General features: G+C 67.9%; 33 protein-coding genes and 2 pseudogenes. 25 read left to right on the forward strand and 10 right to left on the reverse strand.

Annotated elements, in window-relative coordinates; translation table 11 throughout:
• The first annotated feature begins 239 nt into the window (after positions 1-239).
• The 13 genes from xth to rpsI all read left to right on the forward strand — a co-directional run bounded on the left by xth (position 240) and on the right by rpsI (position 11,437).
• A complete protein-coding gene (gene xth, locus GXY15_06650) occupies positions 240-1,001 on the forward strand; it encodes an exodeoxyribonuclease III (protein ID NLV40892.1) in 762 nt (253 codons plus the stop codon).
• 10 nt (positions 1,002-1,011) lie between these two features.
• Complete coding sequence (locus tag GXY15_06655) at positions 1,012-1,593, forward strand: ATP:cob(I)alamin adenosyltransferase (protein NLV40893.1); 582 nt, start codon at positions 1,012-1,014, stop codon at positions 1,591-1,593.
• A 390-nt stretch (positions 1,594-1,983) separates the two neighbouring features.
• Positions 1,984-3,321 carry a radical SAM protein gene (locus tag GXY15_06660; protein ID NLV40894.1) on the forward strand — a complete coding sequence of 446 codons (1,338 nt, stop codon included), beginning with the start codon at positions 1,984-1,986 and terminating at the stop codon, positions 3,319-3,321.
• Positions 3,308-3,922 (forward strand): isoprenylcysteine carboxylmethyltransferase family protein, encoded by a 615-nt coding sequence (locus GXY15_06665; GenBank protein ID NLV40895.1) that lies wholly within the window; start codon positions 3,308-3,310, stop codon positions 3,920-3,922. The genes GXY15_06660 and GXY15_06665 overlap by 14 nt, the downstream gene beginning before the upstream one ends.
• Positions 3,922-4,692 (forward strand): prolipoprotein diacylglyceryl transferase, encoded by a 771-nt coding sequence (locus GXY15_06670; GenBank protein NLV40896.1) that lies wholly within the window; start codon positions 3,922-3,924, stop codon positions 4,690-4,692. The genes GXY15_06665 and GXY15_06670 overlap by 1 nt, the downstream gene beginning before the upstream one ends.
• Before the next feature lie 1,284 nt (positions 4,693-5,976).
• Positions 5,977-6,417 (forward strand): hypothetical protein, encoded by a 441-nt coding sequence (locus GXY15_06675; GenBank protein NLV40897.1) that lies wholly within the window; start codon positions 5,977-5,979, stop codon positions 6,415-6,417.
• Between the two features lie 78 nt (positions 6,418-6,495).
• Positions 6,496-6,831: a hypothetical protein gene (locus GXY15_06680; GenBank protein ID NLV40898.1), complete on the forward strand. Its 336-nt coding sequence runs from the start codon at positions 6,496-6,498 to the stop codon at positions 6,829-6,831.
• A gap of 181 nt (positions 6,832-7,012) precedes the next feature.
• Positions 7,013-7,234 (forward strand): hypothetical protein, encoded by a 222-nt coding sequence (locus GXY15_06685; GenBank protein NLV40899.1) that lies wholly within the window; start codon positions 7,013-7,015, stop codon positions 7,232-7,234.
• A 45-nt stretch (positions 7,235-7,279) separates the two neighbouring features.
• Positions 7,280-8,443 (forward strand): glycosyltransferase family 4 protein, encoded by a 1,164-nt coding sequence (locus GXY15_06690; GenBank protein ID NLV40900.1) that lies wholly within the window; start codon positions 7,280-7,282, stop codon positions 8,441-8,443.
• Between the two features lie 76 nt (positions 8,444-8,519).
• Positions 8,520-9,641 (forward strand): glycosyltransferase, encoded by a 1,122-nt coding sequence (locus GXY15_06695; protein NLV40901.1) that lies wholly within the window; start codon positions 8,520-8,522, stop codon positions 9,639-9,641.
• Entirely contained in the window at positions 9,629-10,393 is a 765-nt protein-coding gene (locus tag GXY15_06700) for a glycosyltransferase family 2 protein (GenBank protein ID NLV40902.1), read from the forward strand. The genes GXY15_06695 and GXY15_06700 overlap by 13 nt, the downstream gene beginning before the upstream one ends.
• Positions 10,394-10,409: 16 nt before the next feature.
• The gene (gene rplM / locus GXY15_06705) at positions 10,410-11,006 is read left to right on the forward strand and encodes a 50S ribosomal protein L13 (GenBank protein ID NLV40903.1); all 597 of its coding nucleotides are present in this window, start codon (positions 10,410-10,412) and stop codon (positions 11,004-11,006) included.
• A 29-nt stretch (positions 11,007-11,035) separates the two neighbouring features.
• Positions 11,036-11,437, forward strand: coding sequence for a 30S ribosomal protein S9 (gene rpsI / locus GXY15_06710; protein ID NLV40904.1), 402 nt, complete (start codon positions 11,036-11,038; stop codon positions 11,435-11,437).
• A gap of 244 nt (positions 11,438-11,681) precedes the next feature.
• Here the strand turns inward: rpsI and GXY15_06715 are convergent, their stop codons facing one another.
• A complete protein-coding gene (locus GXY15_06715; protein ID NLV40905.1) occupies positions 11,682-12,956 on the reverse strand; it encodes a hypothetical protein in 1,275 nt (424 codons plus the stop codon).
• A gap of 200 nt (positions 12,957-13,156) precedes the next feature.
• Between GXY15_06715 and GXY15_06720 the strand changes: the two genes are divergently transcribed.
• From GXY15_06720 to GXY15_06760, 9 genes and pseudogenes are all read left to right on the forward strand, one after another.
• A complete protein-coding gene (locus GXY15_06720; protein NLV40906.1) occupies positions 13,157-16,513 on the forward strand; it encodes a hypothetical protein in 3,357 nt (1,118 codons plus the stop codon).
• Positions 16,514-16,516: 3 nt separating this feature from the next.
• Positions 16,517-17,719, forward strand: coding sequence for an N-acetylglucosamine-6-phosphate deacetylase (locus GXY15_06725; GenBank protein ID NLV40907.1), 1,203 nt, complete (start codon positions 16,517-16,519; stop codon positions 17,717-17,719).
• Positions 17,720-19,711: 1,992 nt separating this feature from the next.
• A pseudogene (locus tag GXY15_06730) lies at positions 19,712-19,906 on the forward strand (hypothetical protein).
• A 411-nt stretch (positions 19,907-20,317) separates the two neighbouring features.
• Positions 20,318-20,737: a hypothetical protein gene (locus GXY15_06735; protein NLV40908.1), complete on the forward strand. Its 420-nt coding sequence runs from the start codon at positions 20,318-20,320 to the stop codon at positions 20,735-20,737.
• 119 nt (positions 20,738-20,856) lie between these two features.
• Positions 20,857-22,164, forward strand: coding sequence for a UDP-glucose/GDP-mannose dehydrogenase family protein (locus GXY15_06740; GenBank protein ID NLV40909.1), 1,308 nt, complete (start codon positions 20,857-20,859; stop codon positions 22,162-22,164).
• A 15-nt stretch (positions 22,165-22,179) separates the two neighbouring features.
• A complete protein-coding gene (locus GXY15_06745; protein ID NLV40910.1) occupies positions 22,180-23,061 on the forward strand; it encodes a hypothetical protein in 882 nt (293 codons plus the stop codon).
• Positions 23,062-23,279: 218 nt separating this feature from the next.
• On the forward strand, positions 23,280-26,420 hold the full coding sequence (locus tag GXY15_06750; protein NLV40911.1) for a hypothetical protein: 3,141 nt from the start codon (positions 23,280-23,282) through the stop codon (positions 26,418-26,420).
• 183 nt (positions 26,421-26,603) lie between these two features.
• On the forward strand, positions 26,604-29,138 hold the full coding sequence (locus tag GXY15_06755) for a leucine--tRNA ligase (GenBank protein NLV40912.1): 2,535 nt from the start codon (positions 26,604-26,606) through the stop codon (positions 29,136-29,138).
• 582 nt (positions 29,139-29,720) lie between these two features.
• A complete protein-coding gene (locus tag GXY15_06760; protein NLV40913.1) occupies positions 29,721-30,929 on the forward strand; it encodes an ATP-binding protein in 1,209 nt (402 codons plus the stop codon).
• Positions 30,930-30,973: 44 nt separating this feature from the next.
• Here GXY15_06760 and GXY15_06765 read toward each other — a convergent pair whose 3' ends face one another.
• The 5 genes from GXY15_06765 to GXY15_06785 all read right to left on the reverse strand — a co-directional run bounded on the left by GXY15_06765 (position 30,974) and on the right by GXY15_06785 (position 36,560).
• Positions 30,974-31,327, reverse strand: coding sequence for a fibronectin type III domain-containing protein (locus tag GXY15_06765; GenBank protein NLV40914.1), 354 nt, complete (start codon positions 31,325-31,327; stop codon positions 30,974-30,976).
• A gap of 538 nt (positions 31,328-31,865) precedes the next feature.
• Positions 31,866-33,317, reverse strand: a complete 1,452-nt coding sequence (gene hisS / locus GXY15_06770; protein ID NLV40915.1) for a histidine--tRNA ligase — start codon at positions 33,315-33,317, stop codon at positions 31,866-31,868.
• Positions 33,318-33,372: 55 nt separating this feature from the next.
• Positions 33,373-34,167, reverse strand: coding sequence for a sorbitol-6-phosphate dehydrogenase (gene srlD / locus GXY15_06775; GenBank protein ID NLV40916.1), 795 nt, complete (start codon positions 34,165-34,167; stop codon positions 33,373-33,375).
• Positions 34,164-35,777, reverse strand: coding sequence for an alcohol dehydrogenase catalytic domain-containing protein (locus tag GXY15_06780; protein NLV40917.1), 1,614 nt, complete (start codon positions 35,775-35,777; stop codon positions 34,164-34,166). Before GXY15_06780 ends, srlD begins: the two co-directional genes overlap by 4 nt.
• Before the next feature lie 12 nt (positions 35,778-35,789).
• Positions 35,790-36,560: a class II aldolase gene (locus GXY15_06785; protein ID NLV40918.1), complete on the reverse strand. Its 771-nt coding sequence runs from the start codon at positions 36,558-36,560 to the stop codon at positions 35,790-35,792.
• 914 nt (positions 36,561-37,474) lie between these two features.
• Between GXY15_06785 and GXY15_06790 the strand changes: the two genes are divergently transcribed.
• Entirely contained in the window at positions 37,475-38,005 is a 531-nt protein-coding gene (locus GXY15_06790; GenBank protein NLV40919.1) for an NUDIX hydrolase, read from the forward strand.
• A gap of 14 nt (positions 38,006-38,019) precedes the next feature.
• Here the strand turns inward: GXY15_06790 and GXY15_06795 are convergent, their stop codons facing one another.
• On the reverse strand, positions 38,020-40,029 hold the full coding sequence (locus tag GXY15_06795) for a hypothetical protein (protein NLV40920.1): 2,010 nt from the start codon (positions 40,027-40,029) through the stop codon (positions 38,020-38,022).
• Between the two features lie 498 nt (positions 40,030-40,527).
• On the opposite strand from GXY15_06795, the pseudogene GXY15_06800 reads away from it, so the two are divergent.
• Both GXY15_06800 and GXY15_06805 read left to right on the forward strand, forming a co-directional pair.
• Positions 40,528-40,809: pseudogene (locus tag GXY15_06800) on the forward strand (PKD domain-containing protein).
• A gap of 1,465 nt (positions 40,810-42,274) precedes the next feature.
• A complete protein-coding gene (locus GXY15_06805; GenBank protein NLV40921.1) occupies positions 42,275-44,011 on the forward strand; it encodes a hypothetical protein in 1,737 nt (578 codons plus the stop codon).
• 26 nt (positions 44,012-44,037) lie between these two features.
• Here GXY15_06805 and GXY15_06810 read toward each other — a convergent pair whose 3' ends face one another.
• From GXY15_06810 to pyrR, 3 genes are read right to left on the reverse strand one after another with little or no spacing between them, the layout of a single operon-like run.
• Entirely contained in the window at positions 44,038-45,312 is a 1,275-nt protein-coding gene (locus GXY15_06810; GenBank protein NLV40922.1) for a dihydroorotase, read from the reverse strand.
• 21 nt (positions 45,313-45,333) lie between these two features.
• The gene (locus GXY15_06815) at positions 45,334-46,314 is read right to left on the reverse strand and encodes an aspartate carbamoyltransferase catalytic subunit (protein ID NLV40923.1); all 981 of its coding nucleotides are present in this window, start codon (positions 46,312-46,314) and stop codon (positions 45,334-45,336) included.
• 19 nt (positions 46,315-46,333) lie between these two features.
• Positions 46,334-46,918 carry a bifunctional pyr operon transcriptional regulator/uracil phosphoribosyltransferase PyrR gene (gene pyrR / locus GXY15_06820; GenBank protein NLV40924.1) on the reverse strand — a complete coding sequence of 195 codons (585 nt, stop codon included), beginning with the start codon at positions 46,916-46,918 and terminating at the stop codon, positions 46,334-46,336.
• Positions 46,919-47,397 lie beyond the last annotated feature (479 nt).

The following is a 47,397-nucleotide window of genomic DNA, read 5'->3' on the forward strand; positions in this document are numbered from 1 at the left end:
AAGAGCAACCACCGATGAACACCGATGAACACCGATAATGAAGAGAGAATGGTTTCCACCCTCCCATACTTCCCATAACTCCCATCCCCGCCTGACCCGCCACAGAGGCGGTACTTTCTTAGCAGCGAAGCAAAGCCATCTCGTGCCCGCCAACGCCCCGACCGGCGCGGCGCGTTCCGGTTGCACCCCGTCCGCCGCGCGGGTATCCTGTTGTCCGGACAAAGGAGTTTCCCCCACGTATGACCAAAATCATCTCCTGGAATGTGAACGGCCTGCGGGCCGCGCTGAAGAACGGGTTCCTGGGCTGGCTGGAGGCGGCGCGGCCGGACATCCTGTGCATCCAGGAATCGCGCGTGCTCCCGGAGGAGCTGGACGACTCGGTGAAGACCGCCTTCGGCTACCGCACCCACTGGAACCCCGCGCAGAAGAAGGGGTACAGCGGCACGGCCCTCTTCACCCTGCGCGAGCCCGTCAGCGTGACCACCCTGGGCGCCCCTGCGTTTGACGCCGAGGGCCGCATGCAGGTGATTGAGTTCCCGGAGTTCACGATCCTCAACGGCTACTGGCCCAACAGCCAGTCCGAGCGCGCCCGGCTCCCCTACAAGCTGGACTGGTGTGACGCCGTCACCAAGTTCGCCGCCGGACTGGTGAAAAAGAAGCGCAACGTGCTCCTCTGCGGTGACTTCAACATCGCCCACCGGGAGATGGACCTGGCCCGGCCCAAGGAGAACGAGAACAACGCGGGCTACTACATCGAGGAGCGCGAGGCCATGGGGCGCTTCCTGGACGCGGGCTTCGCCGACACCTTCCGCAGCCTCCACCCGGACAAGGTACAGTACTCCTGGTGGTCCTACCGCATGGCGGCGCGCGCGCGCAACATCGGCTGGCGCATTGACTACCACTGTGTGAACAACGGGTTCCTGCCCCGGGTGAAGGCCGCCTGGATTGACGACACCGTCACCGGGTCCGACCACTGCCCCGTGGGGGTAGAAATTGAATAGGGAGGACGCCATGCGTTCCCAGGTCACCACGAAGACCGGCGATGACGGCAGCACGCGGATTCTCGCGGGCGACCGCGTGCCCAAGGACGACCCCATCGTGGAGGCGACCGGCGCGCTGGACAGCCTGCGCGCCGAGCTGGCGCTCTTGCGGCTGGAGATTCTGGAGAGCGGCGGCGCCGCGCACGAGCCCGAGGCCGCCTTCCTCTGGTGGCTGCTGCACGCCTGCTTCATCATCGGCGCCGAGGTCAGCGACCCGCTGAAAAAGCACCCCAAATGGCGGCAGGGCGAGATCGGCCCGAAGCACCTCGCCCACCTCGAGGAGGAGCAGGCCCGGGTGGAGGCCCTCACGCCCCTGCCCAAATCCTTCATCGTCTCCGCAACCAACCGCGCCGCCGCCCGGGCCGACCTCGCCGCCACCACCGTCCGCGCCTTCGAGCGCCGGCTGGTCACGCTCAAGCGCGCCGTGCCCGAGTTCCCCGCCGACCACCTCCTCCGCTTCGTGAACCGCCTCAGCGACTACCTCTTCATGCTCGCCCGCCGCCTCGACGGCGACACCCACCTCCCCGTGGACTACGCCGTTTTGCTCCTCTGACAGGCCCCTGATCGCCGGATAAGCGACGACCCATGCGTCCGCTCCAGGGCGCGGCAAGCGGCGCCCCTACAGGAGGATTTTCCGGTGTTTTCGCGTGCGCCCGGGGCATGGGCCTGTAGGGGCACCGCTTGCTGCGCCCTCTTAGTTCGCGCCATGGCGCCGCTTGCCGCGCCCTCTTTTTTTCGGCATCACCGTCTCACCCGGTGGGTGAGGAACATCCCTTTCACAACAGCACGAATTCCCCTGCGCGTTCACATAGCGCACATGACCCCGTCCCTCGCCTCATCCGGCGATCAGGGACCCCCGCGGCGGTTGTCCCGCCGGGGGGCGCGCGGGTATGCTGTCAGGCGGCGCGCCAAGAAGGCGCGCCGTGCGAACCGGGAGGACGGCATGTATCCAAGAGCCACAAAGGGCTGGTGTGCGGCGTGCCGCGCGGCGGTCCCCGCCGAGATCGTTGAGGAGGCGGGCGCGCTGGTGTTCCACCTGCGCTGCCCGGAGTGCGGGGAACTCGCCAGTGTGGTGGAGCATGACGCGGAACTCTACAAGCGGTGGGAGACCGCGCGCCGTCCGAACCGCCCGCCCGAGACCGCCCAGACGGCGCCGAGACGCGGGTGCCCGCTGGACTGCGGCCTCTGCCCGGATCACCGGCAGAAGAGCTGCGTCGCCCTTATCGAGGTGACCACGGCGTGCGACCTGGGCTGTCCCGTGTGCTTCGCCGACAGCGGCGGCGGCGGGGCGCACCGCCCGCTGGGCGAAATCGAGTCCATGCTGGACGCCTGCGTGCGCGCGGCGAACGGCAAGCCGGACATTGTGCAGATCAGCGGCGGCGAGCCGGCCTGCCACCCCCAACTCCTGGACATCCTTCACGCGGCGAAGGCGCGCCCCTTCAAGTACGTCATGCTGAACACGAACGGGCTGGCCATCGCGGACGGGCGGCTTTCCTGCGCGGACCTGAAGTCCGTCGGCCTTGGGTTCGAGGTGCATCTCCAGTTTGACGGGCTGGACGACGCGGCCCACACGGCCCTGCGCGGCCGGCCCCTGCTGGCGCAGAAACTGGCGGCGCTGAACCGGCTCGCGGAGCACGGGATCCCCGTCACCCTGGTGGCCACGCTGCGGAACGGGGTGAATATGGAGGGGCTGGGCGGCCTGCTCCGCTTCGCGCTGGACCACCCCGCCGTGCGCGGGCTCAACCTCCAGTGCGAGGCCCGCTTCGGGCGCAACGACGCGCGGCCCGGCGCGGAGCGCGTCACCCAGACCCAGACCGTGCGCGCCCTGGAGCGGCAGGCGCCGGAACTGCTGACGGCGGAGGACTTCCTTCCGCTTTCCTGCGGGCTGGCGTCGCTGGCCTATCTGGAGCGGGTGGACGGCGCGTGGCGGCCCCTGCCGCCCGCCCTCGCCGGGGTCATCCCGGGCAACCCCATGACCACGTCCATCGAGGACCTGCACACGCTGGCCGCGGAGATGTGCGCGTGCCGCGGCGCGGCGCTGCTGGAGGAGGTGGCCGGACGCCTGCCCGCCAACCTGCTGGAGATGGACCGGGATGCGCGGTCCCGGCTGGTGCAGGAGCGCTTCTTCCATGTGACGGTCATCAGCTTCCTCGACGCCGGCAACTTCGACCTCGACCGGGCCTGCCGGGAATGCACCCATGTGGTCCAGCCAGACGGGCGGAAGATCCCCTTCTCCGCGTTCAACACGATCCACCGGGGGGCGGGCCATGCCCCGGCCTGACTTCACCCTGCTGGCGGACTTCGTGGCCTCGGTCTGCGTGGCGGGCATGTTCCTCGCCGTGCTCGCGAACTTCCTCGCCGCCCGCGGCGCCCGGCAGTTCCGCGAGCGGCGTAGCGTGGTGGCCACGTTCAGCATGGCCGTGTTCGGAACCGCGCTGGTGCTCACCATCCGCTTCGGCGCGGGGGCCGTGGCCGCGCCGCCGCATGGGGCGGTCTACGCCCTGCGCGTCGCCGGGCTGGCCGTCATGCTCGGGGGCCTGCTCTACAACCTCTGGGGCCGCATCCATCTCCGGGGCAACTGGTCGGACCATGTGCGCGTGTACGACGACCATTTCATCGTGCAGGACGGCCCCTACCGCTTCGTGCGCCATCCCCTGTACGCCTCCCTCATCTGGATGTTCCTCGGCGCGTCCGCCGCGTATCTGAACTGGCTGGCCGCCCTGGAGACGCTGCTCATCTTCCTGCCCGCCATGACCTACCGCGCCGCGCTGGAGGAGAGGGCGCTGGAGGGGCGTTTCGGTGACGCCTACGCCGCCTACCGCGCGCGCACGCCGCGCTTCTTCCCCCGCCCGTCCGCCCTTTTCCGCGCCGGGGACCGCTGATGGAGATCAGCCATATCCAACCGGAGGGCTGGGGGCTCTGCCCCGTGATCCCGTTCGGGCCGGTGCCCGTCTCCACCTACGCCGTGTTCATGCTGCTCGCCTTCGCCGCGGGCATTGCCGTCTACCGCCGCAACGCCGCGCGCACGGGCGCGCGGACCGGGCAGGTCTTCCCCGTGGTGCTGGCGGCGGTCTTTGGCGGCGTTTTCGGGGCCAAGATCCCCGTCTGGGCGCTGACCGTGGCCCTCGTGCCGCCGACCGAGTGGCGGCTGGAGCACCTGCTGGTCGGGCGCACCATCGCGGGCGGCTTTGTCGGCGGCATGCTCGCGGTGTGGTGGGTCAAGCGCCGCCTCGGCCTCCGCGCGCGCTTCGGCAACGTGCTCGCCCCCGCCGTGGCCCTCGGGATGGCTGTCGGGCGCGTCGGCTGCCTGCTCTCCGGTTGCTGCCATGGCCGCCCCACGGCGCTCCCCTGGGGCGTGGACTTCGGCGACGGCGTGCCCCGCCACCCCACGCAGGTCTACGAGATCCTTTTCTGCCTCGCCGCGTTCCTGTTCATGCAGCGGCGGCTGGAAACGGCGCGGCCCGGCGCGCTCATGACCGGCTTCCTCGCCGCGTATTTCGTTTTCCGCTTCGCGGAGGAGTTCCTGCGCCCCCGAGACATCGCCTGGGGCCTCACCGTCTTCCAATGGATATGCCTCGCGGGGCTCCTGCTCCTCGCCCTGCGCGAGCGCCTGTTCCGCGCGCCCCCCGGGGAGGAGAATGCGGCACCCTGAGCAGGGCACGGCAAAACCGTGGCGGGCACCCGAAGACAAGGCCGGCGGGACGCCGGCGCTACGGAAAAGGCTCATGGGTCGTCATTGCGTGGCGCCGGTGTCCCGCCGGCCCTGTCTTCGGGTGTGCGCAAAAACTTCGGCTGCCCCGCCACCGTGCGCGCCGCGCCGGAAACCGTGTGCTATGATCAAGGCAATCTTGGGCGCAGGCGGGGGCGCTCACCCCGCCGGGCCCATAATCGTTGCGGGAACATGCTGGATTAAAGGGGACCGGACATGACGGACGAGGAACGGGAACCGCACGAGGAAGCACCCCGGGAGCTTCACCGGGGTGACCAAATGCCCGTGCGTGAGTTCCTGGTGGGCATCATTGCTGGGGTCGCGCTTCTGATCCCCGGATGCATCCTGAGTGGTTTCGCCGTTTTGGGAAGCTATGGGGTGGTGGCAATGAGCGCGGACAGGGTTTCCCCGCTGGACTACGTGATGACCGCAGTGTACGGCGCCGCAAGTCTCCTCCTGATGATGGTCTGGGCGTACGAAATAGTCCGGGCATTCCGCCGTCATCGTCCGTACCTGGGTCTGGGAATGGTTGCGCTGCTTCCTGTCCTGCTTCTCTTTTTCGGAGCATGCACCAACATGGTGGGCAGGCCCATTGTTCGCCCCCCTCGCGCAGGAATCCCACCGCAGCGGGAACCTCGTCCTGTTTCTGACACCTCCGAAGACGTTTCGCGGGGGTATTCCGCTGGGGAGGACGCGGTTGCGTCTGCAGCAACGCCCGCGGAATGGTCTGCTATGATCAGGAGGGCGCCCGGAAAGGACGTCCCCGTGTCCGCAGGACACGACAGGGGCCTACAAGCGTCAAACCAACCCCAAGGGGACCGGACATGACGGACGAGGAACGGGAACCGCGCGGGGAAGCGCCCCGGCCGCCGGACGCCGGCAGTATTTCGCCTCGCCCTCCGCTCCAGAATGAGGCGGCCGTAACAAGTTTTATCAGGGGGGTGCTGGAGGGAATGATCCTGCTGGTGCCCGCGACGCTTTTCCTCCTGTTCTTTGCGAAGGCGTTCCATATCCACAACATGGACCCCTCCTCGTGGGCCCCCTATGCCCCCCTTCTGGGAGTCGGAGTGTTTCTGGCGGCGTACTGGCTTTTTTGCATTGCCCGGGCATATCGCCGTGGGCAGCCCCTCCGGAGCGTCGGACTGGTCGCGGCCATCCCCGCGTTTCTGGTCTTCTTTGGAATGTGCAGCATGGCCCTGTCTGGCGGATGAAACGGGAGGAAGGCTTATGACGGACAAGAGAGGAGCGAAAGAACCCGCAGGGAATGCCGCCCTGGGGGCATACCGCTCCGTGAACGACCTCCTGGCGGAGAACGGCGGGGAGGCCGGACCGGCGGTGCCCGGCGGGATGGAGCACGCCCCCGGCACCGACTTTTCGATGGGGGTTTTCGTGAGCGTTGTGATCCTGGTGCCGGTGGGCGTGTTGGCATTCCTGGCGGCTGTTACATTCTCCAGTGAATTTGTGCACTTCGGTACGTTTCTTTCCATCAGACGTGTTCTGCTTGGCTTGGTGCTGATCGTGTTCCCCCTGTGTTACTGGCTCTATCGAATCATTCGGGCGTTCCGCACGCGCCGCCCTTATGTCGGCCTGGGCATGTTGTCTGCAGTGTCGGCGGTCTTGCTCCTTTTTGGCGCATGCACCGTGCTTCTTCGCGAGGCGGAATGGTGAGACGGCCCGAGTGCACCTTGAGATATGTCTTGGGAAGGAGAGGAAGGAGAGGACTGTCACTGGAGAGGAGACCCCCGCATGAATGAAGAGCGGCCGGTCCGCGAGTTTCTGAAGGGGTGCGCGGTGGACATTGGGGTGCTTTTGGCGCTCTGCGCACTGCTGGGCACCGCACTTTTCCTGTTGCTTTGGGCGGGCACGCCGGCACCCGAACCGCCCAACGCCGGCACGATGCGGGCCGGGGCGGCGGCGTGCGCCGCCGGGGCGCTGCTGGTCTTTCTCTTCTGGGTCCGCCTCTGCGTGCGCGCGTTCAAGAACGAGCGCCGGTATTATTTCTCGGGGCTCATGTCCTTCCTTCCCATTGCGTTTCTATTCTTCGGGACATGCCGTTTACTGCCCTTTCTGTTTTCCCTGTGATCGGATTCTCCGCAGGGTGAGGGCAATGCACCAGAAGAAGAGGGCGCGGCAAGCGGCGCCCCTACGGGCGGTGAATTCTGTGTTTTCGCGTGAGCCCGGGGCGGACGATGTCTTGGACGGGGCGCGCCGCTTCGTGGTATCATCCGCACCCGGCTGTTTTGGGCATCTGTGGAGCAGGGCAATGGCGAGAAAAGACAAGGTGGTTTTGAACCGTTCGGAGGACTTCGCGTCCATCGAGGACGAGCTGTCGGCGGCGCTGGACAAGCTGGAGCAGGCGAACACCAGTGTGCTGGACCTGCTGGCCAGGGAGGCGCCGCCGGCGCCGGAACCCGCCGGGGACGCCGCGGCGCAGGCGGAGGGGGTGGACGGTGAACCGCCCCAGGCGGCCCCCGAACAGGCATGACCACGTTCCCCGGGGTGAGGGGATAGAGGACACATCCGCAATCTCATGGACGCAGAACGCCTGCATGTGCTGCTGGCCGACCCCCATCTCCAGGGCGGGGGGCAGGTGCGCTACGTCTCCAGCCTCGCCCGCGAGCTGACCCGCTTCGGCCACATGGTCACCCTTGCGTGCCGTCCGGGGAGCGTGCTGGAGGAGGCCGCCCGGGCCGCCGACTGCGCGGTCCTGCCGGTTTTCCAGTTCCGGGGAGGCGTCCGGCCCATGTCCTGGGTCAACGACCTGCGCCAGGCGGTCCGGTTCATCCGCGGGGCGCGCCCGGACATCCTCCATGTGAACGGGTCGCAGGACCATTGGACCTTTGGCGTGGCCGACCGCCTGCTGGGGCGGCCCGTCTGCGTGGTGCGCACGCGCCACAACACCTACCGGGTGGCCGAGAACCTGCCCAACCGCATCCTCAACCGCCACTGGACGGACTATGAAATTGTCGTGTGCGAGATGGTCCGCCTCGGGCTGTCGCGCCAGCGCACCTTCGACCCCGCCCACCTGTGCACCATCCACAACGGGGCCGACGCGGAGGTGTTCCGGCCGGATCCGGCCTCCCGCGCGCGGGTGCGGGCGGCATTCGGCTACGACGACACGCATGTCGTGCTGGGGATCGTGGCGCGGCTGGTGAAGGCCAAGGGGCATGAATACCTGTTCCGCGCCGTGGCCCAGCTCAAGAACGCCTGCCCGGAGCTCCGGGTGCTGGTGCTGGGCCAGGGCGAGCTGGAGGGGCATCTGCGCGATCTGGCGGGGCGTCTGGGCATCGCCGACCGCGTGCTGTTCGCCGGATACCGCGATGACATGGCCGAATGCGTGCGCGCGGTGGACATCGGCGTGCAGCCGTCCGTGGACTGCGACACCTCGTCGTTCAGCCTGAAGGAGCTGATGGCCAGCGAGATTCCCGTGGTCGCCTCGGACTACGGCGGGCTCAAGGAGATCGTTTCCGACGGCGTGGAGGGGCTGGTGGTCCGCGCGGGCACGGTGGACCCCCTCGCGGCGGCCCTGCGCCGCCTGATCGAATCCCCGGAGTCGCGGGGGCGCATGGGCCGGTCGGGCCGCAAGCGCGTGCTGGCCGAGTTCACCCTGGAGGTCTTCGCCCGGCGCACCGAGCAGGCGTACCGCCGGGCCCTGGGCATCCACCGCCAGGGCAGGGCCCGCCTTCCCCGCTGAGGGGGCGCTGTCGTATAATCGCCCGGCCCGCGGACGGGACGCGCCTGTCCGGCGGCAACCAAGGAATACCCGTTTCGTGAAGATTCTCCACCTGGACGAGCAGAAGGGCTGGCGGGGCGGTGAGCAGCAGGCCTCCTGGCTGGTGCGCGGCCTCGGCGCGCGGGGCCACGAGGTCTGGGTGGCCGGGCGTCCCGACGGGGAGTTTGTGAACAGCCCCGCCCACGGCGACGTCGCCGGACGCCTGCCCCTGCCGCTGCGCGGCGAGTGGGACCTGCCCAGCGCGCGCCGCATCGCCCGGTTTGTCCGCGACCACGGCATTGACCTCATCCACGCCCACACCAGCCACGCCCACGGCATCGCCGCCCTCGCCAGGGGCGTCTTCAAGGCCCCGGCGCGGCTGGTGGTGTCCCGGCGGGTCAGTTTCCCCCCGGCCGGCCATTTCCTGAACCGGTGGAAGTACGCGCAGCCGGACCGCTTCCTCTGCGTGTCCCGCTGCGTTGCCCGCGTTCTGCGCGACTGGGGCGCGCCGCCGCGCCAGATCGAGGTGGTCCACAGCGCCGTGGACGCCGCGCGGGTGGCCGTGGAGCCCCTGCCGCGCGGCGAGATGGGCGTGCCCGACGGCGTTCCCCTGCTCGTGTCGGCGGGCGCGCTGGTGGACCACAAGGACCACGCAAGCCTTCTGCGCGCGTTTGCGCGCGTTTCCGGGGAGTTCCCCGGTGCCTGGCTGGTCATCGCGGGGGGCGGCAAGCTCCGCGCCGATCTGGAGCGTCTGGCCGCCGAACTGGGCCTCGCGGACCGTGTCCGGTTTCTGGGCCACCGGCCCGACGCCCCGCGCATCATCCGCGCCGGGGACGTCTACGTCTCCTCCAGCACCTCCGAGGGGCTGGGCACGTCCATCCTGGAGGCCCTCGCCTCCGGCACCCCCGTGGTGGCGACCCGGGCGGGCGGCGCGGACGAGATGGTTATTCCCCACCGGACGGGGTGGCTGGTGCCCGTGGGCGACCCGGAGGCTCTGGCAAACGCGGTGGCCGAGTGTCTGCGGCGGCCCGAAGATGCCGGAATCATGGCAAAAATGGGCCGCGAGCTGGCCGAAACCGCCTTCTCCGCCGAAAAGATGATCGAGGGCACCCTGGCGGTGTACACCCGGCTGCTGGACGGCGCCGGACCGGAAGAGGGGGACCTGCCATGGGCGACCTGACCGTGCTGACCCTGGTGCCCAACGCGGGCGACCGCCTGAAACGCTGCCTGGAGAGCGTGGCCTGGGCCGACGACCTCTTCTGCGTCGTGGACCCCGCCACCACCGACGGGTCCGACGGGGTTGCCCGGGCGCACACGGCCCATGTTGTGACGCACCCCTACGAAAACGCGGCTGCCCAGCGCAATTGGGCGCTGCCCCAGATCACCACCGAGTGGACCCTGGTCCTTGACGCCGACGAGTGGGTCTCCGACGCCCTGGCCGGGCGGATCCGTCAAATCATCCAGGACCCCGCCGCCCTCGACGGCTACGACATCCTCCGCCACTCCTATTTTCTGGGGAAGCTCATCCGGCACTGCGGCTGGCACAAGGACTACAACCTGCGCCTCTTCCGCACCGCCAAAGGCCGCTACCTCGACAAGCGCGTCCATTCCCGGGTCGTTGTGGACGGCCCCACCGGCCGGATCACCGAGGTCATGTACCACGACACCTACCGCACCTTTGAGGAGTATTTCACCACCTTCCAGCGCTTCACCACCTGGGGCGCCCGCGACGCCCACGACCGGGGGAAACGCGCCACGGCGGTGGACCTCACCCTGCGCCCCCTGCACCGTTTTCTGAAGATGTACGTCTTCCGGCTCGGCTTCCTCGACGGCTACCACGGCCTCGTGCTGTGCGGGCTCTCCGCCTTTTCCGTGTTTACCAAGTACGCCAAGCTGTGGAACCTCCAGCGTGGGGGCGGCGGAGACGGGTAAGGCCGAACGAGGGCGGATGATTCTGCGCCCTCTGCGCAATCTGCGGACCAGGTTCTGCTCCGCCGGAAAAAAGGTTGATTCCCCCCGCCTTCGTTTGGTATCATTTCGGTCCCGTTACAAATCGTGTATTGTGTGTTTTTTGACCCCGAAAAATCAGGCAACAGAGTTTCTGGAGGATTGCCTCGTGAAAACCTACATCCCCAAGCAGGGGGAAGTTACGCGGAAATGGCTGGTCATGGACGCCGAAGGCAAGTCCATGGGCCGCATCGCCGCGGAAGTGGCGAAAGTGCTGCGCGGAAAGCACAAGCCGGAGTTCACGCCGTTCCTTGAGTGCGGCGACTACGTGCTGGTGGTGAACGTGGACAAGATGGTCGTGACCGGCACGAAAATGACGGACAAGGTCTACTACCGTCATTCGGGCTACAAGGGCGGGCTGAAGCAGACGCGGATGTCCGACCTCATGCTGAAAGACCCGACGTCCACGCTGGACATCGCGATCCGCGGCATGCTGCCCCACAACAGCCTCGGCCGCAGCCTCGCCACCCACTTCCGCCTCTGCGTCGGCGCGGACCATCCGCACACCGCGCAAAACCCCGAACCCTACGAATTCTAACGGCGACTGCCGCGCAGGAGAATTGACACGTGATTGACCCGAAAACAAACGAGATCGTGACGGTTGGACGGCGCAAACGGGCCACGGCGCGCGTGCGTCTCATTCCCGGCACTGGCAAGTACACGGTGAACGGGCATCCCGTAGCCGAGTATCTCGCCCGCGAGACCCTGGTGCAGGTCGCCACGCAGCCGCTGGAGCTGCTCGGCCTCAAGGACAGCTTCGACATCCGCGCCCGGTGCGACGGCGGCGGGCTGGCCGGCCAGGCCGGTGCCCTGCGTCTGGGCGTCGCCCGCGCCATCGCCGAGAACGACGAGAACCTGCGCCCCGCGCTGCGGACGGCGGGCCTGATGACCCGCGACGCGCGCGAGGTGGAGCGCAAGAAGCCCGGCCAGCCCGGCGCGCGCAAGCGGTTCCAGTTCTCCAAGCGCTAGGCCGAATTCCGGCACGGGCCGGTTTCCCCAGAGAAAACGCCCCCGCTTCCTTATATGGAGGCGGGGGCTTCTTCGTTGCAGGGCATTGGCGCGCACCCGAAAACACGGACCCTGAGCCCGCGTTCTCTCCGCAGGACAGCGCTCCAAAAGACAGGGGAGGCGGGCGCCTGCGGTACGCAGAAAGGATATCTCCCCCGTACCGCAGGCGTCCCGCCTGCCCTGTCTTTGTCACCGCCGCGTTGTGCTACTTCCCCGCCAGTTCCCTGAGGTCGGCGACGGCCTGGGCGGCGATCTTTTCCCCGGTGCCCACGGGCACCCAGGCCACCGTCGGGTCGGCGCCGTAGCCGCCCTCGCCCACGGCGGACTCGGTGGGGATGTACATGCAGTGGCCGTTGCAGTAGCCGAACACCAGGGTGTTTGCCGCAGGGGACTGGGCCTTGATCTGGTTGGACAGGTCGGAGAACAGTTCGCCGGAGACACCGGCAAAGGCCAGATCGCCGTTCACCAGCACGCTCGTCAGTTTCGCGGTCACCGTGTTGTCCGGCACCTCCACCAGCATGGCCATCATCTCGGGAAAGAACGCCTGGCTGAGGGTGCCCACCACGATGGGGTTTTTGAAGTCCAGACGGGACGGCCCGGAGAAACTGCGGTGCAGGCAACTGACACCGGGCGTCGCGGGCACGGCGGGCTGGATGGCCTTGGCCATCCCGGCCACCTTCGCCGCCACGGCCTTCCCGAAGCCGCCGGGGCCTTTCCGCTCGGCGTTGGTGTTGGGGGACATGTCACCGGAGGCGCCCTGCATGAACATGCACATGGTCCCCAGCTGCTCCTCGACCCCCTGCTGCAGGTGCCCCACCCAGTCCGCGCTGAATCGGCGGTCCATGATGTTCTCCAGCACGGGATGGGCGGACAGATTGGCCAGCACGGCCAGCGTCTTGCCGTTCAGGTCATCCACCCGGATCACCGACAGGCGGGGATCCCGCACCTTGGGCTCCTTCTTGCTGTGCCGGTTGCGGTTGAGGTCGGTCTCCTCCACGGCGACGCCGATGGCCGCCGACACCGCGCCGTTTGCCGCCTCCACGATGGCGTCGGCGAGGGTTTCCGGAAGCTGTTTTGCGTAGGCCACCGCCGCGTCAAACTTGCCCTGGCCGAGGCCGGGCTGGTCGAGCAGCTCAATGGCCGGGCCATGGTGGGTGTGGCAGCCCACGGCGAGGACGCAGGTGACCCCGGCCTCCGCGCGCACCCGCTGTTCGATCCGCTCCATCATGGCATAGGTGGGGCCGCGACCGAGGTCCAGCCCGACCAGGGCCACCTTTCCGTTGCCGCCGTCCAGCACGAGCACCTTCGCGTGGAGGGGCATCATGGCGCCGGTGGAGAGGTAATCGTGGCGCGCGCCGTAGCCCCACATGGGCACCGGCTGCGGCGGGGTGATGTCGCGCACCGCGACCCCGGCCTTGAATTCCTGGGCGGCGCCGGCGCCTGCCAGCAGGACCACGGCGAGAAAGACTCTTGACAACATGCGGGGTCTCCCAGTGTTAAGTGCCGTACCGTCTGACCGGACTTGTCCGTTTAGGGTTTCTCCCGGCCCCGTCCGGTTCCATAAACACGGGCCACGGGCACAGTATGCCGACCGGGGGGTGTATTTCGTATAGTAAGCGGAGGGCCCGCCCCCTTCCAGTCAGGGGGGCGCGCACAGGTCAAGACGAGAGGGCTGCACACATGGCCAAGGCACTGCGAACAGGATTCTGCGTGGCGGCGCTTTGCGCTGTTTTGATGCCGGCAGGGGCGGCGTGGGCGGCCACCGCAGCCATTGTCTGTCCCGAAGACGCCTCCCCGCTCACCGCGTACGCCGCCCGGGAACTCCGCCGCTACGTGCACGCTTGCTCCGGCGAGCTGCTTCCCATCACGGACAAGCCGCGCGGGCACGCGCTGGTGCTGTCCACCGACGATGTCGGGCTGGGTCCCCAGGAGTACCGTCTGCTCACGGTGAAGGAGGGGCGGTGGCGCCGGCTGCTCATTTCCGGCGGCGACGAGACGGGCCTGCTCTACGGCGTGTACCGGTTTGCCGGGCGGCTGGGCGTCCGTTTCCACCTTCACGGCGACGTGCTGCCGGATGAGAAGACGCCGTTCGCCATCCCGATGCTGGACGAGACGGGCAAGCCGCTTTTCCATCTCCGGGGCATCCAGCCTTTCCACGATTTTGCCGAGGGACCCGACTGGTGGAGCCGGGAAAGCTGGCTGGCCACCGTCGCCCAGCTCCCGAAGCTGGGCATGAACTTCGTCGCCCTGCACACCTATCCGCTGGCCGAGCCGACGGTCTGGGTGGGGACGCCGGAGGACGCCGGGGAGGATGGCCGCCCGCGCCGGTCCTACGCGACACAGTACCTCAACACGGGGCGCGATTCCGGCTGGGGTTTCCGCAGCCGGGCCACCTCCTCCTTCTGCTGCGGCGCGGGCATGCTTTTCGAGGACGACCTTTACGGCGCGGACTACCTGCGCGACCTGATGCCGGCGCCCGCCACGGAGGAGGAGAAGAACGAGGTGTTTCACCGGACGGGGGCCGTGCTGCGCGACGCGTTCACCCTGGCGCGCGCCCTCGGGGTGAAGACCTGCGTGGGCACGGAGACGCCCCTGCGGATTCCGCCGTATCTTCTGGCGGAGGCCGTCAACCCGGAGGCCGTCATCCACGCGCGCGGCGGTTCGGTGGCGCGCTACGGCAGCCCCATCGCGGACACGGAGGAGGACCCGGTGTACCAGACGGTCCGGTACAACCTGGACTCCTACCACTTTCGGGTTCCCTCGGGGACGCACCGGGTGACCCTCAAGTTCTGCGAGGTCGCCTATGACACCCCGGGCGCGCGGGTGTTCGACGTGTCCCTGGAGGGAAACAAGGTCATTGAGAAACTGGACATTTTCGCGCGTGTGGGAAAGAACCGGGCGTTTGACGCCGTGTTCGACGCCGTGGAGGTGACGGACGGCTCGCTCGACGTGGTCTTCGGAAAAGTGGTGGAGCTTCCCGCCGTCGCGGGCATCATCGTGGAGGGGCCGGGCACGCTGCTCAAGGTCAACTGCGGCGGGGATGCCTGGCGGGACTACGCGGCGGACCAGGATGTCGCCGTGGACCCCGCCTTCGCCGCGCGGGTGTATGAGGGCGTGTTCACGCGCATCCTGCGCACCCATCCGCTGGACTACTACTGGTTCTGGACCCCGGAGGACTGGACGTGGAGCGGCACCACGCCCGAGGCGGCGGAACGGACGGCGGCGGACCTGGCGGCGGCGCACACCGCGTGGGAGCGGCTGGGGAAGCCCTTCGGCCTCGCCACTTGCGGGTGGGTGCTCGGGCCGCAGTTCGACCGCGCCTGGCTCGACGCGAAGCTCCCCGGGGACTTCGCCATGAGCTGCATCAACCGCGACCTGGGCTTCGAGCCCGTGGACGAGGGATTTTCGAGGATCACCGGGCGGGGCAAGTGGGCCATTCCGTGGATTGAGGACGACCCCGCCATGACCATCCCGCAGTTCTGGGCGGGCCGCATGCGCCGCGACGCGCGGGCGGCGCTGGAACGCGGGTGCGACGGTTTGCTGGGCATCCATTGGCGCACCCGCGTGACCGCCCCGACGGTGGACGCCCTGGCCCGCGCCGCCTGGGATCAGGACTGGCCGGCCGCCCCCGCGCCGGAGGGGGCCCACCGGCTGCGCAACCCCGCCGCGGGGTTTCCGGTGAACACCCTTTACACCCGCGCGGACATTGAGGGCACGGACAATGACCCGGTCTACCAGACGGCCCGGGTGGACGCCGCCCAGTATGTTCTGCCGGTCCCCGCAGGGGAATACACCGTCACGCTGCATTTCTGCGAGACCGTCTTCAACGAGCCCGGTGGCCGGGTGTTTGATGTGGCCCTGCAGGGGCTGAAGGTGGTGGAGGATTTGGACATTCTTCAGGCGGCGGGCGGGATGAACCGCGCGCTGGACCTTTCGTTCGGGGACATCCGGCCGGAGGGCGGCGCTGTGGTGGTCTCCCTGCTGCGCGAGAAAGACTGGCCCTCCCTTTCCGGGATTTCCGTGGAGGGCGAGGCGGGGACCGTGCGGGTCAACTGCGGCGGCGGGGCCTGGGGCACCTTTTCCGCGGACGCGCCCCTGGTCTCCGAAGACCCCGCCACGACGGACTTCTACGCGGGCTGGGCGGCCGCCGAGTTTGGTCCTGGAATCGCCCGCGAGGCGGCGGCCCTCTTTGCCCGCCTCGACGGCTGCACGCCCCGACCCGCCACCTGGGTGACCGGTCCGGGCACCTTTTTCCCCGACCCGCGCCCCTGGGAAATGGTGGCCCACGACTACGCGTTCGTGGATGCCTTCGCGCGGCTGGGGGCCCGCGTGACCGGGGCCGGGCCGATGGACCGCTTCGTCTACTGGCGCAGTTCGCTGGAGTTCCTGCGCGAGGCGGCCCGCATGAACTGCGCCTGGGGCGCGTTCAACCGCGAGATGGAGGCCGCCGCCGCCCTGTCCGACGAGGCGGCGCGCCGCGCCCGGGCGCGCGAAACCGCGCTTCCCGCACGGATCGCCCTGGCGCGGGCGGTGGAGCGGGCCATGACCCGGCTCCTCATGACCGCCTCCACGCCGGGTGAACTGGGCACCATCGCCAACTTCGAGTGCCAGTCCCTGCCGAAGATTCTGCTGGAGCCGGGGGAGAAACTGGCGGCGCTGCTCGGGGGCCCCCTGCCGCCGGAGGCCCATCCCTCCACGGAATGGAACGGGCCCGACCGTCTCTTCCCCCTCGCCGCGCCTGCATGCCGCGCGGCTGCGGACCCCGTGCGCGTCAAGGCGCTGACGCTGGCCGCGCGGCCAGCGCAGGCGGTTTCCGTGTACTGGCGGCCCCTGGGGCGGGGCGACTGGAGGGTGCGCGACATCCCCCGCCGCGCGCGCGGCGTGTTCGAGGGGGAGATTCCCGCGGCGGAGCTGGGGGAGGAGGACGTGGAATACTATCTGGAGGCGCGCACGGCGGACGGGGGAAGCCTGGTCTGGCCGGCCGCCGCGCCGACGCAGCCGCACAGCGTTGTGGTCGGTCCGCAACACGGGGAGTAGAAAATGACGACGGTTTGCCGGATTTTGGGACGGATTGCGGGATCGGAAACTCCGGTCATCGTGGAGGTGGACACCGCCACCGGCAGGGTGGCGGCGGTGCGGGCGGCGCGGCCCGGGTCCGGGGCGGACGCGGGCGGCCCGGAGTGCGTATTCTGCCCGCCCCTGGTGGACGGGCAGGTGAACGGCGCCTTCGGCCTGGACCTCCAGGACGAGGCCCTGCGGCCCGCGGATGTGCTGGAGATTTCCCGCCGCCTTGCCCGCAACGGGGTGGGGTGCTGGCTGCCCACACTGGTCACCGCCCCCCTGGAGGCCATGGAACACCGGTGCCGGGTGATCGCCCAGGCGGCGGCTTTCCAGACCCCGGAGGACGGCGCGCGGATCGGGGGCATTCATCTGGAGGGGCCGTTCATTTCGCCGGAAGACGGCGCGCGGGGCGCCCATCCTGCGGCGCATGTCCGGCCGCCCTCCCCGGCGGACATGCGGCGCCTGCTGCGGGCAGGGGAGGGGAGCGTGCGCTGCGTGACCCTGGCCCCCGAACGGCCCGGGGCGGCGCGGCTCATCCGCCTTCTGGTTTCGGAGGGGGTGGTGGCCTCGCTGGGACATCATCTTGCCGCGCCCGCGGAGGTCTTTGCGGCGGCGGACGCCGGGGCGACCCTCTGCACCCATCTGGGCAACGGGCTCCCGGCGATGATTCCCCGGCATGACAACCCGCTCTGGGCCCAGCTGGCGGACCCGCGTCTGGCGGTTTCGCTCATTCCGGACCTGTTCCACCTGCCGCCCCATGTGCTGGAGGTGGTCTTCCGCGTGAGAGGCCGGCGCGGGACCCTGCTGGTGTCCGACGCCGTGAATCTGGCCGGCATGCCTGCGGGGGACTACGCCCTCTTCGGCCAGCCGGTGGAGAAGCGGCGGGACGGCAAGGTGGCCCTGAAGGGCACCGATTACCTTGCCGGGAGCGGGCTGATGCTGCTGGAGGGGGTGATGCGGGCCGTCCGCCGCACCCGTATTCCGCTGCCCGCCGCGCTGGCCTGCGCGTCCGCCGCGCCCGCGGCCGTCCTCGGCCTGCGGTGTCCCCCATGGCGGCCCGCGCCGGGGCGTCCCGCGCATTTCCTGCTGGTTGACCCGGGGATGGCCGGGAAGGCGCCGACCCCGGAGACCTTCCTGCGCGCCGTCTTTCTGCGGGGAAGGACCGTGACCGCGCCGCGCTGAGGGCGCCCCGGCGGCCCGCAAGACTTGCACTTTGCGCGCCGCGGGCTTATTATTGTGCCGGTTCAGGTGCCTCGGGGCGGTTCCTTTGTTTCGGTGGCGAAACAACAGCGCCGTCCGCGCGGTCCAACACAGACAACAAGAATAGGAGAACCCAGAGCCATGCCCGCGCGAACGAAAATCCTGATAGCGGTCCTCGTCCTGATCGGCCTCGGCGCCGGCGCCTTCGTGGTCTACGACCAGAACATCAAGCGCCAGCAGCGGGAGATTGCGGAGTCGCTGAGCAAGTCCACCGAGCCGGTGGAGAAGGAGCCGGAGGCGCCGAAGGAGCCCACGGTGATCGAGTCGTCCACGAAGGACGCCGCGGGTGCGGTGCCGGTCACGCTGGAAGCCCTGAAGCTGATGCCCGAGGGCAGCCAGATGGCCGTGGGCATTCCGCCGTTCTCCGTGCTCCAGGAGAAGATTGTCCCCGTTGTGCAGCTCGCCTTCAAGGACGACCTGTCCGTCCAGGAGGAGCTGGACCGGTTTATCGTGGAGAAGGCCGACGAGCTGGGCATCCCCTCCGGCGACACCGCGCTGGCCACCTTCTCCGAAATGGGCCTGGACCCCTCGAAGGCGTCCGCGGTTTTCCTGAACACGAAGAAGGCCGCCGAAGTGCTGGGCGAAACGCTTCTTGAGGCGGAGAAGGCGGCCAAGGAGGGCGGCGAGATGCCCGCCCCCGAGCTCAACCCCGAGGATCTGGAGTTTGTCGCCGTGCTGCCCCTGGGCAACAAGGAGCAGGCCCTGTCGCTGCTCTCCGACGCGCTGGGCACCCCGGACACCACCGAGACCGTCGGCGCCGTCGAGGTCAGGCTGCACGAGGGCATGGGCGCCTATTTCACCACGGATGCCGTTCTCGTTCTCGGAAACTCCGCCGAGATGGTCAAGCAGTCCGCCGCCCGCCTTGCCGCCCCGGCCGAGTTCCGCTACGGCACCCCGGCCTGCCCCGCCCGCAGCGCCACCGAGATGGTCATGATGATCTACGCGCGCGACCTCGTGGGCGTCGCGGAGAAGTTGCTCGCTTCCAGCACCGCGACCCAGGATCCCATCACGGGCCCGATAATCGCCTCGCAGCTTGAGCAGCTTAAGAAGATGTTTCCCGCCGAGGGCGTGGAGGATCCGGTCCTCATGACCATGACCGCCGACGCGAAGGGCCTGGAGATGCGGTCCCGGGTGGACATGGCGACGCACCCCGGCCTGGTGGACATGCTGGGCTCCGGCAAGCCGCTGCGCATCACCACCATGCTCCCGGACGACACCTACGCCTTCCTGACCCTCGGCCTGAACGACGAGTTCAAGAGGCATCTCACGGAAACCTACCAGTCCGCGGCGAAGGCCGACCCGCGCCTCGCGCAGGCGGGCACCTATGTGAAGCAGCTCATGTCCATGCTCGGCGACGAGATCGTCCTGGGCGTCTCCGGCCTCGGCGCGGACAGCTTCCCCGGCGTCTACGCGGCCATCGCCGTGAGCAACATCAACACGGCGCAGATACTGCTCTCCCTGGCGGGCCTCCAGCCCGAGACGGAGTACAACGGTGTCCAGATCGGCAAGATCACCCTGCCGGTTCCGGTGCCGCTGTATCAGGCGGGCGCCGAGAACGTGCTCATGCTCTCGAACAGCCTGGACGGGCTGAAGGCGCTGGTGGACCGCGTGAAGGCCGGCCAGCCGAGCAACTTCTTCGCCTCGCAGAAACCGCCGATTGACCCCGAGGTTCCGCGGTACAGCGGGCTCTTCGTGCGCACGGGCATCTATGAGAAGGTGGCGCGGCAGATCATGGCCATCTTCGCCCCGGACACCGTGCCCGCGGAGGTGGACTCCATCATTCTGACGGTCGGCGAGATTGTCCGCGACCTGCGCGCGTTCAACGAGATGAACGGCTCCTGGTACGAGAGCTCCATCAGCCTCACGCTGTACGAGCCCGGCGGCTACGCGGCCGAGGCGGCGGAAGTCCCCGTGGCCGCCCCCGCCCCCGCGCCGGAAACGGCGCCCGAAGCGGCGCCCGAAGCGGCGCCGGCGGCTCCTGAGGCAGCTCCGGAAGCGGCGCCCGAAGCCGCGCCCGAGGCGGCCCCCGAAGCAGCTGCTCCCGAGGCTGCGCCTGCGGCCCCTGAAGCGGCCCCCGAGGCGGCGGCGCCCGAAGCCGCGCCTGCTGCGGAGGGTGACGATGACTGGGATGAGGTGAGTCCCACGACTTCGACCGGAACTGCGGTCATCTGACCATTCCCCAGTAAAACAGTTACCTTCACCCCCGGCGGCCCCGGCCGCCGGGGGTTTTCTTTCTTTCCGCGGGTCCGTGCACCCGGTATTGCCAGGCTCCAGCCCGGCACAGCGCACTCCCATTATTCACGTTGTCCATACTGTCCATAACGTCCATAACGTCCATAACGTCCATGGACACTATGGACGTTATGGACACTATGGACGAAGAGGACCGGGATTCCCGCGTGCGCCACCGTGTTCCCCCGCCGCTCCGCTTTGCATTCTCCCCGCCGGGATTTGCTACACTCTGTACGGCTGTCCGGTGCGTTGCCGGCGCACACCCCAAGCAAGACAAGGAGAACCGAGATGAAGCGCGTTGCATTGACCCTGGCCGTTGTTCTTTTCGCCGCCGTTGTGACCGGCTGCGCGACCACCAAGAAGCCGTCGGACGACGAGATGATCCAGACGACCATCGCCGCGTGGTCCGCAGGCCTGACGGAAAAGAACGTCGAGAAGTTCCTCACCTCCATCTCCGAGGACTTCACGTCCGACCAGGCCGAGGACAAGGCGACGCTCGGCGACTTCATCAAGGACGCCATTGACGCCGGATACCTCGAGGAGGGCGAAGTCACCCTCGCCGACGCCCAGTACACCAAGGAAGGCGAGACCTGCACCGTGTACCCGGTGGACCTGGCCAGCGCGGCCGGCTCCGTCAGCGTCGAGCTGGTCCTGACCAAGAAAGACGGCAACTGGCTGATCACCGGCATGTCGGTGGACGGGCTTTGATCGTCCCCACCGCCGGATTCCGGCGTTGCTAAAGGCATAGACAGGCGGGGCGCGGTCCGGACGCGGTGTCCGGGCCGCGCGCCCTTGTTGGGAAACTTCCCTGCGGGAGACTTGCCCCCATGAAAATCACCGTTGTCGGCACGGGCCACCAGGGCCTTGTCACGGGCACCTGCCTGGCTGAGACCGGGCACCAGGTCGTCTGCATGGACCGGGACGCGGACCGTGTCGCGCGCCTGCGCGCGGGGGACGTGCCCATCCACGAGCCGGGCCTGGAGGAGCTCCTGGTCCGCAACATTGAGGAGGAGCGGCTGTCCTTCACGACGGACCTGCGCCAGGCCGTGGCGGACTGCCTCATGATCTTCCTGTGCGTCGGCACGCCGGTGCGCGAGGACGGCGAGGCGGACATCTCGAACGTGCTGGTGGCGGCGCGCGAGGTCGGGGAGGCCATGTCGGGGTACAAGATCCTCGTGAACAAGACCGCGAGCCCCCCCGGCACGGCGGAGGAGCTGGAGCGGCTGCTGCGGGAGACCAGCGGGCAGCCCTGCGACGTGGTGGCGAACCCCGACTTCATGAAGGAGGGCACCGCCATTGACGACTTCCTGCGCCCCGACCGCGTCATCGTCGGCTGCGAGGACGTCCGGGTCCGCGAGATCATGCGCGAACTGTACAGCCCCTTCGTGCGCACGGGCAAGCCGGTGCTCATGATGGGCCGCCGAAGCGCGGAGATGGCGAAGTACGCCACCAACCTCATGCTTGCCGCCCGCATCTCCCTCATGAACCAGGTGGCCGACATCTGCGAGGCCTGGGACTGCGACATCGCCGAGGTTCGCGAGGCTGTCGGGTCCGACGGCCGCATCGGGCCGACCTTCCTCTTCGCGGGCATCGGCTACGGCGGCGCGGGGCTCCCCCGCGACGTGGCCGCGTGCATGCGCCTCGCCCGCGAGAAGGGCGTGCCCCACGAGCTGGTCGCCGCCGTGAAGGAGGTCAACGACCGCCGCCGCACCCAGTTTGTCGAGCGCATCCGCGCGCACTTCGGCGGCGAGCTTGCCGGGAAAACCTTCGCCGTCTGGGGCGCGAGCTTCAAGCCCCGCACAGACGACCTGCGCGGCGCGCCCGCCCTCACGGTCATGGACGCGCTGCTGGACGGCGGCGCGGCGGTCCGCGTGTACGACCCCGTGGCGGGGGACAAGGTCCACGCCCGCTACGGCGGCCGCGTGAAGGTGGTGCCCAAGTACTACGCCGCCCTCGAGGGGGCCGACGCCCTCGTGATCACGGCGGAGTGGAACGAGTTCCGCCGCCCGGACTACGCCCGCATGGCGGCGCTCATGCGCTCCCCCGTCATCTTCGACGGGCGCAACCTCTACACGCCGTCCGTCATGCGCGAGAACGGCTTCGAGTATTACAGCATCGGCCGGCCCAAGGCCTGAGCGGAAAGGCGCGCCGTGATCGTCTCCCCCGAGTATGTGGGCCGCACCTGCCGCCCCCTGGAGGTCCGCGTCACCCCGCGGCGCGCCATGAACTACGCCGCCGCCGTTGAGGACGACAACCCGCGCTATCTCGATGACACCCAATCCGACGGCCTCCCCGCCCCGCCCATGCTCGCCGTGGCGCTCACCTGGCCCATCTCCGCCCATTTCGCGGAGCACTGGGGGGACACCGGGTTTCCCGCCGAGATTCTCTCCCGTCAGGTCCACTACAGCGAGCACATCGCCTGGGCGCGCCCCCTGCGCGCCGAGGAACTCCTCACGGTCACCGGGCGCGTCGCCGCCATCCTGCCCCACCGCGCGGGCACCCATCTCGTCATCGAGTACACCGCCGCGGACGGGACGGGTGCGGCGGTCTTCACCGAGCGCATCGGCGGGCTCCTGCGCGGCGTGAAATGCGACGGCCCCGGACGCGGCGAGGAGGCCCTGCGCGGCGGCGGCGACGCGCCGGACGACGCCCCGCCCCTGTGGGAGAAGACGCTGCCCGTCCCGCGGCTGGCCGCCCACTGGTACGACGCCGGGGCGGACATCCATTTCCCCATCCACACCTCCCCCGCCTTCGCCCGGTTCGTCGGCCTGCCCGGCATCCTGTACCAGGGCACGGCCACCCTCTCCCGCGCCGTTGCCGCCCTCGTCAACGCCGAGGCCGGCGGCGACCCCGCCCGCGTCCGCGAAGTGTCCTGCCTCTTCACCGCCATGGTCTTCCCCGGCGACGACATCACCCTGCGCCTGCACGCGCGGCGGCCCGCGGACGGCGGGGCAACCCGGCTCGCCTTCACGGTGGAAAACGCCGAGGGCAAGACCGCCCTCCGCGCGGGAAGCCTGCTGATCGGGGGGTGAGCCGAAGACCGCACGCCGAAAACGTCTGACAGGTCCGACAAGTCTGACCTGTCCGACCCGTCCGACCCTCTTGATCGGACCGATCGGTCGGATCCGTCGGATCGGTCGGATTTCTCCCCTCCCGTACCGCGTTGCCACAGGCCTTCGTGCTGGCTATAATCGCCGTGCGGTCCGCAAGGAGCCGCCGGTTCACAACCCCAGTCCTGGAGGGCCCGGTCATGCGGAAGGTGCGTGCTTGGTCGTTGGCGGGTGTGCTTGCGGGAATCTGTGTGTGCGCCGCGATGCCGGCCTTTGCCGCGGAGCCCCTCTCCCTCGCGGGGGAATGGCGGCTCCAACTGGACCCCGAGAACCGGGGGCTGACGGAGAACTGGCCGGCCCGGCCCTTTGCGGAGACGGTGACCCTGCCGGGCTCGCTCGACCAGAACGGCAAGGGCACGCCGGACACGGAGCCGCACCGGTCCTATCTCAGCCGCAAGGTCACCTACACGGGCGCGGCGTGGTACCAGCGTTCCATTGAAATTCCCCAGGACTGGCAGTCCCTGCCCGTCGAGGTCTTTCTGGAGCGCTGCCACTGGGAAACGCGGCTGTGGGTGGACGGCGTGGAGGCCGGCATGCGCGACAGCCTCTGCGCGCCCCATGTGTATCCCCTCCCCCCCCTGACGCCCGGCCCGCACATCCTCTGCCTGCGCGTGGACAATTCGATGAAATACCCCGTGGGGGTCAACGCGCACTCCGTGACGGAGCACACCCAGACCAACTGGAACGGCGTGGTGGGCCGCATGGAGATGCGGACCCTGCCTCCCGTGGAGATCGTCTCCGTGCGCGTGTTCCCCGAGGCGGCCGCCCAACGTGTGCGCGCCGGGGTGGTCCTGCGCAACCTGATGGACCATCCTTTTGACGTGCGGCTGTCCGGCGAGGTGGGCGCGGCGCGCGGACAGGCCCAGGCGCGGGTGGCGCCCAAAAGCGACCAGACCGTCGAACTGGAAGTCCCGCTGGACGGCGCCCCGGCCCTCTGGGATGAGTTTCACCCGAAGCTCCACGAGCTGGTCGTGCGGACCGTGGCCAACCACGGGAGCGCCGCCCGCGAGGACACGCGGCGCGTTTCCTTCGGTTTCCGCGACATCGCGGCGGACGGCATGCAGCTCACCCTTAACGGCAACCCCCATTTCCTGCGCGGCACGCTGGAATGCTGCATCTTCCCGCTCACGGGCTATCCCCCGACGGATGCGGCCTACTGGGACAAGATCATGTCCACCGTGCGGCGCTGGGGGCTGAACCACCTCCGCTTCCATTCGTGGTGCCCGCCGGAGGCGGCCTTCACGGCGGCGGACGCCGCGGGGATCACCTTCCAGGTGGAGACGCCGGTGTGGACCGATCTCGGCAAGTTCCCCGACCTCGACCAATTCATCCGCGACGAGAGCGACCGCATCCTGGAGGCCTACGGCAACCACCCGTCCTTCGCCATGCTCGCCGTGGGCAACGAGCCCAGCGGCCCGGACAAGGAGGTCTTCCTCAACGACATCGTGCCCCACTGGCAGAAGAAGGACCCGCGCCGCCTCTACACCACCTGCTCCGGATGGCCGGAGCTGCCGGTGAGCGACTACCATGTGTTGCCCGAGCGCAACCGCATCCCCTACCGCATCCACGGGCGGCCCGTCGTTCCCTCAACGGACACGGACTACGTCAAGGTGATGGAGGGGGCCACGGGCCCCGTCGTCTCGCATGAGCTGGGCCAGTGGTGCGTCTACCCGAGCTACGAGGAGATCCCGAAGTACACCGGCGCCCTGGAGCCGCGCAATCTCATCGGGTTCCGCGAGAGCCTCCGCCGCAACGGCATGCCGGACCTGGCGGTTCCCTTCTCCCGCGCGTCGGGGCGTCTCCAGCTCCTCATGTACAAGGCCGACATGGAGGCCGTCCTGCGCACGCCGGGCGCGGGGGGCTACCAGCTCCTCGCCCTGCACGACTTCCCCGGACAGGGCAGCGCGCTGGAGGGCTTCCTCGACGCCTTCTGGGACGACAAGGGCGCCGTGTCGGCGGGCGAGTTCCGCCGCTTCACCTGCGAGACCGTGCCCCTGCTGCGCGTCGGCAAGTTCGTCTGGACCGCCGGGGAGACCCTCACCGCCCGCGCCGAGATCGCCCACTTCGGCGAGAAGCCCCTGAAGAACGCGAAACCCGGCTGGATGATCCGCGACGCGCAGGGGCAGGCGGTCGCCGAGGGCGCGTGGGAGCCGCGCGACATTCCCCTGGGCAACGGCACCGCCCTGGGTGACCTGTCCTGGCCGTTGGCGGGCGTCACCGCTCCCGGGCGCTACACGATCTCCGTCGTGCTGGAGGGCACGCCCTACCTGAACCAGTGGAGCGTGTGGGTCTACCCGCCCGCCGCGCCGCAGGAGGCGCCGGAGGGCGTCACCCTCGCCTCCGAGTGGTCCCGCGACGTGGAGAAGAAACTGAAGCGCGGTGGCACGGTCCTCCTGTGCCCGGAGGTCATCGCGCCCATGCGGCGCGTGCGCAGCGCCTTCGAGCCCATCTTCTGGAACACCCAGTGGTTCCCCGGCCAAAACCGCCAGCTTGGCATCCTGTGCGACCCGGCGCACCCCGCCCTCGCCGCGTTCCCCACGGACGGCCACACGGACTGGCAGTGGTGGGAGCTGCTGGACAAGTCGCAGTTCGTCCGGCTGGACGATTTTCCGGAGGGCTTCCTCCCCCTGGTGCAGGGCATTGACGACTGGAACAAGAACCGGAAGCTGGGCGCGGTCTTCGAGGCGAAGGTCGGGAAGGGGCGGCTGCTCGTCTGCACCCTCGACATCGCCAAGGATCTGGACAAGCGCCCCGCCGCCGCCGCCCTGCGGCGCTCCCTGCTGGCCTACGCGGGCTCGGACGCCTTCGCCCCGAAGCACGAGGTGAAGCCGGACGTGTTCCGCCGGGTCTTCGCCCAAGGCACGTCGTCCGTCGTGCGGATCGAGGCCGACAGCGCGGCGTCGGGATTCGCCCCCGAGAACGCCGTGGACGGCGACCCGGACACGATCTGGCACACGCCCTTCTCCGATGAGACGGTGCCCTACCCGCACGAGCTGCGCATCCAGTATGCCCGCGAGATGAAACTGGCGGGGCTCAAGGTGCTGCCCCGGCAGGACGTGGCCAACGCCTACATCGGCCGCTACGAAGTGTACACCGCCCCCGACGGCCGCCACTGGAAAGGCCCCGTCGCCGAGGGCGAATTTCCCGCCGGGAAAGCCCCGCAGACAGTGAAATTCGCCGCCCCGGTGAAAACCTCCTGGATCAAGTTCGTGGCCCTCAGCAGCGCCGCCGGCGACAACTTCGCCGCCGTCGCCGAACTCGAGCCCCTGCCCGCAAAGTAGACGCGGCATCTTGCCGCGTTCTTGACTCCTTTCGTTGACGCGAAGAACGCGGCAAGATGCCGCGTCTACTCGCCTTGCGCATCCCCTCCGTGTTCCGCCCATGCGCCCGCGCGGGGGGATGTGCTATGCTATGGGCCTCGTCCGGAACCCATCCACGTAACCGTTTATGGAGGCGTGTTTTACATGACCGAGCAGACCCCCGGCCAGTATGATTTTTCGGCCATTGAGGCCAAGTGGCAGGCCTACTGGCTCGCCAACAAAACCTTCAAGTCCGAGGTGGACCGGTCCAAGCCGAAGTACTACGTGCTGGACATGTTCCCCTACCCGAGCGGCGCGGGGCTCCACGTCGGCCATCCGGAGGGCTACACGGCCACGGACATCGTCGCCCGCTTCAAGCGGATGAAGGGATTCAACGTGCTGCACCCCATGGGGTGGGACGCCTTCGGCCTGCCTGCGGAGCGCCACGCCATGCGCACGGGCGAGCATCCGGCGGTCATCACGAAGACCAACTGCGACACCTTCCGCAGCCAGATCCGGCGGCTGGGCCTGTCCTACGACTGGGACCGCGAGATTGACACGACGGACCCGAAGTACTACCGGTGGACCCAGTGGATCTTCACGGTCCTCTTCGAGCGCGGGCTGGCCTACGAGGTGGAGGCGCCGGTGAACTGGTGCCCCGCCCTGGGCACCGTGCTGGCGAACGAGGAGGTGAAGGACGGCCGCTACGTCGAGACGGGCGACCCCGTGGAGCGCCGCATGATGCGCCAGTGGATGCTGCGCATCACGGCCTACGCCGAGCGGCTCCTGCGCGACCTCGACACGCTGGACTGGCCCGAGGGCATCAAGGCCATGCAGCGCGAGTGGATCGGCCGCAGCGAGGGCGCGGACGTCAAATTCACCGTCGCGGGCTCCGGCGAGGAGTTCACCGTGTTCACCACGCGCCCCGACACGCTCTTCGGCGCCACCTACTGCGTCCTCGCGCCGGAGCACCCGCTCACGCGCCGGATCACGCGGCCGGAACAGCGCGCCGCCGTGGAGGCGTACATCGGGGCCGCGTCGAAGAAGAGCGCCCAGGACCGCATGCGCGAGGAGAAGGACAAGACCGGCGAATTCACGGGCGCCTATGCCGTGAACCCCGTGAACGGGAAGGAAATCCCCATCTGGACGGCGGACTACGTCCTCGCCGACTACGGCTACGGTGCGATCATGGCGGTGCCCGCCCACGACACGCGGGACTATGAGTTTGCGAAGACCTTCGGCCTGGACATCATCGAGGTGATCTCCGGCGGCGACATCGCGCAGGAGGCCTTCACGGGCGACGGCGTGCTGGTGAACTCCCCGCTCATTGACGGCCTGCGCGTGCCCGACGCCAAGAGGAAGATCACCGCCTGGCTGGAGGAGAGGGGCATCGGCACGGGCACGGTGAACTACAAGCTCCGCGACTGGCTCTTCTCCCGCCAGCGCTACTGGGGCGAGCCCTTCCCCATCATCCGCCGCGAGGACGGCACCATCGCCACGGTTCCCATGACGGACCTGCCCGTCATGCTGCCCGAGCTGGACGAGTATCGCCCCACGGCGGAGGGCGACCCGCCCCTCGCCCGCGCCGCGGACTGGGTCAACACCACGGACCCGGCGACGGGCAGACCCGCCCGCCGCGAGACGAACACCATGCCCCAGTGGGCCGGCTCCTGCTGGTACTTCCTGCGCTTCTGCGACCCGTGCAACGACGACGCGGCGTGGTCCAAGGAGGCCGAGTCCTACTGGATGCCCGTGGACCTCTACATCGGCGGCGCGGAGCACGCCGTGCTCCACCTGCTCTACGCCCGCTTCTGGCACAAGGTCCTCTTCGACGCGGGCCACGTCTCCACCGCCGAGCCCTTCCAGAAGCTCTTCAACCAGGGCATGATCCTCGCCTACTCCTTCCGCGACGGGCTGGGCAAGTACCACTACCCCCACGAGGTGGAGAAGCGCGGCGACGCCGTGGTGCTCAAGGACACCGGCGCCCCGGTCCACTCCCAGATCGAGAAAATGAGCAAGTCGCGCTACAACGTCGTGAACCCCGACGAGGTGGCGAACCAGTACGGCGCCGACTCCATCCGCCTCTATGAGATGTTCATGGGCCCCCTCGACCGCGAGAAGCCCTGGACCGACGAGGGCGTGCAGGGCGTCCACCGCTTCCTGCGCCGCGTCTGGTCCCTCTTCATCGCGGAGGACGGCGGCCTCCACCCGCGCGTTGTCGCGTCCGGCGGCGACCCCGCCCTCGTGAAGGAGCTCCACCGCACCGTCAAGGCCGTCACCCAGAACATCGAGAGCCTCCTGTTCAACACGGCCATCGCGCGCATGATGGAGTTCGTCAACGCCGCGCTCAAGGCCCCCGCCGTGGACCGCGAAGTGCTCGAGGGCTTTGTGCTCGTCCTGTCCCCCTTCGCGCCCCACCTCGCCGAAGAGCTGTGGGAGCGCCTCGGCCACACCGGCACCCTCGCCTACACCCCCTGGCCCGAATGGGACGAGTCCCTCCTGGTCGAGAACGTCATCGAGGTTCCCGTGCAGGTGCAGGGCAAACTCCGCGGCAAAGTAGAAGTCCCCGCCGACGCCGACGCCGCCACCGTCCTCCAGATGGCCAAAGAAGACCCCAAAGTCGCCCCCCACCTCGAAGGCAAGACCATCGTCAAGGAAATCTACATCCCCGGCAAGATGGTCAACCTCGTGGTGAAGTGAGCAGTGGAACGGAACGCCCCAAGATCCCGCCTCCCTGGGATCGCCAAGCTCCAGCTTGGCTTTCCGGGAAACGTGCCATGGACAGGCCCGCGCGGGAAAGACCAAGAGGCCAGGCTAGAGCCTGGCGATCCCAGGGGGCGCGTGGTTTGGGAGCAAGGGGAAGCCGAAGCCGTGGCGGGAACGAGGTTGCTTCAGTCGCTCCGCTCCTTCGCAATGACGTGGGAACACGCGTCACGGCGAGCGATGATCCACCACACCACCGCCGTTCACCGCGTCATTGCGAGGCGGCCGCCCCGGCCGGCGTGGCAATCTCTTGTCGGAAGGGCCGTGGCGGGAACGAGATGGCCGCGCTTCGCTCGCCATGACGCGTTTGTGCAGGGGCATAAGGAAGACCGCCGCTCACCGCGTCATTGCGAGTCGGCCGCCCCGGCCGGCGCGGCAATCTCTTGTCGGAAGACCCTCCGCGCGAGCAGATTGCTTCCCCGCGTGCCAATGGGACAGAATGGACCAAGTACCGCGATTGCGCCTGAGGGACAGGCCGTCACGGTGAAAGGGCCGCATATCCGAAAGGAGGATCGTGTCATGCTCCCCAAGAATCTCAAGGAAGTAACATGGGAACACATTCAGGCGCTGGTTGACAATGAAGTCCCGGAAGACAAGGAGATTGAGTTCAAGCGGGAATTGCCCAAGAAGATACTTAGGGACAAGAGCGCGAGCATGGAAAGCGGAGGAGATGAGGCCAATGCGAAAAATGAATTCTTGGCCGATGTCTCCGCGTTTGCCAATGCCGGCGGTGGACACATTATTTACGGCATCCGCGAAGAGAAAGGGACTGCTTACGAGATTTGTGGACTGGATGCGGACATGAATCTTGATCAGGAAATCAGGCGTTTGCAGGAAATCCTTCGGAACGGTATTGAACCAGAGATATTTGGAATAGAAATAGAAAAAAGGACGAGTTCGAAAGGGGTCATCGTCCTAGTTATTCACATCCCCATGAGTTGGTCTGGTCCGCACTGCGTTAAGGCGAACTCCAGATTCCATGTTCGGGTTGGTAACATGAAACGAGTAATGGGGGTCTCTGAACTCAGGGCCGCGTTTTCCTTGTCGGAGTCAATTGCTGAAAAGATCAGAAAATTTCGGGACGAAAGACTAGGAAGAATCATGGCAAACGAAACGCCTGTTGAACTGAGAAATGGGGCCAAGGTTATCCTTCATGTTGTGCCCATGTCCTTCGGGCTTTCACATTCAGTGATAGATTTGGAGCGGCTGAACATGAGTCCGGAGAAATTCAAAACGCCGATGGGGCACCAAGCAGGAAAACGTTTCAATCTCGATGGATTCTTGGTTATGGGCGGTGCTGAGAATGATCTTGGGTACTGTCAAGTGTATCGTGATGGACGAATAGAGGCGGTCTCCTGTAGTGCATCTGAAGTACCATCACCTTTTCCAAGCCCCAGCTTTGAAATTATGATCATTGACTCACTAAAGAGATACCTAGAGGGATTGGGTCCGTTTTGCGAAGTGTTCCCGGTTGTCGTGATGATGAGTATGATTGGTGTATTCGGATTGCGTATGGAATTCTGGAATGGTGTTTGGTCTGATCAAGAAAAAGCTCTTGACAGAGATGTTCTAGTGTTTCCTGATGTGGTTATCAAAGACAATTCGAGGCCTATCGATATGGAACTCCGCCCCTTGTTCGATGTTCTATGGAACGCATTTGGCCGTTCCCATTGTCCGCATTACACAGAGGAAGGCAGATTCAGACGCCCACAAAACAATTGCCGTTGACCTGCAAGGGGAAGATGTGTGTTGCAACTTTGGCTGAGCCCCCCTCACAGCACCACGCTGGCGGTGTTGCTGGGCACCCCAGCGCCTCCATTGTTCACGGGGGCGACGCGGTATTCAAGCTGTTGGGCGCGGGGCTGGCGGGTGAGGGTGATGCTGGTTTCGAGGGCGACGGCGATCTGGGTCCATTCGGTGAGGGGAGCGTTGGGGGCGGGCTGTTCGCGGCGTTCTACGAGGTAGGCGCAGACGCGGCCGTGGCCTTCGCCAGGGACGGGGGATTTCCAGCCGAGGGCGAGGGTGCCGCCGTCTTCTAGGACGGCGCGGAGGGTGCGCGCATGGCGGGGGGATGCCGGGTCTCCGGAGGAAGAGGGAGGAAACCACCGATGAACCGTGATGAACACCGATGGGCGGGATGGGCCGGGAAGGGAGGCAACGCTGGAAAAGTGTCCGGCCTGTCTTCTTTGTGTTCTTGGTGCCTTCGTGGTGAAAATTCCGGAGAGGTTCACCACAAAGACACAAAGGACATAGAGAAGGCGGTGAAAGTCAAAGCCGTACCGGGAACGAGATGGCTTCGCTTCGCTCGCCATGACGCATGTTTCCCCGTCATTGCGAAGGCGCGCAGCGCCTGAAGCAATCTCGTGCAGGCAAAGCCATGGCGGGAACGAGATGGCCGCGCTTCGCTCGCCATGACGCGCTGTGCCGGGGCCGCGGCGGGAACGAGATGGCTTCGCTTCGCTCGCCATGACGTACTGAGGGGGAGACCATCACAAGACCGCCGCTCACCGCGTCATTGCGAGTCGGTCGCCCCGGCCGACGCGGCAATCTCTTGTCGGAAGAGCTATGGCGGGAACGAGATGGCTTCGCTTCGCTCGCCATGACGTGTTGGCGGCGAGCTCTGACGGGCACGGGAGGGCGCTTTTCGCCCGTCGTGACGTCGTGTTACCCCTGTTCGAGGATCCGGCGGATGACGGCGACCATTTCCGCGCGGGGGACGGTGGTCTGGGTTTCGCGGCCGGCCTGGCGGTACTCCTCGCGGGTGGCGATGTTCTCGCGGACGGCCTTGCCGGCGATGAGGTCTTTGACGGCGACGAGGCCGTTGGCGAGCTCGTCTTCGCCGAGGATGACGGCGACGGGGATCTCGTAGCGGTCGGCGTCGGAGAGCTGGGCGCCCATGTTTTTCTTGTTGCCGAGGTAGGTGACGGTGTTGAGGCCGGCGTCGCGGAGTTCGCGGGCCAGCTTGAACACCTCTTTGCGGGGGACGCGGCCGACGGTGGCGACGCAGACCTGGGCGATGGATTTGGCGCGGTGCGCGACGCCGAGGTGGGTCAGGGCGGCCAGGAGCCGGTCCACGCCGATGGACGCGCCGGTGGCGGGCACTTTCTCCTCGATGAAGCGGGAGCAGAGCTCGTCGTAGCGGCCGCCGCCGCCGACGGAGCCGAACTCGGGCGCGCCGGGCAGGATGATCTCGAAGACCGGGCCGGTGTAGTAGTCGAGGCCGCGTGTGAGGCTGGGGTCGTAGGCCGCCTCGTCCTCGCCGACGCCGAGGGCCTCCAGGTACTCCGCGAGCTCCGTCATCTCGTCGAGTGCCTGGGCGCTCTGCTCGGTGGCGGGCAGGTGGTCGGCGAGGGCCTCCAGCAGCCCGGCGCGCGTGGGCGCGGCCACGGCGACGAAGTCGGAGATCTTGCCAATGAGGGACGGCTCCAGGCCGACGCCGGGGATGGGGTCGCCGGACTCGTCCACGCGCCCCGGCCCCAGCTCCTCGCGCATCTTTTCCGGGCCGATCTTCTGGAGCTTGTCCATGACGCGCAGGACGTGCTTGATCGTCTCCAGGTTCGTGATGCCGTTGCCCTCCAGCAGGGCGTCCACGAGGCGGCGGTTGCTGATGCGGACCTGGAACAGCGCGGGGGCGCCGCCGGCCGCGCCGAGACCCAGGGCGCGGAAGGCGTCGCAGAGCACGGCGATGACCTCGGCGTCCGCCGCCAGCGTGTTCGCCCCGGCGATGTCAATGTCAAACTGGGTGAACTGGCGGAAGCGGCCGGGGCCCGGCTTGTCGGCGCGGAAGACCGGGCCGAGGTGGTAGCGGCGGAAGGGGAGCTTCATCTCGTCGCGGTACTGGCTGATGAGGCGTGCGAAGGGGACGGTGAGGTCGAAGCGCAGCGCGGCGGCCTCGCCCTCCGGCGTCGCCAGCTCGAAAATCTGCTTGTTCGTGTCGCCGCCCGCGGTGCCGGTCAGGATGTCCATGCGCTCCAGGGCGGGTGTGTCCACGGGCAGGAACCCGTAGCGCTCATAGGTGCGGCGGATGGTCTCCACGGCCGCCGACCGCGCGATCATGTCGGCGGGCAGCAGGTCCTGGAAACCCCTGAGGGTCTGGGGCTTGATCTTCTCGTCCATGGTGCCGTGGTGTCCTTCGTTCCGGGGGCGCGCGGGCGCGCCGGGAATCGGGCCCCTATTTCATTTCCTGTCCGCCGGTGACATTGACGGCCTGGCCGGTCATGTAGCCGGAGGCGTCGCTGGCGAGGAAGACCACGACGTTGGTGACGTCGCGGTATTCGCAGGGGCGCTTCATGGGGACCTGGTCAATGTACTTCTGGCGGACCTGCTCCTCGGTGATGCCCTGGTTCTTCGCGTACTGCTTGAAGAGGCTGTTCACCCACAGGGGCGAGTTGAGCAGGTTGCCGGGGCAGACGGCGTTGACGCGCACGCCCAGCTCGGCGAACTCGAGGGCGAGGCTCTGGGTCACGCCGACGCCGCCGAATTTCGCGGCCGCGTAGGCGCTGTTCCGGAAACTGCCCTTCTTCCCGGACTTGGAGTTGATCTGGATGATGGAGCCGCGGCCGCGCGGCACCATGACGCGGGCGGCCTCGCGGGCGCAGAGGAAATAGCCCGTCAGGTCCACGTCAATCACCTTGCGCCACTTGTCGGCGTCGAAGGTGAGGGAGTCGCCCGCGATGAGGATGCCCGCGTTGCAGACCATCACGTCCAGCCGCCCCATGAGCGCCACCGCCGCGTCCACGGCGTCGCGCACGGCGTCGGCGTCCGTGACGTCCACGGCGCGCCCCTCGACGAGGCGCCCGGTGCGCGCGGCGACGTCCGCCGCCGTGGCCTTTGCCTGCTCCAGGTTGATGTCCCACACCACGACGTCGCAGCCCTCTTCGGCGAGGTGCTCCGTGATGGCGGCGCCGAGTCCCTGCGCGCCGCCGGTGACCACGGCCTTGCGGCCCTCGAGTGTGATGCCCTTCATTGCGCGAATTTCTCCAGCAGGGCCGTCTCGGCCGCCACGGTCCAGCCGCCCTCGGGGCTCAGCTTCGCGCCGACCCCGGGCAGTTTCTCTTTCACCTCCTCCAGCGACATCAGCGGGAGTTCGGGGATTTGCGTGTAGATGACGGTCTTGCCGGGGTACTTCGCCTCCTTCACCGCCTTGAGCCCGTGGTGCGCCGCGTTGAGCCCGCCGATGGCGGCCACGCTGCGGTTGGTGTCCAGCTCGCCCGCCTCGGCCAGGGCGAGCACCTTGCGCAGGTCGGAGATGCGCGAACCGCTGCACCCGATGACCTTGACGCCCTGGCAGAGTTTCGAGACGGCCAGGGGGGCCACCGTGCCGACGGCCAGCCCGGCGAAGACGTTCACGAAGCCGCGCGGCGCGGCGAGGTCCACGGCGAAACTGGCCAGGCCGGGCACCGGTGCGAGGACGACCACGTCGCTGTAGCCCTCCGGGCCGCCGAGTTCGACGATTTTTGCGTTCATCTCGTCCTGCGACGCAAAGTCGGCGGGGGACAGCGTCACCAGCTCCACCCCGCGGCGGGCGGCCAGGTCGCCGAAACGCGCCACGATGTGGTTCAGGCGGCCCCGGTCAAGGTCCGTGACCACGACGGTCTTGGAGCCGTCGGCCTTTTCAATGGCCCGCTGGACGTGCATCTGGCCCATGGGGCCGCCCGCGCCGATGAACAGCGAGGTGCCGCCGGGCAGCAGGTCGTTGCGCGCGTTCGCGGCGGCGACCTCCGCCAGCGTGGCGCCGCCGCCCAGAATCCGCTTGGCCTGGTAATGGATGCCGCCGACGTCGAGGGGGGCCTTGCCGTCCTCCTTCGGCGCGCCGAGGAGATAAAGGTTTCCCTTGGGGTTCAGGCGTTTGCCGAGGGCCTCCACCAGCGCGGGGGTGGCGCCCTCCAGCACGATGTCGTCAAAGGTGTCGGCCTCCGCCAGTCCGGCGAGATCTGTGCCGGCGACCCGGGCGTTCGGCAGCTGCGCCTTCAGCGCGCCGGGCGCGTCGGACACGATCAACTGCGCCGCGCCGGTGGGCTCCAGCCGCTCCGTGAGGTCGTAGGACATTTCGACGCAGGCCCAGGGCTCCGCGAGGGCCGCCTGGCTGTACCCGGTGGCGTCCTGCACGGGCAGCAGGTAGCAACCCTCGTCGCCGTCGAGCACGCGCTCGTCCACATAGGCGTATTCGGCGAGGCCGCCGGGGATCATGTAGCCGAAGGCGTCGTTCACGCCCTTGTAATAGATGTCCGCCTGGACGATGAACCGCTGGCCCGGCTGGAACCGGTCCGCCCACTGTTTTCCGGCCTTGACCACCGTGCAGGCGCACTCGTGTCCGAGGACCGTCGGGTCGTTCGCCAGGTCGCGGCCCCGCAGGCGGGGGTGGTTGCCGCCGAGGGCGATGATTTTCATGTCCGACAGGCACAGGCCGAGGGCGTCCACGCGGACCATGACCTCGTTGTCCGCCGGCTCCCGCAGCGGCAGGGGGACGGACTGGCCGTCGCGGCCCACGTTTTCCAGCCCGGCGCCGAAGACCTGCCACGCCCGGTATTCGGCCGGGAGGGGCTTCGCCGCCTGTTTGAATTCGCTCAGTGTCATGGGGTGCGCTCCTTACTTTTCCTGCCCGAGGGTGTTCTGGCGGTATTTTTCGTCCGGGCGGGTGTCAATCCGGCGGATGTCCGCGCCGCTCATGAAGCGCGGGCCGCCGGCGCTGTACGCGCCCAGCAGAATCTTCGACATTTTTTCGGCCATTTCGGTGATGTTCATGACGGCCCTCGCCGTCGCGCCGAGGGCGAACAGCCCGTGGTTCTCCAGCAGCATCGCCTTCGGCAGCACGCCCTCCTCCTCCACATAACGCGCCACCCGCTCCCGCACTTCCCGCGCCAGCACCAGCCCGGGGTCCACATAGGGGACAAAGACGGACTTGTGGCCCATGACCACGATGTGGTCCGGGCAGAGACGGCCCATGGCGGCCTCCCGCGCGTGGATCGAGCACATGAGCGCGTTCGTGGAGACGGGGTGGGTGTGGCCGATGAACCCGTATTCCGGGTAGTGCCGGTAAAGCAGGGCGTGCATCATCGTCTCCACCGACGGCATCCGCTTCTCCGACGGGTCGCACAGCGACCCCCGCAGCGCCGCCGCCACATCCGCGTCCCCCGCGTTCGGGTCTTCCAGAATCGCCGTCGCCCGGGGGATGGAAACCTCCAAAAAGTCCGCCTCCCCCATCGTCGCCAGGCAGGTGCCCGACGCCTTCACATACATCGTTTCCGCGTCAATGCGGGCCGACGTGTTCCCCTCGCCCAGGATGGCAAAGGTGCGCGACGGGTCGCCCAGGCAGTGCGACATGTCCACGAGCTGCTTCAGAACGTCATGCTTGTCCATGGTGTTTTTGCTCCGCAGGGGGTGTTGGAATGCATGGAGTATAGCAAAAGCGCCCCGCGCCGCGCGCCCCGGGGGGAAACGCGGATCACATGGATGGACGGGATGGACGGGATAAGGAAAGCGAATCCTGTGTGTCCATGCCAACCCTTCGCGGCGGCGATCAGGGAAATGAGGGAAGGCAGGGCAGCCGGGACGGTGGCGGGGCGGAGCAGCCCCCGGGCGCCCCCCCGAACCGCCAGGGTCTCGCTGGCCCTGGCATCTGGCCCGGCGCGCGCAGCATGGCGGACCCTTCAGGCGCTTTCCGGGAGGTGAATCTGATGGGACTGTCCCGGAAACAATCATGCCGGACACCCCGGTGCCGCCTGCGGTCATCGGCTTCGGAGCGGGGCGGGGTGCTGGTTGTCAGCAAGATGCGCCTTGCGGTCATGTTCAGTGGAGGGGCATGTTTGTCGCGCGCATCGTCGGGCGAGAAAGACGCGGGGTGGCAGAGGCCAAGCTTGTGCGGGAGGGGGCTGGATGTCGGCGCGTAAGTGGCTGGCGTGTGGAAGGTTAAAAGGGTGCGGAGCCACAACAGGGGAAGGGGAGGGGAGGAAGTGGGGGAAACCTGCTGCGGCTCCGCATAGTATTTAGTGTCATGTCGAGCGGACGTTTACTGCGACCCGCTCCGAACAACACGCATTTTCAACTGTCTGCCGAGGCGACGACTTCTCGTGAAACCCCTCGGCGAATCAACTCCATCCAACTCGCAACTCACTGTCGGGAACGCCCCCCAGGGCTCTTTTCCCCGGCTGCCTTACACCGGAAGTATACCACATGTTTCCGGCCAACGCAAATTCCCTTCCAAGATTTTTTGGGGGGCGGCCGGGTGTGTTACAGTGCCGCGATACCTGCGACCAAGTCCTTGGGAGAACGCCATGGAACGCTGGACGGAAAGCCGCATTGTCTTTGAGGGAAAGATCATCACGGTCCGGACGGGCACGGTGGTGCTGGACGACGGCACCACGGCGTACCGGGAGGTTGTGGAGCATCCAGGGGGCGTGTGTATCCTCCCCTTTACAGGAAGCTCCGTCATTCTGGTGCGCCAGTTCCGCATCGCCCTGAACCGGGACCTACTGGAGGCGCCGGCGGGGAAATTGGAGGGACCAGAGGATCCCCTGCGCCGCGGGCTGATCGAACTGGAGGAGGAGGTCGGCCTGAAGGCCGGGCGCGTGGTGGACGCGGGGAGGGTCTGCGCGACCGTCGGCTTCTGCTCGGAGGTCATCCACCTGTTCCTCGCGTTCGACTTGGAGCAGACCGAGCGGTGCCCGGAGCCGGACGAGCGCATCGAGGTGGTGGAGATTCCCCTGGCCGAGGTCCGCGCGGGACTCCGCGACCACCGTTTTGACGACGCGAAGACCGTGGTGCTGCTCCACCGGCTTTTGGACCATTTGGACAACCTGCATTAGGCTGCCCCTCACGCCTACCGGTGCACCCCCTCCTTGAGGATGGGTTTGATGCGCCAGTGGGCCTCTGGGCCGAAGCGTTTGTGGTTCACCGTTGGGTGCTGCACGGGCTTGTCCCCGTAGACAACGCGCGTGGCCGCCGCCATCAGCATCAGCCCGGCGAGCACGAGGGGCAGGGCCCGCCGCGCCCCCCGCCGCAGGGACCAGGCGTCCGCATCCTCCGCGCCCCCGGGCAGGGGGACGCCCTCCCCCGGCAGCCACAGCACCAGGAAGGTCGCCAGCAGGGCGTTCATGAAGAGGACCCACTCCGTGACCAGCCTCCCCTCGCTGAAATGGACCAGGGCGCGCTCGTGGTTGGCGATGACCATCATCCACAGGAAGGCGATGTAGAGGAGCTGTCCCTTGCCCAGGGAGGAGTGGGGCACAATGTCCAGCCGTCGGCGGAGATGAGCCGCCAGCAGTACCGTCACCATGAGGGCCGCCGACCACCAGACCAGGTTAAACCACGTTGCCGCGCCGAGGGGCACGCCAATGAGCGGGGCCTTCATGATTTCCGGGACGGCGGGGGCCGTTCCCGAGGTCCATTCGTCCACGTTTTTGAAGACATTGAGCCAGCCCACGCCGAAGAGCAGGAAGACCACGGCGAAGACATCGGTCCAGTTTCTGCGCGGGGGCGACGGGTCCGCGAGTCCGGGCGCGCGCGCCGCGAGCACCGCCATGACGGCGGCAATTCCCAGTCCGTGGCAGAAGCCGTGGCCCTGCTCCAGGATGCTGTGCCAGTTGGCGGCATGCCAGTGGGTCCAGGCGGGCGGCGTGCCGCCGGGGGTGAGCTGGCCGTGGCCGGGCAACAGGAGCAGGGACCGCACAAAGGGGACGAGCGCGAAGCCGAAGCCGCCGATGGCCGCGGAGACCGCCCCCGCCCACGCCACGGGCCGAAGGCCCCGGCGCAGGCAGTAGACGGTCATGCCGAGGAACACCCCCGTGATGCCCGCCCAGTCGTCGCTGCGCGGCGGCATCATGCGCAGGCCGCCCCAGCGCTGGAGGGGGATCGTGCCCAGCACGGGCAGAAGAAGGAAGGCCAGCAGCCAGCCCAGGGACATGCACAGCAGCAGGCCGGCGTCGCGCCGAAACTTCCCGAACCTGATGAAATACAGGGTGATGCCCGCAATCAGGCCCACGGCAAGCCCGCCGTGCTGCGGATAGTCCAGCACCACCTGGGGCCAGTTGGTGAGGAACTGCGCGGGGTCGAAAAGCTGGCCGGTTTCCGGGTTGACCGCGTGGAGATCGCCCAGGGGCGCGACCAGCAGCCGTCCCAGCGGCACGGCCATCCCCACGGCGTCGAGCAGGCGCTGCGCCCCCCAGCCCGCCGCCGCGCCGACGGCGGCAAAGGCCGCCAGCAGGTGCGCCTTCGCGAAACGGCGGTCCCACAGGTCAAAGGCGCACACCCCCAGCAGGGCGGCCAGGGCAGGCCGCCAGTCGGCGTCGAGCCAGTAGAGCGGGTTGCGGTGGCGCAGGAAGGTTCCGTCCACGTCCACGGCCAGGGCCTGCTGCGCCCAGGCGCTGAGGGTGTCCTCCAGCAGCGCGTGCGCCCCGATGGGCACCAGCACAAAGAGGAGGGGGACGAAGAAGTCTTCCAGCCGTTTGCGGTCCATGACCGCCGGAAGCGCCGTGCCCGCGCCGCCCATGCCCGCCCAGAGCCCGCCGACGCAGAAGGTGATCAGGAATCCGTAGAGGGCCGTGGGCCAGTGCTCCGATCCGGCGAAGGAGATGCAGTACATGTAGGCGATGGAGCCGCCGAAGGCCCAGCCCAGCCCGCCGAAGAGGGCGAACCACGGGGCGCGGCCCCGCCAGTCCTCCCGCCCCGAGAGCAGGCAGGCGGCCAGGGCGGCCAGCGCCCCGGGGATCATGGCCCCGGCCTCATGGCCGAAATTTCCCCGGATGCCCCATCCGATGGACAGGGACAACGCTACGAGGAGCACGGCCAGCGGGCGGCGTCCGGGCAGGGGCGCGGGGGGTTCGGTTGCCATGGGTGAAGCATTCCTTTCTCCGGAACGGGCGATCCGGGTGAGGGGGTAGTGTACGGGGCATGGGCCGCCGGGTCAAGCACCCGGAAACCAGCCGCGCATCATCGCCGGACAAGCAGGCGAAGACAGAAAGGCCGAATCTCAAGACGCGTTTTCGGCAGAGACGCGCAGCCCGCAAACGGGGAGAACGGGCGGCCATGCCAAGAGGGAAAATGGGATCGCGTGCCTGTCAAATCCAGACCGCACGACAGCCAACGGCGCCGTTTGTCAGGGCAAACGCCGTCTCTCTGGGAGACCGCAGCCAACCTTGGGCGCCCAAGGCAACCGCGCCGCAAACGGGTTGCAGGCGACCGAGCGTCTTCGCATCCGCGCCGGCGTCCACGCGCATTTTTCCTCGTCCTCCCCTCCTCATGAACGGGTGCGGGGTATTGACACTATTCATCATATTCGGTAAAATCACTTAGCCTTGGTGCTGGCGTTCCAACATGGGAGAACAAACCAATGAACAAGAAAGTGTCGGCGGCGATTGCCCTTTTCCTGGGCGGGGCAGTGGTTGTATGCGCGGGATGCATACCCGGCGAACCGCTTGCGGCATTCACGGCAAGCGTGTCACAGGGGCAGGCACCGCTCACGGTGGAGTTCACAGACCGGTCGGCGATTCAAAAGGCCCACACCATCACCGGCTGGCAGTGGGATTTTGGCGACCAGCAGGTTTCGTCGGAGCAAAATCCGGTGCATGCATACGCCGCCCCCGGGACGTATGATGTGTCCCTCACGGTCACGACAAACAAGGGAAAAACCAACACCGCGACCGTACCGGCCTGCATCACTGTGCAGCCCAGCGGGGGGGGCAATGAGGGGGAGGGAGAAGGGGAAGGGGAAGGAGAAGGAGAAGGGGAAGGGGAAGGAGAAGGAGAAGGAGAAGGGGAACCGCCAACATCTGTCTATGTGTGGGGGCTGGGCGACAACTGGGCTGAAGAGGCTCTGGAGTCACAATCCATCGCCGTCTCCGGACCGTTTACAGGCGAAATGAAGCTCAACCGCATGCCCGAATACGATGAAGGCTCCCACGAAGAGCACGAGGCAATCATGTACCTCGCGGCGTTTGCGGCAAACGTTCCGGGAGACCTGCACTTCCTGCGGTATCCCAAGGCGGAGGGCGATACGACCGTTAAGACTTGGCACATGATAGGAAGCCAGTTCCAGATGAGGCTTGTGGGGACGACCAAAGCCCGCGTGACGCCCAAGGACACGGACCCCTCGACCGCCAATCTGGTTCTCGTGGTGGGGTCCCAAGGCGAAATCCCCGAAGGGTACGACCCCCGCCCAGACCTGTATGCATGGCGCAAACTTCCGGGGGCGTGCTGTGACGACAGTGGCGGGGCCCTTTCCACAGAGTTCTGCTGGCTCAATCAGACACAGGGTTTGGAGAACTTCGTCTGGGTTTCCAATGGTGCCAAGACCGGGATTTACGCGAGCATCCACTATCCCGTCGGCCACCAATTCGACTGCCCGTTAGAAAGTCCTGTGAACTACGCGCTGATCACCGTTCCCTCGGAGTCCCCGCCCCAGTGGCATCAGGACCTGGTGAATGATTCCCGGACCGCAAACTGGATCGACCCCCCCTCAGCATGTCCGGCAACCCCTCCGCCAGGTTACGAGTATGAGTATCAGGGCGTGACTGTCGTGGTGGACAAGGTGGCCCGCCTGTGCACCCTGCCCGGACTCAATGACCCTGTCAACCCGAGGGACTACGTGGACGCCCCCACGGACGTCACCTTGCTGCGGTCGACAACCAGAGTGGAGAACTTCGTCTGCACGAAGGACGTCATTGTGGCCCACACTTGGCGCTTGGTCCCCCAATCGGACTAGCTGTATGAGCCCGAACCCTGAAGGCCTGCGACCAGAGTCGTGATCTGCTTGGCCGGACCCGCTCCCATGGGGGCGGGTCCGGTTATTCCATCGGAGGGTTCATTTCCTGCCCCCCGGACCAGGGACTCCTAGGTTGGTGTGCCTGGGGGGCGGCAGGACATGCCTCTCCCGACACACCGTCCGGGGGGTGAAGGTGCCTGCCCACCCATGAGACAGCAGGAGAGGCCGGGGGCGCGGCGGCCGGGCAGTGTGCGGGGCTCTGGGGGCCCATTCAAGAACATTACGCTTGCATTCTGTCAAAAATCTGCTAAAATCCCTCTCAGGGGGTGAGTGTTGCTGAATGTCCGAACGCAACGGGAGCAGGAAAATGTCAGGCATGAAGCGTGTGTGGGCCGTGTTTGGGGCGGTGTGTGTGCTGGCGGCGGGCGCCCTGGCCCAGGGCGCACCGGGACTCGCCCCCGTGAACCCCGCCTTTGAGGCGTGGCAGGCGGGCAAGTCCGCCGGCGGCGGACACGGCTACATCCCGTCCCCCGTGGACTGGTCGCATCTCGCCCCGTACATGGCGGGCAAGGCCGACCCGCCGGCGTCTTACAACCTGCGCGCCCTCGGCTTTGTCACCCCCGTGAAGAGCCAGTCGGTGTGCGGTGCCTGCTGGTCCTTCGCCGCCTGCGGCGCCATGGAGGCGTGGCTCAAGCGCTTCGAGGGCGCCACCTGGGACTTCTCGGAAAACCACATGAAGAACACCCACGGGTTTGACTGGTCCTCCTGCGACGGCGGAAACAACGACATTGCCAACGCCTACCTCACCCGGGGGACCGGGCCGCTGAACGAGGTGGACGACCCGTACAATGCGATGGCGCAGACGCCGCCCGCACCCGGGGCGGCGGTGCAGAAACTGCTCACCCGCTCCCGCGTGTTCTCCCTGGGAACCGGCGGCGACCGCACGGCGGTGCAGAACGCCCTGATGGAGCACGGCGCGCTGTCCATCCCCATGACCTGGAACGATGCGGCCTACGACGACGGCACGGACACGTATTACTACAGCGGTGACGGCCTGCAGCCGGGCGATGGCGGCCACATGGTGACGCTGGTGGGCTGGGACGATGCGAAGGTTGTCCCCGGGGTGGCGGAGCCGGGCGCGTGGTACTGCAAAAACAGCTGGAGCACCGGCTGGGGCGACGGCGGTTACTTTCACATCTCCTACCAGGACACCCAGGCGATTTCCGAGGCCTACGCCTTCACGGACATCGCCGCGCCGACGGCCTACGGCCGCATTTACCAGCATGACCCGCTCGGCATGACCTCGGGCTTCGGGTACACGGGGCTGGGCGTCATTTTCGGGGCGAACGTTTTCACGGCTGCGGAGACGGGCGAAATCGCCGCCGTCGGCACCTATGCCCGCGTTCCGGGCATGCAGCTCCAGATCACGGTGTACCGGGGCGGCTATTCCAACGGCTTCTCCAACCAGGCTGCCACAGTCTCCACCACGGCGGACGACGCCGGATACCTCATCGTCCCCCTGCCGACCCCGGCCGCCTTCACGGCGGGCCAGCTGTTCTCCGTGGTCGTCCGCTACACCGCCGCGGGGTACGACTATCCCCTGCCGGTCGAGATGAATATTTCCGGGTATTCGTCGGCTGCGGCGGCCTCCGCCGGCCAGGGGTATTTCAGCGACAGCGGCGTCATCTACCAGGACATGCACGTTGACGGCTACGCGAACGCCAGCGTCTGCATCAAGGCCTACGCGAAGTCCACGGCGGTGACGCCCGGGGCGGTGATCTACGGCACCTCCAAGGTGGAGTCGGGCGCCCCGCTCACCCTGCGCGCCGTCGCTTCGGGAACGACCGGCGCCGTGTCCTACCAGTGGCGCAAGGGCGCGTCCGACCTCTCCGGCGAGACGGCGTCCACCCTGCACTTCGACGCGGTGAACGACACCCATGCCGGGGTGTACCGGGTGGCCGTCACGGATGCCAGCAAGGCCGTGACCGTCAGCGACCCGTTCATGGTGGAGGTGCTCGCGCCCGGATCGCTGTCCGCGGCGAACGCGGCGGGGCTGGCGCTGATGGTGTCGCTCATGGGGTTGCTGGGGCTGCGCCGCGTGCGGCGCGCGTGACCACCCCCCGGGCCGCCTGAGAACGCCTAGCGGTTGTCCGTGTGGACCGGGCGCCCGTCGCAGAAGACGTGTTTTACCCGCCCGGTCAGCGTGTGGCCGATATAGGGGGAGTTCGCGCTCTTGGAGCCGAAGTCCGCCAGGGTGACGGTCCACTGCTCCTCCGGGTCGAACACGGTGACGTCCGCCGGGCCGTCCGGGCGGAGGCATCCCGCCTCAAGCGAGCAGACCCTCGCGCCGCCGAGGGTCATGAGCTCCACGGCCCGCTCCAGCGTGATGTGCCCCGGTTTCACCAGGTGGGTGACGGTCAGGGCCAGCATGGTCTCCAGCCCGATGATCCCGAAGGGGGCGAGCTGGAACTCCACATCCTTCTCAGCGCGGGTGTGCGGGGCGTGGTCCGTGGCGATGTTGTCCAGGGTGCCGTCCTGGAAGCCCGCGATGATGGCGGCGATGTCCTCCTCCTCGCGGAGGGGGGGGTACATCTTGGCGTGGGTGTTGAATCCCATGGCGGCGGCGGCGGTGAGGCTCCAGTAGTGGGGGGCGGACTCGGCGGTCACGCGCGCGCCGCGCTTTTTGGCGTCGCGGACGATCTGCACGCCGCCCGCGGTGGAGATGTGCTGGATGTGGATGCGGGCGTCCGCCAGCTCGGCCAGGCGGATGTTCCGGTCAATGCGGATCTCCTCGGCCTCGCGGGGGATGCCGCAGACGCCCATGAGCATGGAGTGGCGGCCCTCGTGCATCGTGCCGCCGTCGCTGAGGTCCTCGTCCTGGCAGTGGGCGAGGTAGGGCAGGCCGACCATGCCGGCGTACTCCAGCACGCGCCGCATGACGGCGCTGCTGCGGATGTCGCGCCCGTCGTCCGTGACGGCCACGGCCCCCGCCTCCCTCAGCTCCGCCATCTCCGTCAGCTCCTCGCCTTTCATGCCCTTGGTGGCGCAGGCGGCGGGGCGCACCTTGATGCAGGCGGTCTCCCGCGCGCGCCGGGTCACCAGCTCCACGAGCCCCGCGTTGTCAATCGGCGGGTTCGTGTTGGCCATGGTCACCACGGTGGTCACGCCGCCGCGGGCCGCGGCGCGACTGCCGGAGGCAATGGTCTCCTTCGACTCGAAACCGGGCTCGCGGAAGTGGACCTGGATGTCCACGAGACCGGGGCACACCACGAGGCCGCGCGCGTCGAGGGTCTCGTCGCCGCGCAGGGACTTCCCCATTTCGCGGACGCGGCCGTCGGCGACCAGCACGTCCATCGTCTCGGAGAGGCCGGAGGCCGGGTCCACCACATGTCCGTTTGCGATCACAAGGCTCATGGAAGGGCTCCTTGAAAAAGGCTATCTTGCGGCGCCGCCGCTGTTCGCCAGCAGGTGCATCACGGCCATGCGCACGGCGACGCCGTTGGTCACCTGCTGGAGGATGACGCTGCGCGGGCCGTCGGCGACCTCGGCGGACAGCTCCAGGTCGCGGTTGATGGGGCCGGGGTGCATGACAATGGCGTGGTCGGGGGCGCTCTTCAGGCTCTCCGCGTCAATGCGGAAGAGCTTGATGTACTCGCGGAGGCTGGGGAAGAGCGCCTTGGCCTGGCGCTCCAGCTGGATGCGCAGGGAGTAGACGACATCGGCGTCCTCCAGCGCCTCCTTCAGGCGGTGGGTCACCCCCACGCCGTAGCGTTCCAGCTCGCGCGGCACCAGCGTGCTCGGCCCGCAGACCGTCACCTTCGCGCCGAGTTTCAGCAGCGCGTGGATGTCGCTCCGGGCGACCCGGCTGTGCTCCACATCGCCCACAATCGCCACCTTGATCCCGTCCAGCACCGCGTCGGGGTTGCCCGTGCGGCGGCGGACACTCTCGCGCATGGTGTAGCAGTCGAGCAGCGCCTGGGTCGGGTGCTCGTGGCGGCCGTCGCCCGCGTTGATGATGTGGGACCGGTGGCTGCCCGCCAGCAGGTGGGGCGCGCCGGCGCAGCTGTGGCGGATCACCGTGATGTCCGCCCGCATCGCCTCGATGTTCGCCAGCGTGTCGTGCAGGGTCTCGCCCTTCACGGAGCTGGAGGTGGACGACGCGACGGCCAGCGTGTCCGCGCTCAGCCGCTTGGCCGCCAGCTCGAAGGAGGACCGGGTGCGCGTGCTGGGCTCGTGGAACCACAGCACGACCAGCCGCCCCTGGAGCAGGGGCACCTTCTTGATGCCGCTGGCGCGCTGGGACACGGCGCCGAACTGGGGCGCGGCGTCCAGCACCATCTCGATCTCCTCGCGGGTCAGGTCGGCGATGCCCACGAGGTCCTTGCGTGTCCACACGGCGTGCGTCGTCCCCGCCATGGCGTTCCGCGCTCCTTCCTTAGTCGTTCATTTCCGCCCGCCGTTCCTGCCGCAGCAGCAGGACCGCGTCCTCGTCGTCGGTCTCGCGCAGGCGGACCGAGACCCACTCGTCCGCCCCCGTGGCGATGCTGTAGCCCAGGTAGTCCGCCTGGATCGGCAGCTCGCGCCCCCCCCGGTCCACCAGACAGGCCAGCTGGATGCGCCGGGGCCTGCCATAGTCCATCACCTCGTCCAGGGCGGCGCGGATCGTGCGCCCCGCCGCCAGCACATCGTCCACCAGCAGCACCGTCCGGTCGTCCACCGAAAAGTCGAAATGCGTCTCCCCCTTCAGCAGCGGCACCGCCGCGCCCGTGCGCACGTCGTCCCGGTACATCGTGGTGGCCAGCGAGCCCACGGGCGGCGTTGTGCCGGTGTACTCGCCGATGAGCGCCGCCAGGCGGTCGGCCAGGGGCCGCCCCCGGCGGAGAATGCCCAGCAGCGCCAGCTCTCCGATGTCCGGGTTCGCGTCGCAGATGGCCAGGGCCAGGCTCCGGACCGTCGCCGCCAGGGCGTCCCGGTCCATCAGCACCGTGCTCTCGACCTCAAAGTCCTTGTCCGGCGTCATAGGGGGTGCTCCATACAGAAAAAACGCCTTCCCAGCCCGGGCTGAGAAGGCCGCTTGTCGCGGGCCGGCTGTCGGCGCAACGCTGTGTGCATATTCGCTCCCGTGCGCTCCGCGCACCGGCGTAAATATAGGAAACCGGACCGCCCCGTGTCAACCTGGACCGGGTGGGGGGCCGCCGCGGGGAAGAGGGGTCCGCAGATTGCGCAGATGTTCGCAGATTGGGGGGAAAGAGGGGGAGAAAAGCGGCCGATCGGGAGACCGGCGTGCCCAGGGGGGGGTAACCTTCGGCGGTGCACAGAGCGAAGCTCCTTGGAGTGCGGCAGCTTGCTGCCGCCTTTCTTCGCGCGGGCTTGCCCGCGCGCGGGGTTCCGTGACGAACTTGGGCGGGACGTTTTTCCGAATCTTTCGCGGGCCCCGGTCTGGAAGGCGCAAGCAAGCTTGCGCACTCCAAGGCGCGCGTTGCGCGCGGGGGGCACGGA

The sequence above is a fragment of the Candidatus Hydrogenedentota bacterium genome (assembly GCA_012730045.1).
Lineage (GTDB): Bacteria > Hydrogenedentota > Hydrogenedentia > Hydrogenedentales > CAITNO01 > JAAYBR01.

What these genes read in the sequence shown, in the direction of transcription:
- xth (NLV40892.1), top strand. Translation starts at nt 240, where the DNA reads ATGACCAAAATCATCTCCTGGAATGTGAACGGCCTGCGGGCCGCGCTG.
- GXY15_06655 (NLV40893.1), top strand. Translation starts at nt 1,012, where the DNA reads ATGCGTTCCCAGGTCACCACGAAGACCGGCGATGACGGCAGCACGCGG.
- GXY15_06660 (NLV40894.1), top strand. Translation starts at nt 1,984, where the DNA reads ATGTATCCAAGAGCCACAAAGGGCTGGTGTGCGGCGTGCCGCGCGGCG.
- GXY15_06665 (NLV40895.1), top strand. Translation starts at nt 3,308, where the DNA reads ATGCCCCGGCCTGACTTCACCCTGCTGGCGGACTTCGTGGCCTCGGTC.
- GXY15_06670 (NLV40896.1), top strand. Translation starts at nt 3,922, where the DNA reads ATGGAGATCAGCCATATCCAACCGGAGGGCTGGGGGCTCTGCCCCGTG.
- GXY15_06675 (NLV40897.1), top strand. Translation starts at nt 5,977, where the DNA reads ATGACGGACAAGAGAGGAGCGAAAGAACCCGCAGGGAATGCCGCCCTG.
- GXY15_06680 (NLV40898.1), top strand. Translation starts at nt 6,496, where the DNA reads ATGAATGAAGAGCGGCCGGTCCGCGAGTTTCTGAAGGGGTGCGCGGTG.
- GXY15_06685 (NLV40899.1), top strand. Translation starts at nt 7,013, where the DNA reads ATGGCGAGAAAAGACAAGGTGGTTTTGAACCGTTCGGAGGACTTCGCG.
- GXY15_06690 (NLV40900.1), top strand. Translation starts at nt 7,280, where the DNA reads ATGGACGCAGAACGCCTGCATGTGCTGCTGGCCGACCCCCATCTCCAG.
- GXY15_06700 (NLV40902.1), top strand. Translation starts at nt 9,629, where the DNA reads ATGGGCGACCTGACCGTGCTGACCCTGGTGCCCAACGCGGGCGACCGC.
- rplM (NLV40903.1), top strand. Translation starts at nt 10,410, where the DNA reads ATGATTCTGCGCCCTCTGCGCAATCTGCGGACCAGGTTCTGCTCCGCC.
- GXY15_06715 (NLV40905.1), bottom strand. Translation starts at nt 12,956, where the DNA reads ATGTTGTCAAGAGTCTTTCTCGCCGTGGTCCTGCTGGCAGGCGCCGGC.
- GXY15_06720 (NLV40906.1), top strand. Translation starts at nt 13,157, where the DNA reads ATGGCCAAGGCACTGCGAACAGGATTCTGCGTGGCGGCGCTTTGCGCT.
- GXY15_06725 (NLV40907.1), top strand. Translation starts at nt 16,517, where the DNA reads ATGACGACGGTTTGCCGGATTTTGGGACGGATTGCGGGATCGGAAACT.
- GXY15_06735 (NLV40908.1), top strand. Translation starts at nt 20,318, where the DNA reads ATGAAGCGCGTTGCATTGACCCTGGCCGTTGTTCTTTTCGCCGCCGTT.
- GXY15_06740 (NLV40909.1), top strand. Translation starts at nt 20,857, where the DNA reads ATGAAAATCACCGTTGTCGGCACGGGCCACCAGGGCCTTGTCACGGGC.
- GXY15_06750 (NLV40911.1), top strand. Translation starts at nt 23,280, where the DNA reads ATGCGGAAGGTGCGTGCTTGGTCGTTGGCGGGTGTGCTTGCGGGAATC.
- GXY15_06755 (NLV40912.1), top strand. Translation starts at nt 26,604, where the DNA reads ATGACCGAGCAGACCCCCGGCCAGTATGATTTTTCGGCCATTGAGGCC.
- GXY15_06760 (NLV40913.1), top strand. Translation starts at nt 29,721, where the DNA reads ATGCTCCCCAAGAATCTCAAGGAAGTAACATGGGAACACATTCAGGCG.
- hisS (NLV40915.1), bottom strand. Translation starts at nt 33,317, where the DNA reads ATGGACGAGAAGATCAAGCCCCAGACCCTCAGGGGTTTCCAGGACCTG.
- srlD (NLV40916.1), bottom strand. Translation starts at nt 34,167, where the DNA reads ATGAAGGGCATCACACTCGAGGGCCGCAAGGCCGTGGTCACCGGCGGC.
- GXY15_06780 (NLV40917.1), bottom strand. Translation starts at nt 35,777, where the DNA reads ATGACACTGAGCGAATTCAAACAGGCGGCGAAGCCCCTCCCGGCCGAA.
- GXY15_06785 (NLV40918.1), bottom strand. Translation starts at nt 36,560, where the DNA reads ATGGACAAGCATGACGTTCTGAAGCAGCTCGTGGACATGTCGCACTGC.
- GXY15_06790 (NLV40919.1), top strand. Translation starts at nt 37,475, where the DNA reads ATGGAACGCTGGACGGAAAGCCGCATTGTCTTTGAGGGAAAGATCATC.
- GXY15_06795 (NLV40920.1), bottom strand. Translation starts at nt 40,029, where the DNA reads ATGGCAACCGAACCCCCCGCGCCCCTGCCCGGACGCCGCCCGCTGGCC.
- GXY15_06805 (NLV40921.1), top strand. Translation starts at nt 42,275, where the DNA reads ATGAAGCGTGTGTGGGCCGTGTTTGGGGCGGTGTGTGTGCTGGCGGCG.
- GXY15_06810 (NLV40922.1), bottom strand. Translation starts at nt 45,312, where the DNA reads ATGAGCCTTGTGATCGCAAACGGACATGTGGTGGACCCGGCCTCCGGC.
- GXY15_06815 (NLV40923.1), bottom strand. Translation starts at nt 46,314, where the DNA reads ATGGCGGGGACGACGCACGCCGTGTGGACACGCAAGGACCTCGTGGGC.
- pyrR (NLV40924.1), bottom strand. Translation starts at nt 46,918, where the DNA reads ATGACGCCGGACAAGGACTTTGAGGTCGAGAGCACGGTGCTGATGGAC.